60 protein-coding genes and 1 pseudogene (1 of these 61 only partly in view) are annotated in these 57,671 nt (G+C 41.6%); 41 read left to right on the top strand and 20 right to left on the bottom strand.

All coding sequences use genetic code 11. The features are described 5' to 3' along the window. The 3 genes from QNI08_RS18135 to modB all read left to right on the top strand — a co-directional run. Positions 1-279: the 3' portion of a Na-translocating system protein MpsC family protein gene (locus QNI08_RS18135; RefSeq protein WP_285768807.1), read on the top strand. It extends 63 nt beyond the left edge of the window; the window shows 279 of its 342 coding nt (coding positions 64-342); its start codon lies off the left edge, out of view; it ends in the stop codon at positions 277-279. Between the two features lie 87 nt (positions 280-366). Then, entirely contained in the window at positions 367-750 is a 384-nt protein-coding gene (locus tag QNI08_RS18130) for a hypothetical protein (protein WP_285768806.1), read from the top strand. 40 nt (positions 751-790) lie between these two features. Next, positions 791-1,447, top strand: coding sequence for a molybdate ABC transporter permease subunit (modB, locus tag QNI08_RS18125; protein WP_285768805.1), 657 nt, complete (start codon positions 791-793; stop codon positions 1,445-1,447). A 204-nt stretch (positions 1,448-1,651) separates the two neighbouring features. On the opposite strand, the gene QNI08_RS18120 is transcribed toward modB, so the two are convergent. Then, positions 1,652-1,870: a PCI domain-containing protein gene (locus QNI08_RS18120; RefSeq protein ID WP_285768804.1), complete on the bottom strand. Its 219-nt coding sequence runs from the start codon at positions 1,868-1,870 to the stop codon at positions 1,652-1,654. A 291-nt stretch (positions 1,871-2,161) separates the two neighbouring features. Between QNI08_RS18120 and fdhF the strand changes: the two genes are divergently transcribed. From fdhF to QNI08_RS18050, 14 genes are all read left to right on the top strand, one after another. After that, entirely contained in the window at positions 2,162-5,149 is a 2,988-nt protein-coding gene (gene fdhF, locus QNI08_RS18115; protein ID WP_285768803.1) for a formate dehydrogenase subunit alpha, read from the top strand. Next, positions 5,124-5,621: a helical membrane plugin domain-containing protein gene (locus QNI08_RS18110; RefSeq protein WP_285768802.1), complete on the top strand. Its 498-nt coding sequence runs from the start codon at positions 5,124-5,126 to the stop codon at positions 5,619-5,621. The genes fdhF and QNI08_RS18110 overlap by 26 nt, the downstream gene beginning before the upstream one ends. 16 nt (positions 5,622-5,637) lie before the next feature. After that, positions 5,638-5,850: a heavy-metal-associated domain-containing protein gene (locus QNI08_RS18105; RefSeq protein ID WP_285768801.1), complete on the top strand. Its 213-nt coding sequence runs from the start codon at positions 5,638-5,640 to the stop codon at positions 5,848-5,850. A 551-nt stretch (positions 5,851-6,401) separates the two neighbouring features. After that, a complete protein-coding gene (locus QNI08_RS18100; RefSeq protein ID WP_285768800.1) occupies positions 6,402-7,316 on the top strand; it encodes a LysR family transcriptional regulator in 915 nt (304 codons plus the stop codon). Between the two features lie 130 nt (positions 7,317-7,446). Continuing rightward, the gene (locus QNI08_RS18095; RefSeq protein WP_285768799.1) at positions 7,447-8,469 is read left to right on the top strand and encodes an LLM class flavin-dependent oxidoreductase; all 1,023 of its coding nucleotides are present in this window, start codon (positions 7,447-7,449) and stop codon (positions 8,467-8,469) included. Between the two features lie 52 nt (positions 8,470-8,521). Continuing rightward, positions 8,522-9,856: an LLM class flavin-dependent oxidoreductase gene (locus tag QNI08_RS18090; RefSeq protein ID WP_285768798.1), complete on the top strand. Its 1,335-nt coding sequence runs from the start codon at positions 8,522-8,524 to the stop codon at positions 9,854-9,856. Positions 9,857-9,874: 18 nt separating this feature from the next. Further along, complete coding sequence (locus QNI08_RS18085; protein ID WP_285768797.1) at positions 9,875-10,165, top strand: glutaredoxin family protein; 291 nt, start codon at positions 9,875-9,877, stop codon at positions 10,163-10,165. Between the two features lie 95 nt (positions 10,166-10,260). Further along, a complete protein-coding gene (locus tag QNI08_RS18080; RefSeq protein WP_285768796.1) occupies positions 10,261-10,794 on the top strand; it encodes a GNAT family N-acetyltransferase in 534 nt (177 codons plus the stop codon). A 19-nt stretch (positions 10,795-10,813) separates the two neighbouring features. Next, a complete protein-coding gene (locus tag QNI08_RS18075) occupies positions 10,814-11,638 on the top strand; it encodes a transporter substrate-binding domain-containing protein (RefSeq protein ID WP_285768795.1) in 825 nt (274 codons plus the stop codon). Positions 11,639-11,663: 25 nt separating this feature from the next. Beyond that, the gene (locus QNI08_RS18070; protein WP_285768794.1) at positions 11,664-12,371 is read left to right on the top strand and encodes an amino acid ABC transporter permease; all 708 of its coding nucleotides are present in this window, start codon (positions 11,664-11,666) and stop codon (positions 12,369-12,371) included. Between the two features lie 20 nt (positions 12,372-12,391). Beyond that, positions 12,392-13,102 (top strand): amino acid ABC transporter permease, encoded by a 711-nt coding sequence (locus QNI08_RS18065; RefSeq protein WP_285768793.1) that lies wholly within the window; start codon positions 12,392-12,394, stop codon positions 13,100-13,102. Continuing rightward, positions 13,099-13,869, top strand: a complete 771-nt coding sequence (locus tag QNI08_RS18060) for an amino acid ABC transporter ATP-binding protein (protein WP_285768792.1) — start codon at positions 13,099-13,101, stop codon at positions 13,867-13,869. The genes QNI08_RS18065 and QNI08_RS18060 overlap by 4 nt, the downstream gene beginning before the upstream one ends. A 21-nt stretch (positions 13,870-13,890) precedes the next feature. After that, on the top strand, positions 13,891-14,400 hold the full coding sequence (locus QNI08_RS18055) for a GNAT family N-acetyltransferase (protein WP_285768791.1): 510 nt from the start codon (positions 13,891-13,893) through the stop codon (positions 14,398-14,400). A gap of 14 nt (positions 14,401-14,414) precedes the next feature. Next, complete coding sequence (locus tag QNI08_RS18050) at positions 14,415-15,608, top strand: amidohydrolase (protein WP_285768790.1); 1,194 nt, start codon at positions 14,415-14,417, stop codon at positions 15,606-15,608. A gap of 137 nt (positions 15,609-15,745) precedes the next feature. Here QNI08_RS18050 and QNI08_RS18045 read toward each other — a convergent pair whose 3' ends face one another. Continuing rightward, positions 15,746-16,531 carry a glucose-1-dehydrogenase gene (locus tag QNI08_RS18045; protein WP_285768789.1) on the bottom strand — a complete coding sequence of 262 codons (786 nt, stop codon included), beginning with the start codon at positions 16,529-16,531 and terminating at the stop codon, positions 15,746-15,748. Between the two features lie 18 nt (positions 16,532-16,549). After that, on the bottom strand, positions 16,550-17,401 hold the full coding sequence (locus QNI08_RS18040) for a GRP family sugar transporter (protein ID WP_285768788.1): 852 nt from the start codon (positions 17,399-17,401) through the stop codon (positions 16,550-16,552). A 226-nt stretch (positions 17,402-17,627) separates the two neighbouring features. Here QNI08_RS18040 and QNI08_RS18035 point away from each other — a divergent pair, with 226 nt between their 5' ends. Continuing rightward, positions 17,628-18,191 carry a thioredoxin family protein gene (locus QNI08_RS18035; protein WP_285768787.1) on the top strand — a complete coding sequence of 188 codons (564 nt, stop codon included), beginning with the start codon at positions 17,628-17,630 and terminating at the stop codon, positions 18,189-18,191. A 257-nt stretch (positions 18,192-18,448) separates the two neighbouring features. Here QNI08_RS18035 and glpT read toward each other — a convergent pair whose 3' ends face one another. Next, a complete protein-coding gene (glpT, locus tag QNI08_RS18030) occupies positions 18,449-19,810 on the bottom strand; it encodes a glycerol-3-phosphate transporter (RefSeq protein ID WP_285768786.1) in 1,362 nt (453 codons plus the stop codon). A 522-nt stretch (positions 19,811-20,332) separates the two neighbouring features. Between glpT and QNI08_RS18025 the strand changes: the two genes are divergently transcribed. The 3 genes from QNI08_RS18025 (at position 20,333) to QNI08_RS18015 (ending at position 24,240) form a co-directional block, all read left to right on the top strand. Then, the gene (locus QNI08_RS18025; protein ID WP_285768785.1) at positions 20,333-21,523 is read left to right on the top strand and encodes a glycine C-acetyltransferase; all 1,191 of its coding nucleotides are present in this window, start codon (positions 20,333-20,335) and stop codon (positions 21,521-21,523) included. A 45-nt stretch (positions 21,524-21,568) separates the two neighbouring features. Next, on the top strand, positions 21,569-22,528 hold the full coding sequence (locus tag QNI08_RS18020) for an L-threonine 3-dehydrogenase (protein WP_285768784.1): 960 nt from the start codon (positions 21,569-21,571) through the stop codon (positions 22,526-22,528). Positions 22,529-22,842: 314 nt separating this feature from the next. After that, a complete protein-coding gene (locus QNI08_RS18015) occupies positions 22,843-24,240 on the top strand; it encodes an amino acid permease (protein WP_285768783.1) in 1,398 nt (465 codons plus the stop codon). 155 nt (positions 24,241-24,395) lie between these two features. On the opposite strand, the gene QNI08_RS18010 is transcribed toward QNI08_RS18015, so the two are convergent. Further along, the gene (locus QNI08_RS18010) at positions 24,396-24,941 is read right to left on the bottom strand and encodes a helix-turn-helix domain-containing protein (RefSeq protein WP_285768782.1); all 546 of its coding nucleotides are present in this window, start codon (positions 24,939-24,941) and stop codon (positions 24,396-24,398) included. A gap of 284 nt (positions 24,942-25,225) precedes the next feature. Between QNI08_RS18010 and QNI08_RS18005 the strand changes: the two genes are divergently transcribed. The 4 genes from QNI08_RS18005 to QNI08_RS17990 are packed head-to-tail and all read left to right on the top strand — an operon-like array spanning position 25,226 to position 27,438. Then, entirely contained in the window at positions 25,226-25,465 is a 240-nt protein-coding gene (locus QNI08_RS18005) for a PLD nuclease N-terminal domain-containing protein (protein ID WP_285768781.1), read from the top strand. Continuing rightward, the gene (locus QNI08_RS18000; protein ID WP_285768780.1) at positions 25,462-26,367 is read left to right on the top strand and encodes an ABC transporter ATP-binding protein; all 906 of its coding nucleotides are present in this window, start codon (positions 25,462-25,464) and stop codon (positions 26,365-26,367) included. Before QNI08_RS18005 ends, QNI08_RS18000 begins: the two co-directional genes overlap by 4 nt. After that, the gene (locus QNI08_RS17995) at positions 26,364-27,152 is read left to right on the top strand and encodes an ABC transporter permease (RefSeq protein ID WP_285768779.1); all 789 of its coding nucleotides are present in this window, start codon (positions 26,364-26,366) and stop codon (positions 27,150-27,152) included. The genes QNI08_RS18000 and QNI08_RS17995 overlap by 4 nt, the downstream gene beginning before the upstream one ends. 49 nt (positions 27,153-27,201) lie before the next feature. Continuing rightward, the gene (locus tag QNI08_RS17990; protein ID WP_285768778.1) at positions 27,202-27,438 is read left to right on the top strand and encodes an ATP-binding cassette domain-containing protein; all 237 of its coding nucleotides are present in this window, start codon (positions 27,202-27,204) and stop codon (positions 27,436-27,438) included. 224 nt (positions 27,439-27,662) lie between these two features. On the opposite strand, the gene QNI08_RS17985 is transcribed toward QNI08_RS17990, so the two are convergent. Then, positions 27,663-29,054, bottom strand: coding sequence for a hypothetical protein (locus QNI08_RS17985; RefSeq protein WP_285768777.1), 1,392 nt, complete (start codon positions 29,052-29,054; stop codon positions 27,663-27,665). Positions 29,055-29,271: 217 nt separating this feature from the next. On the opposite strand from QNI08_RS17985, the pseudogene QNI08_RS17980 reads away from it, so the two are divergent. Then, positions 29,272-30,420, top strand: a pseudogene (locus QNI08_RS17980) (IS3 family transposase). A gap of 182 nt (positions 30,421-30,602) precedes the next feature. Here the strand turns inward: QNI08_RS17980 and QNI08_RS17975 are convergent. Further along, positions 30,603-30,938 carry a hypothetical protein gene (locus tag QNI08_RS17975; RefSeq protein WP_285768776.1) on the bottom strand — a complete coding sequence of 112 codons (336 nt, stop codon included), beginning with the start codon at positions 30,936-30,938 and terminating at the stop codon, positions 30,603-30,605. 288 nt (positions 30,939-31,226) lie between these two features. On the opposite strand from QNI08_RS17975, the gene QNI08_RS17970 reads away from it, so the two are divergent. Beyond that, positions 31,227-32,135: a hypothetical protein gene (locus QNI08_RS17970; RefSeq protein ID WP_285768775.1), complete on the top strand. Its 909-nt coding sequence runs from the start codon at positions 31,227-31,229 to the stop codon at positions 32,133-32,135. A gap of 1,004 nt (positions 32,136-33,139) precedes the next feature. On the opposite strand, the gene QNI08_RS17965 is transcribed toward QNI08_RS17970, so the two are convergent. Then, a complete protein-coding gene (locus QNI08_RS17965; protein ID WP_285768774.1) occupies positions 33,140-33,703 on the bottom strand; it encodes a hypothetical protein in 564 nt (187 codons plus the stop codon). A gap of 465 nt (positions 33,704-34,168) precedes the next feature. Here QNI08_RS17965 and QNI08_RS17960 point away from each other — a divergent pair, with 465 nt between their 5' ends. From QNI08_RS17960 to QNI08_RS17940, 5 genes are all read left to right on the top strand, one after another. After that, positions 34,169-35,233, top strand: coding sequence for a C45 family autoproteolytic acyltransferase/hydrolase (locus QNI08_RS17960; protein ID WP_285768773.1), 1,065 nt, complete (start codon positions 34,169-34,171; stop codon positions 35,231-35,233). 158 nt (positions 35,234-35,391) lie between these two features. Continuing rightward, complete coding sequence (locus QNI08_RS17955) at positions 35,392-35,682, top strand: DUF3817 domain-containing protein (RefSeq protein WP_285768772.1); 291 nt, start codon at positions 35,392-35,394, stop codon at positions 35,680-35,682. A 162-nt stretch (positions 35,683-35,844) separates the two neighbouring features. After that, on the top strand, positions 35,845-36,612 hold the full coding sequence (locus QNI08_RS17950; protein ID WP_285768771.1) for an ABC transporter ATP-binding protein: 768 nt from the start codon (positions 35,845-35,847) through the stop codon (positions 36,610-36,612). Next, positions 36,599-38,509: an ABC transporter permease gene (locus tag QNI08_RS17945; RefSeq protein WP_285768770.1), complete on the top strand. Its 1,911-nt coding sequence runs from the start codon at positions 36,599-36,601 to the stop codon at positions 38,507-38,509. Before QNI08_RS17950 ends, QNI08_RS17945 begins: the two co-directional genes overlap by 14 nt. A gap of 5 nt (positions 38,510-38,514) precedes the next feature. Then, on the top strand, positions 38,515-38,874 hold the full coding sequence (locus QNI08_RS17940; protein ID WP_285768769.1) for a YxeA family protein: 360 nt from the start codon (positions 38,515-38,517) through the stop codon (positions 38,872-38,874). Between the two features lie 53 nt (positions 38,875-38,927). On the opposite strand, the gene QNI08_RS17935 is transcribed toward QNI08_RS17940, so the two are convergent. From QNI08_RS17935 to QNI08_RS17905, 7 genes are all read right to left on the bottom strand, one after another. Further along, positions 38,928-40,355, bottom strand: a complete 1,428-nt coding sequence (locus QNI08_RS17935; protein ID WP_285768768.1) for a sensor histidine kinase — start codon at positions 40,353-40,355, stop codon at positions 38,928-38,930. Next, positions 40,352-41,062 carry a response regulator transcription factor gene (locus QNI08_RS17930; RefSeq protein WP_285768767.1) on the bottom strand — a complete coding sequence of 237 codons (711 nt, stop codon included), beginning with the start codon at positions 41,060-41,062 and terminating at the stop codon, positions 40,352-40,354. Before QNI08_RS17930 ends, QNI08_RS17935 begins: the two co-directional genes overlap by 4 nt. A 313-nt stretch (positions 41,063-41,375) precedes the next feature. Next, the gene (locus tag QNI08_RS17925) at positions 41,376-42,116 is read right to left on the bottom strand and encodes an amino acid ABC transporter ATP-binding protein (RefSeq protein WP_285768766.1); all 741 of its coding nucleotides are present in this window, start codon (positions 42,114-42,116) and stop codon (positions 41,376-41,378) included. A 29-nt stretch (positions 42,117-42,145) separates the two neighbouring features. Next, complete coding sequence (locus QNI08_RS17920) at positions 42,146-42,850, bottom strand: amino acid ABC transporter permease (RefSeq protein ID WP_285768765.1); 705 nt, start codon at positions 42,848-42,850, stop codon at positions 42,146-42,148. Continuing rightward, on the bottom strand, positions 42,834-43,658 hold the full coding sequence (locus QNI08_RS17915) for an amino acid ABC transporter substrate-binding protein (protein WP_285768764.1): 825 nt from the start codon (positions 43,656-43,658) through the stop codon (positions 42,834-42,836). The genes QNI08_RS17920 and QNI08_RS17915 overlap by 17 nt, the downstream gene beginning before the upstream one ends. 499 nt (positions 43,659-44,157) lie before the next feature. Beyond that, on the bottom strand, positions 44,158-44,742 hold the full coding sequence (locus QNI08_RS17910; protein WP_285768763.1) for a YjgB family protein: 585 nt from the start codon (positions 44,740-44,742) through the stop codon (positions 44,158-44,160). 117 nt (positions 44,743-44,859) lie between these two features. Next, complete coding sequence (locus tag QNI08_RS17905) at positions 44,860-45,060, bottom strand: nucleic acid-binding protein (protein WP_285768762.1); 201 nt, start codon at positions 45,058-45,060, stop codon at positions 44,860-44,862. A 201-nt stretch (positions 45,061-45,261) separates the two neighbouring features. Here QNI08_RS17905 and QNI08_RS17900 point away from each other — a divergent pair, with 201 nt between their 5' ends. Beyond that, positions 45,262-46,158, top strand: a complete 897-nt coding sequence (locus tag QNI08_RS17900; protein ID WP_285768761.1) for a TIGR01777 family oxidoreductase — start codon at positions 45,262-45,264, stop codon at positions 46,156-46,158. Positions 46,159-46,332: 174 nt separating this feature from the next. Here the strand turns inward: QNI08_RS17900 and QNI08_RS17895 are convergent, their stop codons facing one another. After that, positions 46,333-47,673, bottom strand: coding sequence for a nucleobase:cation symporter-2 family protein (locus tag QNI08_RS17895; protein ID WP_285768760.1), 1,341 nt, complete (start codon positions 47,671-47,673; stop codon positions 46,333-46,335). Positions 47,674-47,919: 246 nt separating this feature from the next. Between QNI08_RS17895 and QNI08_RS17890 the strand changes: the two genes are divergently transcribed. Further along, positions 47,920-49,110, top strand: coding sequence for a PucR family transcriptional regulator (locus QNI08_RS17890; RefSeq protein ID WP_285768759.1), 1,191 nt, complete (start codon positions 47,920-47,922; stop codon positions 49,108-49,110). Positions 49,111-49,192: 82 nt separating this feature from the next. Here QNI08_RS17890 and QNI08_RS17885 read toward each other — a convergent pair whose 3' ends face one another. Continuing rightward, complete coding sequence (locus tag QNI08_RS17885; RefSeq protein WP_285768758.1) at positions 49,193-50,383, bottom strand: PucR family transcriptional regulator; 1,191 nt, start codon at positions 50,381-50,383, stop codon at positions 49,193-49,195. Between the two features lie 237 nt (positions 50,384-50,620). Here QNI08_RS17885 and uraD point away from each other — a divergent pair, with 237 nt between their 5' ends. The 5 genes from uraD (at position 50,621) to QNI08_RS17860 (ending at position 54,042) form a co-directional block, all read left to right on the top strand. After that, on the top strand, positions 50,621-51,118 hold the full coding sequence (gene uraD / locus QNI08_RS17880; RefSeq protein WP_285768757.1) for a 2-oxo-4-hydroxy-4-carboxy-5-ureidoimidazoline decarboxylase: 498 nt from the start codon (positions 50,621-50,623) through the stop codon (positions 51,116-51,118). A gap of 13 nt (positions 51,119-51,131) precedes the next feature. After that, a complete protein-coding gene (pucL, locus tag QNI08_RS17875) occupies positions 51,132-52,115 on the top strand; it encodes a factor-independent urate hydroxylase (RefSeq protein WP_285768756.1) in 984 nt (327 codons plus the stop codon). Continuing rightward, the gene (uraH, locus tag QNI08_RS17870) at positions 52,115-52,474 is read left to right on the top strand and encodes a hydroxyisourate hydrolase (protein ID WP_285768755.1); all 360 of its coding nucleotides are present in this window, start codon (positions 52,115-52,117) and stop codon (positions 52,472-52,474) included. The genes pucL and uraH overlap by 1 nt, the downstream gene beginning before the upstream one ends. Positions 52,475-52,504: 30 nt before the next feature. After that, positions 52,505-53,041, top strand: coding sequence for a thiol peroxidase (gene tpx / locus QNI08_RS17865; RefSeq protein ID WP_285768754.1), 537 nt, complete (start codon positions 52,505-52,507; stop codon positions 53,039-53,041). Positions 53,042-53,295: 254 nt separating this feature from the next. Beyond that, positions 53,296-54,042, top strand: a complete 747-nt coding sequence (locus QNI08_RS17860) for a carbonic anhydrase (protein ID WP_285768753.1) — start codon at positions 53,296-53,298, stop codon at positions 54,040-54,042. Between the two features lie 152 nt (positions 54,043-54,194). Here QNI08_RS17860 and QNI08_RS17855 read toward each other — a convergent pair whose 3' ends face one another. Next, on the bottom strand, positions 54,195-54,425 hold the full coding sequence (locus QNI08_RS17855; protein ID WP_285768752.1) for a hypothetical protein: 231 nt from the start codon (positions 54,423-54,425) through the stop codon (positions 54,195-54,197). 479 nt (positions 54,426-54,904) lie between these two features. Here QNI08_RS17855 and QNI08_RS17850 point away from each other — a divergent pair, with 479 nt between their 5' ends. Next, on the top strand, positions 54,905-55,177 hold the full coding sequence (locus QNI08_RS17850; RefSeq protein WP_285768751.1) for a phage holin: 273 nt from the start codon (positions 54,905-54,907) through the stop codon (positions 55,175-55,177). 165 nt (positions 55,178-55,342) lie between these two features. Then, a complete protein-coding gene (locus tag QNI08_RS17845) occupies positions 55,343-55,873 on the top strand; it encodes a C40 family peptidase (protein WP_285768750.1) in 531 nt (176 codons plus the stop codon). Between the two features lie 20 nt (positions 55,874-55,893). Here QNI08_RS17845 and QNI08_RS17840 read toward each other — a convergent pair whose 3' ends face one another. Then, positions 55,894-56,430: a GDYXXLXY domain-containing protein gene (locus tag QNI08_RS17840; protein WP_285768749.1), complete on the bottom strand. Its 537-nt coding sequence runs from the start codon at positions 56,428-56,430 to the stop codon at positions 55,894-55,896. Next, complete coding sequence (locus QNI08_RS17835) at positions 56,423-57,481, bottom strand: DUF2157 domain-containing protein (protein WP_285768748.1); 1,059 nt, start codon at positions 57,479-57,481, stop codon at positions 56,423-56,425. Before QNI08_RS17835 ends, QNI08_RS17840 begins: the two co-directional genes overlap by 8 nt. Positions 57,482-57,671 lie beyond the last annotated feature (190 nt).

Below are 57,671 nucleotides of genomic sequence, written 5' to 3'. Positions count from 1 at the left end.
AAGGAAATCCATACCCGATTTTTAGATAATTGGGCAATTAGTGAGATGAAGGGAAATTTGACGAACGTAGAGAATTTTATGATCAGTTCGAGAGAGGGACAAAGGATGGTCCATGAAGCAAGAACCAAATTGGTAAAGCAAATTTATAAGAATCCTGTGGTTCTGAAAAAAATCGAGGACTTGGTCCATGCTAAAGTTGTGAGTATCTTTACAGATATTGACTTGGACAAAGATACGGCGATGACAATTTATGTATTTGATAAGCCTGTACAAGGTTAGCCCGTGATTGAAGCCGATATTTTAAACTGTCGAAATATGATTTTCGATCGGGAAAAGAAAGAACGGGCGAATAAAGGAGGAGAGGCAATGGACATAAAAAAAATGATCGAAATGACGGAGATCTCGGAAATGGATATGGAGTTGCTTATTTCGAGAGTGAATAGCGACTTTATTAACCTATATAAAGATAAAAACATCGGAAGTTACATCGAGACTTTAAATGATATGTTACAGTTAGCCGTCCAGTTGGAATTTGATTTCGTTTTGAAGTATTTTGGTGCAGCGCCTATCATAGCGGCACATGAAAGAAGCCAATTCCAGGAAATATTCAAATGTATAGGAACGAGAAAAAGTAATAAAGATTGGTTTTTACATTTATTTTCATTATTTTTAGGGACAGCCTCCGTTTGTGGTCTTGATAGGAAGGAAATTGAACGTGGTTTCTTTGAAATGAAAGCATCAACTTCTTAAGAATGAATTCTTAAATTCCGTTTTGATAGTAGGTGGATAAATGATTCAAGAGTTTTTGACACCCATAGTGTTATCCATTAAAATCACGATGCTTTCAGGCTTTGCTGTCAATAGTATAGGTACTTTAGTGGGAAGATGGCTGTCTCTTAAAAACTTTAAAGGAAAAGTTATAATCGAGACGATCTTGATGCTTCCATTGGTCTTGCCTCCATCGGTTGTAGGCTTCTTGTTGCTGATTGCCCTGGGAAAAAAGAGCGTCGTTGGGGAAGCGGCAGAAATGGTTTTTAGGCAATCGATCCTTTTTACCTGGTGGGGTGCTGTTCTTGCCTCCATCATTGTGGCATTTCCGTTAATGTACCAGTCAGCAAAGATTGGTTTTCAAGAAATCGATCATGAAATTGAAGGTGCTGCGAGAGTTTATGGAGCAAATGAATGGCAAGTTTTTTTCCTGATTTCACTTCCCTTGGCTTCTAAAGCCATCGTTTCCGGAGGTATTTTGAGCGTTGCCAGAGCACTTGGCGAATTCGGTGCTACCTTAATGGTTGCCGGAAATATTCCGGGAAAAACGCAAACGGTGCCGACAGCCATATATCTGGCCATTGACACTGGCAACATGAAGCTAGCTTGGTCATGGGTTCTTTTGATGGTTATGCTTTCATTCATCATGTTAGTGCTTGTCCAAGTAAAACAGAAGTGACACCAATATAATACGGCATTTCCCGACATGGATGGGGAAGCCTGTTTGAAAAATTCATCATACTGGATCATGTTTGCTGAATAGCCCTAAACTATCGCTTCAAACAAACTAATCCACAACGATTCAAGGCTATTAACCAAAGCCCCCTCATTGTTGCGATAGGTTTTTATATGTATCGCATCCATTTCCCCCCCTTTCACCTATTTAGGGTAATGAATATACTTCGTAATTTGGCGGGTCTAGCAACTTGGACTTATGTAACCGCCCTTCGCTTATTAATTCCTGTAACATGCTTTCGATGACATCAGGCCTTACACCAAATAAATCAGCAATCTTTACGGTGGAAAGGGCTGTGTATTTAGGCTTTTTAGCTGAAGAAATAATCATATTGTGTACACGCTGATATAAAAGTTCTTTTTCCACAGTTCAAACACTCCTTCGTCATGATTACAAAACATGATTCCTTCTCAGATTAACCCGTTTATCGATTTCTTATGCCTTTACAGAGAAAATACCCAGTACATTGTGATACAAGCGGTTCCTTACCGAAATGGATGATAGAGGCGGCGATGGGTTTCGATTCGCGGATATCACATATAGTGGAAAATGTGTTAATTATTCCTCCGTATATTGGTAATGCTATATGAAGAAGCCAGTTTGAAGGGAACTTGAATCCTATCGACTGCATACTCACTTAAATAAGGAGGCAGACAAGTGAAAGAATCTTCATCCTCATTTTCTTTTCAAATTAACGGGAAGGAATACGTAGCTTATCCAGGGCAAACGATTTTAGAGGTGGCTCAAGCCAATGATTCGTATATCCCCAGTATTTGCTATCACCCAAACTTAGGAACCATTCAAACCTGCGATACATGCTTTGTCAATGCGGGGGGTGAAATGGTACGTGCCTGTTCGACGAAAGCAGAACCTGGCATGAAAGTGGATACGCTTTCTCAACCCGTCAAAGATGCGCAATACGAAGCGATGTCAAGAATTTTAAAGAATCATGAGCTTTACTGTACAGTCTGTGATAATAACAATGGAAATTGTGTCGTTCATAATACGGCAGAGTATCTCGAAATCGAGCATCAAAAATATAAATTCGAGGCGAAGCCATATCCTCCTGATCATTCACATCCTTTTTATCGGTATGAGCCAGATCAATGCATTTTGTGCGGAAGATGTGTGGAAGCTTGTCAGGATCTCCAGGTGAATGAAACATTGACGATAGACTGGGAACGTGAAAAGCCCCGCGTAATCTGGGATAACGATGTTCCTATCGACGAATCATCTTGCGTTTCATGTGGGCATTGTGTAACCGTATGTCCTTGCAATGCTTTGATGGAAAAATCGATGTTAGGTGAAGCAGGTTACTTAACTGCCATTCCACCTAGTGTTTTAGCACCGATGATTGATTTGACCAAGGAAGTTGAACCGGGGTACAAGGAAATTTTCGCGATCTCAGAAGTGGAAGCAGCCATGCGGAAGGCGAGAATCAAACGTACAAAAACGGTTTGCACGTATTGTGGAGTAGGCTGCAGTTTTGAAGTATGGACAAAGGATCGGCAAATCTTGAAAATTGAACCCCAAGAACATTCACCTGTCAATGGGATTTCAACTTGCGTGAAAGGAAAATGGGGCTGGGACTATGTAAATAGTGAAGAGCGTCTTACCAAGCCATTGATCCGTCAGGGGGATGAATTCATTGAATCGACCTGGGAGGAAGCACTGACTCTGATTGCTTCAAAACTAACAAGCATTAAAGAACAGCATGGACCTGATTCCATCGGTTATATTGCCTCATCGAAATGCTCCAATGAGGAAAATTATCTTTTCCAAAAATTTGCCCGTGCCATCATGGGAACGAACAATGTGGATAATTGTTCACGGTATTGCCAATCGCCTGCAACGGCAGGGCTTTTGCGTACAGTGGGAATAGGCGGCGATTCCGGATCGATAAGGGACATTGAGAAATCGGAATTGGTGATCATAGTCGGCGCCAATCCTGCTGAATCACATCCAGTCCTTGCAACCCGGATCAAACGCGCCCATAAACTTCATGGACATAAGCTCATCGTTGCAGATTTACGCGAGAATGAATTGGCGGAGCGGGCAAATTTGTTTGTTCATCCCAAGCCTAGTACGGATCTTATCTGGTTATCAGCCGTCACGAAATATATTTTGGATCAAGGCTGGGAAGACAAACAGTTCTTACAAAATCGAGTGAATGGACTTGAGAGCTATATTCAATCTCTCGATAAATTCACACTGGATTATGCCGAAGAAATGACCGGAATCACAAAGGAAGAACTCATCAAGCTGGCAACCATGATACATGAAGCCAACTCGGCTTGTGTCCTTTGGGCCATGGGTGTCACTCAGCATAAGGGAGCAACGGATACGAGTACAGCTATCTCGAATTTGCTTTTGATAACAGGGAATTATGGTCGTCCAGGCACGGGCGCCTACCCACTTAGAGGACATAATAACGTTCAAGGCGCATGCGATTTCGGTACAATGCCTTCATGGTTCCCTGGATATGAACCGATTCAAGATGAACAGGTCAGAAAGCGTTACGAGAAGGCATGGGGCGTATCTTTGCCGAAAGATCCTGGGATGGATAATCATCAAATGCTTGAAGGGGTTAAGAAAGGAAAACTAAAGTCGCTGTATTTATTCGGGGAAGACATGGCATTTGTGGATTCCAACGTGAATTTTGTGGATACGATGCTTGAAGATCTGGAATTTTTCGTTGTCCAGGATTTATTTCTCAGTAAAACGGCGCAATTCGCTGATGTTATATTACCTGCAGCTCCGAGCCTGGAAAAGGACGGTACATTCGTTAATACAGAGCGCCGAATTCAGAGGTTTTATCAAGTATTGGAACCACTTGGAGATTCAAAACCGGATTGGCTCATTTTCCAAGAGCTTGCTAATCATCTAGGTGCGAATTGGAATTATCAGCATCCAAGTGAAATCATGGATGAAGCAGCGAGTCTTGCCGGTTATTTTGCCGGGGTGAGTTATGAACGACTGGAAGGGTTCAATAGTCAAATCTGGCCAGTGGCGAAAGATGGTACGGATACCCCGCTCCTTTTCGAAGAAGGCTTCGAATTTGCCGATGGCAAGGCTCGGCTCATTCCGCTTGAATGGACCCCTCCGTTTGAGGCCGGTGATGAATATGACTTACATTTAAACAATGGCCGACTGCTGGAGCATTTCCATGAAGGGAATATGACGTACAAGTCGGAAGGCCTTACACATAAGGTTCCCCACCCATGGCTTGAGGTATCACTGGAGCTTGCCCGGGAGCGTGGGCTTGAGGATGGCTCACTGGTCCGTTTAACCTCCCCTTACGGTCACGTCAAGGTCAGAGCAATAGTCACAGAACGTGTAACAGGGAAGGAACTATACTTGACGATGAATACACGGGAAGATGAGGAAGCGGTTAACCGCCTGACAAGCAGTTATCATGATACGGTAACCCATACACCGAACTATAAGGAAATGAGCGTGAAAATGGAAGTGTTGGAAGAAAAGGGAGAATCGCCATTGCCGAAAGTGAACTACCGATTCGGGAACCGTCTTCCCCAAATCAGTGTGAGAGTCGAGGAAAAATGGAAAAGGGAAGACTTTACTCCGATCTCAGAGTTATTTGAATTAGGAGGTGATGAGTTTGGCGAAAGCAATCAAGCAAATTAGAAAAGAAGCCCCTAATCCCGAAGCAGAGCAATCAAAGGCGATCACGGACATTGTCGCAGCCTTGGCAGAGAACCGGGAAGCGATCATGGCGACGATAGGTATCGTCAGGCAACTTCATGACATGGGTGTTTTGGATACGGTGAATGGGCTGCTTGAGAAACGTGTGGATGTAGGGGTGATTGCCGTGCAACAGCTTAATCAGCCTAATATGCATAATACGATCAAGAATGGTATGAATGCCTTTAACTTCCTTGGCCAATTGAATCCTGAACAGTTGCAGACAGTATTGAATGGAGTCGGTCAGGGCATGGAGAAATTGGCTAAGAATATAGATAAACATGAAAAAGTGAGCTTATGGCAGCTTGGAAATAGTATTCGAAATCCGGAAATCAGAACCTCCCTGACGACCATGCTGGGCTTTTTGGAAGGAATGGGGGAGGCATTTCAGGGAGATAAGCGCGAGTTACATTAAAAAGGAGAATGCTCAAGTGGAAAATGGATCAATTAAGGTGGAAGGTATAAGAGATGAAAGTGATATGAATAAAATCCATCATGCACTGAATGAAGTCTGGGGTGTAAGAGGTGTTGAAGTAAGCTTGGCAAACAAGATGGTTACATTCAGCTATGATGAGAAAGCAGCTTCGAAAGTCGATTTCCTGCAGGCTGTGAAAGATACGGGATTCGCCATTAAAGAAGAGTAGCCATCTTCAGCGAAAACCTGTCATTAAGGAGAGATGGTCAATGAAAGTATGTGAAGTATGCGGTTTTGAAGAGGAACTTAATCAAGAAGGTAATGATCCGGAACAAATGAGAGTCCTTCATTTGTGTGAAGCTTGCAGAACCGAGCGCAGTTTCGCATCCCAATCCTTTTTTGAGCAAACATGATCATTAGATCCAGAGAGTAGACAAGCTCGATGATAATCGAGTTTGTCTATATTTTTTGGCTTGTTCGATGGGGACGCAAGCGCCCGCTAGCCACTCTTCCTTCAGCCTGTATGTCCGCAGGAGTCTTGTACCTTCGCTTTCTCTTGGAACTAAGGGGAAATGGCAACGAATCGGAGGGGATACGGAGTACGTTCTTTTCTGCCTTATTAAAGTATATTTTAATTCACACTTTACTTATTTGATTTATGAGATTAAAATCGGGTAAAACAATGATGATGAGATGGGCTGATCGGACAACCGAAAGCTCCTGAACGCAATAAGCGAACAGGAGCTTTTAGTGTTCAATTTGAATGGAGGAGCCGAGAGTATGAATATTGATCATATTGAAGCTTTTATGTATGTCGTTCACTTTAATAGCTTCCATAAAGCTGCTGAGGCGATGTTTTTATCACAACCGACGGTTTCGGCAAGAATCAAGACGCTTGAGGGGGAACTCGATTCGGAACTATTCGAAAGGCAAGGCAGAGGGATCATATTAACCGAAAAAGGGAAAGCCTTCATTCCGTTTGCGGAACAAATCATTCGTACCTTCCAACAGGGAAAAAAGCAACTGAAGGCCGGTAGTGATTTGGAGGAAATAGCGATAGGGGCCAATATCATTACATCGCAATACTTCATTCCATTCGCCCTTCCTCTCTGGAAAAAGAACAATCCAGATTTACGCTTTAAGTTCATATCTGCTACAAATGAGGAATTAATCGATAAGTTGCTTCGGAAACAGGTCGATCTAGCATTCATGAAAGACGTTACACATAGCGGGCTGCAAAACCAGAAAATTCTTGATAATTCGATTCGTTTAGTCGTTTATCCGGGACATCCCTTTCAAGTTCAAACAGAGCTTTCCGTGCACGCACTAGCAAAGGAGCCGCTCGTATTTTTTGAGTGCGGCGCGTTTGACTGGAATCAGGTCCATAAAATATTTGAAGTCTCTAACGTGGAGCCGCGGATTGAATTTCAGGTCAATCACCTGGAAGCGGCCAAATCATTGATCGTTGGCGGAAGCTGTATCGGGTTCTTGCCGTATTTATGCATTAAAAAGGAGCTGGATGCAGGTACGTTGTTTGAAGTGGACGTGTCACATTTAATCAAGATAAAGCAGCACATCTACTTAACACACCTGAATCAAGGGGGGGATGGTCCGTTATTATGGAATGACATCCTCTTCTCGCTTCGGGAATTTGAACAAAACCATCTTCTATCACAGTACCCATCGCACCGATAGATATTTTCTATCGATACCATAATTTTTTCTATTGGTAAAACCATTGCCATCAGCATGTTCTGGTGATAGGATAAATCAAAATCAATTAATCTCATAAATTAACTCGGAATTAAGGCGGAGGAGAGAAAATATGAGTTATACGCTTGGCATTTTAGATCAAAGTCCAATATTTCCCGGAGCTACAGCATCAGGTGCATTACAGCAAACGATTAAACTGGCTAGGTATGCAGAGGAGTGGGGGTATAACCGTTTCTGGGTATCCGAGCATCATCATGCGGAAACCTTGGCAGGTTCTTCTCCGGAAGTTTTGATATCTCACCTTTTAGCCCAAACAAAATCGATTCGAGTAGGCTCTGGAGGTGTCATGCTTCAGCACTATAGTCCCTATAAAGTAGCGGAAAACTTCCATGTGTTATCCAATCTTTCACCGGGCAGGGTGGACCTTGGCATCGGAAAGGCACCCGGGGGACTCCCCTTATCAACGAAGGCGCTGCAATATGGCACCGTGAATGATGGAAAGGATTTTGAAGAGCGTGTATCTTTCTTGCAAGAAATAATTGAAAATTCGATCAATGGCACTCACCCTCTTGCAGGGGTTCAAGCTACACCGCTACCAACAATAAAACCGGAAATGTTCCTGCTTGGAGCCAGTACCGACAGTGCGAGGCTAGCGGCCAACCTGGGTATAGCCTTTGTATTTGCCCGATTCATCAATAGTAATGATGCTGTACTCGATGATGCTGCCAGCATTTACCGAAGTATCTTTCCCACTGGAAGCTTTAAGCTATCAGTTTCCGTGATTGCCGCTCCTGCACAACAAGAAGCCAACGAATTAATCGGTGATCAAAAGATCGTGAAAGTCCATCTTGCCAGCGGCCGGACAGTGACGGTCCAAACCATCGAGCAAGCAGAGATATTTGGAAAGCAGGCTGGGGAATCATACGAAATCGAGGAGCAGGAATCCACTATCATTGCTGGAACTCCCGCTTACGTAACGGAAGTTTTAACGAATTTACATGAAAGATATGGGGTAGATGAGTTCATCTTACATACTCCCGTTTTAAAAGAAGCAGAAAGATTACGCTCGTTCCAATTATTGAGCCCGCTTCACTTATCGTTATCTGAAGGGAAAAGCGTAACGAGCCTAAAGTGAATTCTTTTACTTGGGAAATCAAATCAAGAAGACATTAAAAGGGGGAGTATGGATGTCTGAGCGGAGAAAGTTGAAATTAGGAGCGCTTATTCACGGAGTCGGAGGAAGCATATCTGGTTGGAGGCATCCTGATATTCAAGCAGATGCCAGTGTCAGCATTGAATTTTACATGGAGCAGGCCAGGAAGGCTGAAGAGGGAAAGTTTGATTTAGTATTCATCGCTGACGGTTTATATATAAACGAGAAATCGATTCCCCATTTTTTGAATCGATTTGAACCACTTACTCTTTTGTCAGCACTTTCTGCCGTCACGAAAAGGATAGGGCTTGTCGGTACTGTTTCCACTTCGTATAGTGAACCATTCACTGTAGCCCGGCAATTTGCTTCACTTGACCATATGAGCCATGGACGCGGCGGATGGAACCTTGTTACCACGCCTCTTGAAAGTACCGCTTTAAACTATAACAAAACCGTTGAGGAACATCCCGATCATGCCAAACGCTACCGGATTGCTTCAGAATATATTCAGGTCACTAAAGGCTTATGGGATTCATGGGAGGATGATGCGTTTATTCGGGATAAAGAGTCAGGAAAGTTTTTTGAGCCTTCAAAAATGCACAAATTGTATCATAAAGGAGAATTTTTCTCGGTACAGGGTCCGCTTAACATTGCTCGATCAAAACAGGGACGTCCGGTCATTTTCCAAGCAGGTTCATCCGAGGCCGGCAAAAATCTTGCTGCTAAAGATGCGGATGCCATCTTTACCGGGCACCCGACATTGGAAGAAGCGCAGAAATTTTATCAAGATGTAAAAAATAGGGCCATTGCATTTGGAAGGAATCCTGATGATATTGTCATTCTTCCAGGTATCGCCCCGATCATCGGTGCAACTGATGAAGCGGCAGAGAACAAATATCAAGAGCTTGCCAATCTCGTTTCCGTCGATAAGGCGCTCGATTATTTGGGACGATACTTCGACCATCATGATTTTTCCCAATATGAATTGGATGCCCCTTTTCCGGAACTCGGGGACATCGGAAAAAACAGTTTTCGAAGTACGACCGATCGAATAAAACAGGAAGCGAAAGAGAAGCATTTGACGCTTCGTCAAGTGGCCCTTAAGGAATCTACACCCCGGACTCCTTTTATTGGAACTCCAGAGAAGGTCGCGGATTTAATCGAGCAATGGTTCGAAGAGAAGGGGGCGGACGGATTCATCTTTGCTTCAAGTGTCCCGAACGCTTTGAGTGACTTTGTTCTCCATGTGGTTCCCATCCTTCAACAAAGGGGGATATATCGTACTGAATATGAAGCAGATACATTAAGGGGCAACTTGGGTCTTCCGTTCCCGGTAAATCGTTATGCGAAAGAAAAAATCAACCAATAATAAAAGGAGGAATCTGAAATGGGAGAACAGCTATCTGTCGTCGTTTGGTCAAAACAAGGCTGCCACTATTGCGAGGAAGTTAAACATTACTTAGAAGAGAAGGACCTTGCGTATCAAACGGTCGATGTTACCAATCAGGATGAACGGAGGGATATTTTAGAAATCAAATATGGCGTCCGATATGTGCCCATCATTGAAATCGGGCGGGGGAATGTATATGAGGGCGTTACAGAAATTGGCATCACCCATCTTGAAAAGGCGCTTGAGCGTTATCATCACAAAAATCCAGCCTATCAATCAAATCCATGAATCGGGAAGATAAACAGATGAATGAGTGAAATCGCATAGATATAATTCCGACTATTCTTGTTAGAATAATGAACTATAGGATTGGAGAGATAATCATGTCACAGCTAATCCGTCTTGCTACTGTTAAGGATGCTCCTGAAGTGCTGAGTCTCACGCTTCGGGCATATGCACCTATTCGGAATTTGAAAATTAAATTTTTGGCTGCGACGGCCGATCTGCAGCTAGTGACGAATAATATTAGGCGAAATCTCACTTATGTATTGGAACGGGATGGGCAAATTGTATCGACCGTGACCGTTCGCCATCCATGGAATGATCCTGAGCATTTCAGTCCCTACCCCTTCATTTGGTGGTTTGCGGTGGATCCCTTATTTAAGCAAAAAGGCATCGGATCGGCTTTGTTAACTTGGGTGGAAGAAAATATGCTTCGGGATCAGGTGAAAGCGCCGGCTGTCTATTTGGCGACAGCTGATCGCCACCCTTGGCTTGTATCCATTTATGAAAGAAGAGGCTATGAGATTTTTGCCGAACGAGTTCACGATGGCGAAAAGATTGTCTACCTACGTAAAATTCTAGATGAAACGCTGTATCGCATGATCGAAAATAAAGAACCATTGGTTAGTCATTAAAAACGCCGGGGGAATTGAGATGAAAAAAACATTATTATTGATGATGGCACTGCTGCTGACTTTTTTAGGAGCTTGCTCTTCGAAAGAAACAGCGAGTACAGCAAAATCAAATGCAGGTGATAAAGATAATAAAAAAGTTCAGAAAATCATGGTAGGAACAGGCACGCAATTCCCGAATATTTGCTTTTTGGATAAGAACGGCAAGCTGACAGGATATGATGTCGAGTTGGTTCGCCAAATCGATGAAAAGCTCCCTGAATATGAATTTGAATTTAAAACGATGGATTTTTCTAATCTTTTATTAAGTTTAGAGACGAATAAAATCGATTTCGTTGCTCATCAAATGGAAGTGAATGACGAACGAAAAGAGAAATTCCTCTTTAATAAGGAACCATATAATGTCTTTCCCCTACAGGTTACCGTTCATAAGGACAACAATGATATTCATTCCATTAAGGATTTAAAAGGGAAAAAAGCGATAGTGAGTGCAACAAGCAATTCAGCCGTATTCCTTGAAAAGTACAATCAAGAAAATAATGCCGGCATAGAAATCATCTATTCAGGTCAAGGTGCTGATGATACGAAGAATCAAATCAAAACGGGCCGGGCCGATGCCACCATCACGACACCATTTGCAGTCGACTTCTTAAATGAACAAGCAGATGCACAGCAGAAGGTCGTCGGCGAGCCGCTTCTTAATTCAAAGGTATACTTTTTGCTTAGAAAGGATGAAACGCCCTTACAGAAGAGGATCGATGAAGCACTAGTGGAGCTGAAAAAGGAGGGCGCAGTGAGTGAACTGAGTAAAAAGTGGCTGGGTGCAGACTATTCAGTCGGATTTTAAGTCGTAAGCGCGGAGGTGGTAAAGCATGGGGAAGTCATTCGATCCTTCTTTAATAGTCAATTTCGTACCGACTTTAATCCATTATCTTGGGGTTACGCTGCAGATCCTGGCAGCCTCGGTTTCTTTAGGGATGATCCTTGGGATAACGGCTGCCATCCTGAGGGTATTCCGTATCCCGATCTTGAATCAATTTGTCATACTGTATATTTCGTTCATACGCGGAACTCCTATTTTAATCCAATTGTTTCTAGTGTTTTATGGGCTGCCTGCCATCCTATTATTCATTAACATCGATATTTCAAGAATGGAGGCTCTGTATTTTGTCATTATTACGTATGCACTAAGTAATGGGGCGCATTTTGCGGAGATTTTTCGAGGGGCGATAAAGGCTGTCGATCATGGCCAAACGGAAGCAGCCTATTCGGTTGGGATGAATAATGGTCAAAGTTTTAGGCGGATCGTACTCCCTCAGGCAATACGGATCGCTTTTCCGAATATTGCCAACGCCATCATCGGATCATTGAAGGATACCTCCCTTGCCTTTACCATCGGCGTGATGGATATGATGGGGAGAGGAGAGACGTTGATTGCTGCAACGGCACATGGTCTCGAAGTCTATCTCTCCTTATCGATCATCTATTATGCAGTCGTGCTATTGTTCGAGAAAATATTTAGATTGTATGAAAATCGCATCAATCGGCATCAGGCCGTCAATGTGTCAGCTGCTGGATAACAAAAGGGGGAGGGAAGGCTTTGACGATTGATATTCTATTTATCTGGACGGCTTTCAAGGAGATCTTGAAAGCACTTCCCACTACGCTTTTCTTGACGATTCTGCCTCTTTTTGCAGGTTTCTTGATCGGTCTGGCCGTTGCCTTGATCAGGATATATAAAGTGAAATACTTATCTGGCGTTGCCAATGGATATGTCTCTTTCTTCAGAGGAACGCCAATCATTATGCACATCATGCTCATTTATTTCGGTCTTCCCTTATTGATCGATCAAATTTCAGCTAAATTCGATTGGGGCTTTCAATCGAATTCGATCCCGATTAGTTTATTCGTCTTAACCGCTTTATCGTTGAGTGCGGGGGCTTACTTATCCGAAATATTCAGGTCCGGGATCATCAGTGTCTCCAATGGGCAAATGGAGGCAGCTTATTCCATAGGCATGAATACCTTTCAAGCGATGACACGCATTGTTCTGCCGCAGGCAATGGCTCAATCCATTCCGAATTTCACGAATATTTTCATTGGTTTTTTGCATACGTCATCGATCGCTTTCATTGTATCGCAAAAGGAAATCACAGGTGCAGCCAATATTGTTGCCTCGACCAATTTGAAATTTTTGGAGTCTTTTATCGCTGCTGGTTTCATTTACTGGGGTCTCACAATCATGGCAGAGGGACTTTCGTTTTTCATCGAAAAAAAAGCCACTGCCTATAATCGAGGAGGATTACAATGATTTATTTGAAAGATATAAGAAAATCATTTAACCAGCAGCCCGTCCTAAAAGGGATCAACTTGAAAGTGGGCAAGGGTGAAGTCGTTGCCATTCTTGGACCAAGCGGATCTGGGAAAACGACCTTGCTAAGGTGCTTGAACTTTCTCGATAAGCCAGATGAAGGCATTGTTCAAGTGGGAGATGTACAGGTGAAGACCAAGAAAGCGACCAAAAGGGAAATCTTGTCACTTAGAAGGCAATCTGCGATGGTTTTTCAGCATTATAACTTATTTGCTCATAAAACCGTTTTGGAAAATGTGATGGAAGGGTTAATTGTAACGAAAAAATATAAGAAGACGGATGCGAAACGAGAAAGCGAGCTAATGCTAAAAAAAGTGGGGTTGGAAGATAAGCATCACCATTACCCTTCGCAATTGTCAGGCGGTCAGCAGCAACGTGTGGGCATTGCCAGGGCTCTTGCTTTGAATCCGCAAGTCATCCTATTCGATGAGCCGACATCGGCACTGGACCCAGAGTTGGTCGGGGAAGTGCTTTCTGTGATAAAAACCATTGCCCAGGAAGGCATCACGATGGTGATTGTCACCCATGAAATGAGCTTTGCCAGGGAGGTATCCGATCGAGTTCTCTTCATGGACGGCGGAGTCATCGTCGAAGAAGGCTCGCCACTTGAAATTTTCAATGCTCCAAAGGAAGAGCGAACTCGACAATTCTTGAACAGGATATCAAGGGATATTCCCATACCGTATCTGGAAGAAAAGGCTAATTGAAGGAAGGGGCCTAGGAGGAAGATGACAAATACAATCGTAATCAATGAATTGATTGAAGAAGACAGAGAGAAGGTCCGCCGTTTATTGGTAGAAAGTTATCAACAGTATGAATTGGAATATTCGGACCCGGAGGCTTGGAAGGGATATTTAAAAAATATTCAATCCTCCGTGGATAATCCACATGTCGATAAAGTATTGGTTGCAAAGTGCCAACAGGATATCCTTGGTACCTTACAGCTTTTTCAATCCTCTGAAAAGGCATATGAAAAGCCAGAACTTGGCATTGTTTCACCAATCATTCGGTTGCTGGCCGTTCATCCCCAATCAAGGGGGCGCGGTATCGCACAGGAGTTATTAAAAGCTAGTGTACAGTATGCAAAGTCGCAAGGTGCGTCCAGTTTGTATCTGCATTCTACCGATAAAATGCATAAGGCCATTAAATTATATGAATGGTTTGGCTTTAAACGGGATCAAACGAAGGAATTCCAAAATCATGATATTTTAGTGAAATGCTATCGCTTGGATTTATAAAAGGAGGCGGCTTTATGAGTCGAGAGCTGGAAAACCGTTTAATATCGATACGGCGCCATTTACATCAATTTCCGGAGTTATCGAATGAAGAATTCGAAACGACAAGGTCCATTCAAAAGTGGCTGGAGGAAGAAGATATAGAAATCCGTCAGACAGGATTGAAAACAGGTGTTTTTGCCGATATAAAGGGTGGAAAACCCGGACCTACAGTAGCGATAAGGGCAGATATCGATGCTCTCCCGATCGAGGAGAAGACCGGGCTTCCTTTTGCTTCGAAGGTGAAGGGAGTTATGCATGCCTGCGGGCACGACTTCCATACGGCTGCTGTCATTGGAGCTGCATACTTGTTAAAGGAATATCAATCGGAGCTGAGCGGAACCGTGCGCCTGCTTTTTCAACCAGCAGAAGAATTGGGCGGCGGTGCTGCGCATGTGATAAAAGATGGTCAAATCGAAGATGTAGCGACCATAATCGGATTGCATAATAAACCCGATTTACCTGTAGGGACCATAGGGATAAAAGAAGGGCCGTTAATGGCAGCAGTGGACCGTTTTCATATTGTGCTTCAAGGCAAGGGCAGTCACGCGGCGATCCCCCAAAATGGAAATGATCCTATAGCAGCCGGCGCCCAGCTCATCACCGCCCTTCAAACCATCGTAAGCAGGAATGTATCCCCCCTGGAAAGTGCAGTGGTGAGCGTGACGAGGATAACCGGGGGAAGCACATGGAATGTGATTCCGGGGGAAGTGATCCTTGAAGGAACGATACGGACTTTTGAACCTGTAATAAGAGAGGAAGTAAAGAAAAAGTTTTATTCGATCGTGAATCATATCGCTGCCGCTTTTTCACAGGAAGCTGTGATTGGCTGGTTTCCTGGCCCCGCTGCTCTTCATAATCATTCAGCTATTACGGAAATGGCACGAAGTTCCGCTTTGGGGCAAACATTGGAAGTTATTGAACCATGCCCATCGATGGCGGGGGAGGATTTCGCTTATTACCTTCAGCATATCCCGGGAAGCTTTGCCTTTTTTGGTACGAATGGAAACGAAGACTGGCATCACCCTGCATTCACCGTTGATGAAAAAGCGATAATGAAGGCTGCCTATTTTTTATCTGCAAGTGCCAAGGATTTATTGGGTAAACATGGAGAGTGGTTAAGGCAGGATTTGCCCAGGACATTTGGGGAAAGTCTTTGTACGTTGGATTGAAGATTCTATAAGGTGAGGGCAAAGGAATGAGAGACAAGGAGGATCCCGGTCTCTGATATTCCTTCTTCTTATCGCCATACATACCTTTTTCTAGAATGAAAAGGGACATTTCAGCAGCTGCAGTATTTTTAAAACGATTAGCCTTTTCCAGCTTGGAATCCGGGATATTTAGTCATTCCACCGTCAGCGTACAAGGTCAGGCCCGTCACGTAGCTTGATTCACCAGAGGCCAGCCAAGCTGCACACGCGGCAATTTGCTCCGGTTTACCAATATACCCCATCGGTATTAGGTCAATGACCTGTTGCTTCGCTTTTGGGTCATTGAACTTCTCGGCATTAATGGGCGTGTCGATGGCGCCAGGTGAAATGTTATTGATGCGAATGCCCTTTGGGGCGTATTCAAGTGCCAGGGTTTCCGTCATCATTTTCACTCCTCCCTTGCTTGCTGCATAGTGGACAAAATGCGGCCAAGGAATCCGATCATGGACGGAGGACATGTTAATGATATTCCCCTTGATGTCATGATCCAGCATATAGCTGATCGCTTCCCGGCTTGCCAAGAACATCCCGGTTAAATTTACATCGATGACCTTCTGCCAATCTTCAAGTGTCAATTTTTCACTGGGCACTTCATTTTCAATACCCGCATTGTTGATCATGATATCGATTGTACCGAAAGTAGCGGCAGCGAATGAAAGTAATTTCCTCACATCCGCTTCCTTTGAAACATCGCCCTGAATGGCTGCCGCTTTGCCGCCGGCTGCTTCGATCGTTTGGATGATTTCCTTATGATCGTCATTTTCAGTATGATAGTTCAATACTACATGTGCCTTTTCCTTACCGAATCTTTCGGCCATGGCTTTTCCTAACCCTTTTGCCGCTCCGGTGATGACGACCACTTTATTCTCTAAATCTTTATACATGATAAATCACTCCTTGAATCATTCTTTGGTAAAGCCGATCATGACGCCGCCAGCAATGACGAGTACACAGCCGATCATGACGAAGGTCATTTGCTTTTTCGATTTTTTCTCCCCTAAGAGAAAGATGCCGCCCAACGTGGAAATGACGATCCCCATTTGGGAAAAGGAGAAGGCAATGGCGACGCCAACCTTTGGATTGGCGAGCAGCAGGCCAATATTCCCGACTGCCCACATCAGTCCTGTCAGGATATTTCTTCCGGCATATTTATTGAATGGTTTATGCTTGAGGGAGAGCAGCAGGGCCGCCAGAAACATGCCGATTGCCTGCGGCAGGATCGCGGACCAGCCGTCTACTTCATTCCATCTGACAACGATGACATATGTAACATAACCTGCTGTTGAGATGGCCAGATGAATAATCCCTTTTTTCATGCTGCCTTGTTTTTTTTCACCACCGTCACCATAGCTTGTCAGCAAGACACCCGTAATCAAGCAAATGATTGCAGCGATGCCTATGAGGATCGTAAGCTTGTCATTCCATTCCCTGAAAATGATTACGGCGAAAAAAGTATTTCCTAAAATTTGCAGCCCTGTCGAAATGGGAACGGTTTTGGAGACCCCAATTTCTTTGACACTATTAAACTGAAATAACTGTCCGAACGCCCACCCTATTCCGGATATGATGCCGACTATCCAGACCACACTGCTCCATTCCGGGGGATTGATGAAAGACATTACGATGGCGAACAGTAATGAACCGACCGTAATGCCGAGTGTTTGATTATAAGAACTGCCTCCAAGTTTTTCGGAAACAAGCACCAAACTGCCCCAAGTCAAAGCGGGGAGAAGTGCCAAGAGAATACCTTCCACGAATTTCAACTCCTAAATGGGAAAATCCTTTTTTAAATGAATAGTAATTACTTAGGTAGCGAGCTTTTGATTTATATTAAATTCCCTTTACCCGAGAAAGAAAACATGGTATTCATTTACCAATTTGAAATATTCTTCTTTCACTTGGATGGGTTGTCAGGGTGTAAACAATGAAATGGTGCGTGATTTATGATACGTTTAATTTAAAAAAGATAGGAGCAATAAGATGACGACATTGAATGGATGGTTTGAGAAGGGAATTCCAGCCGAAGAATTTGTTTCTTCTATGAAGGTACATAAAGAAAGCTTGCAGTCGATTCATGAGCGTTTTGCCATTTCTGCAAAAGATCAGGATTTATTTGATGAATGGAAAGTGAAAGATCTTCGGGCCATTGTCATTACCGAAGATTGGTGCGGTGACGCGATGATGAATATACCGATCCTATTGAATATTGCGGAAGCGGCGAATATCGAGACGCGCATGGTTTTACGAGATGAAAACCTTGAACTGATGGATCAATACTTAACGAATGGTACAGCGCGTTCGATCCCCATCTTTATATTCATTGATAAGCATGGCGAGGAAAGAGCTGTATGGGGACCGCGTGCACCTAAAGTGCAGGATTATGTCATGGAGCTGCGTTCAGTTTTGCCAGCCAAGGATGATGAACGATTTGAGGCTGAGCAAAAGGAAGTCTTTAAAAAAATCACAAAGGCATTTTCTGAGGATAGAAACCTTTGGGACGAAGTATACGGCAGCATCAAGGAAACATTAAGAAAAATTGATTAACGGGGATTGCAGACTATAAACACCCTCTTATAGTCATTGAAGGTGTTTACGGTTATTTTGTTTGGGAAATTCACCCTTGTACTATAAACCGAAACTAGAATCCCTTATTCCCTACTCCTGCTTGAAAAGCAAAGAAAATATCAAAAAGGTTTCGGAATGAGTCCATTCCGAAACCTTTTTGTCTAGCTTTGCTTCCGAGGATGTTCTGAATGCCAGCCCATGGATAAGACCATTGTGCCTGACGTCATCGCTTTATCTTACCCTTTTACTACTTCCTGACCGCGAACATTCCATGTGAATGCAAATACGATTACTGCAAGAACACAAGAAATTGTGATTAATGTAAAGCCTGCATTCCAACCTGCAAAGTCCACTACATATCCCATCATGGCATTTGCTGCTACAGACCCACCTAAGTATCCAAACAAGCCAGTTAATCCGGCTGCAGTACCGGCAGCTTTTTTAGGAACTAGATCAAGTGCTTGTAACCCTATTAACATTACAGGTCCATAAATCAAGAACCCGATCGCAATCAAGGAAATGATATCGACCATGGGGTTTCCTGCGGGATTAAACCAGTAAACCAGGACAGCGATTAATACTCCCAGCATAAAAACGACCCCCGCCGGTCCACGACGACCTTTAAAGACTTTATCCGATATATATCCGCATAATAAAGTTCCGGGTATGCCAGCCCATTCGTACAAGAAGTAAGCCATACTCGATTTGTCCATATTAAAACCTTTTTCTTCGCTCAAATAGGTCGGTGCCCAATCAAGCACACCATAACGGACGAAATATACGAAGATGTTTGCAATAGCGATCGCCCAGACCCATTTGTTATTCAATACATATTTGAATAGAATCTCTTTTGTTGTCAATTCCGTTTCAAACAACTTTTTCGTTTTATTAGGATAATCATTGCGATATTCTTCAATTGGCGGTAAACCAACTGATTGAGGTGTATCTCGTATTAAGAGAAATGAAATGAGAGCAATTACTATAGCAACTAATGCAGGTAGTATGAAAATTCCTTCATAACCAGCATAAGAAGAGCCCATTGATGTAGCAAAGATGGAGACACCTGCAATGGCCAATGGTGCCATTAAGCCGCCGCCCACGTTATGGGCAACATTCCATATCGCTGTTTTTCCCCCTCTTTCACTTACACTATACCAGTGAACAAGTACTCGACCTGATGGGGGCCAGCCCATTCCTTGAAACCATCCATTAATGAATAACATGATAAACATGATTGCAACCGATGACGTAAAGAAGGGAACGAATCCCATGAGGAGACTTACGATCCCGGCTAGAATCAAGCCTGCCGGCAAGAAGTATCTTGCATTGCTTCGATCTGAGACGGTTCCCATTACAAACTTACTTATTCCGTAAGAGATGGAAATAGCAGACAACGCTAGTCCCAGCTGTCCGGTTGTAAACCCTTCTTCCTTTAAATAGGGCATGGCCATGGAAAAGTTTTTACGAATTAAATAATATGCTGCATAACCAATGAAGATCCCGATGAAAACTTGCAATCTGAGTTTCTTGTATTCAGAATCGATTTTTTCCTCAGGTAATCTTTTCATTGGCGGGGCAGGCTTAAACATTTTGAACATCTCAATCCTCCTTGATAAATTCAAGTTATGAACTGGCTAAGAAAGGGCGATAACACAAAAAAACCCATACCAAAATAGCACCCCTCATGTTGACAGGTTCTATTAAAGCATGGGTCTCCATATCTCCACCATCGTTAACTTGTAATGAAAATAATACCTGCATATAAAAGTGTTGTCAACGTTCTCATATGACCAGTGTTAGCTGACCATCCGCCACAGGTAACGCTATAAAATCCATGAATGAAATCGAGGAGGGGTTCTTGCGACTTCAAAGGATTTTTAAGGCTTTCTTAGTTGCGAAAAAAATAAAAATCGAATTTTTTTGTCCGCACAATATGGACAACGAGAAAATAATCCATTATTATGATGGGTATAACCATTAATATAAAGGGATTTACGTTAAAGTCTTCTGTTTTTATGGAGAGGACACATGTGTTTTCTTGAAAATCTATATTCTTTACATCTTGTTTTTAGAATGGGAGTAAATCACTTATTCCGACCGATAATGAGGGGGTATATGAAATGACTAGTGAATCATTAAATCGATTTTTAACAGATAATTTGAACGATTTAAAAGATAAAGGTCTATATAACGTTATTGATCCGGTAGAAGGTCCAAACGGTCCGGTAATCACGATTGCAGGCAGAGAGCTGATCAATTTATCATCCAATAACTATTTAGGCTTGGCCACGGATCAACGATTGATTGATGCCTGCATCGAAGCGACGAAGAAATATGGTGTCGGAGCAGGAGCGGTCCGTACGATCAATGGAACGTTGGATATTCATGTGAAATTGGAAGAAAAGCTGGCGGAATTTAAGCATACGGAAGCGGCCATTGCTTATCAATCTGGATTTAATTGTAATATGGCAGCGATTTCAGGAGTGATGGATAAGAATGATGCCATCCTTTCAGATGAACTGAACCATGCTTCAATCATTGACGGATGCCGTTTGTCCAAAGCGAAAATCATTCCATTCATCCATTCCGATATGGAGGATTTACGATCAAAGGCACGTCAAGCGAAAGAGTCGGGATTGTATAACAAGGTCATGGTCATTACGGATGGTGTGTTTTCCATGGACGGGGATATTGCCAAGCTTCCTGAAATCGTGAAGATTGCCGAAGAGTTTGACTTAATTACGTATGTTGATGATGCGCATGGTTCTGGCGTATTGGGAAATGGTGCAGGAACGGTAAAACATTTTGGTTTATCCGATAAAGTCGATTTCCAGATTGGCACCTTATCGAAAGCGATCGGTGTTGTTGGCGGCTATGTAGCAGGGAAGAAGGATTTAATCGATTGGCTGAAGGTTAGAAGCCGGCCATTTTTATTTTCAACAGCTGTCACACCTGGAGCAGTGGCTTCGAGCATTGCAGCCATCGATATATTGCTGAACAGTTCGGAGCTTCAAAACAAGCTGTGGGAAAATAGCGCTTACTTGAAAAAAGGTCTTAAGGAATTGGGCTTTGACATCGGAGAGAGCGAAACACCGATCACTCCTTGCATCATTGGCGATGAAGCCAAAACTCAGCAGTTCAGCAAGCGGCTGAATGAAGAGGGTGTATACGCGAAGTCGATCGTATTCCCAACCGTACCAAGGGGAACCGGAAGGGTAAGGAATATGCCGACGGCTGCGCATACGAAAGAGATGCTTGATCGTGCGATAGCGATTTATGAAAAAGTCGGAAAAGAAATGTCAATTATCTAAGCAGATCATATTGCTTGCCGGGAATAAAAAGGGGAGGGATTTTTGATGAAAAAGGTATTAGTCACAGGGGCCCTAGGTCAAATTGGTTCAGAACTTACACTGAAAATGAGAGAGATTTATGGAGCCGACAATGTCGTAGCAACGGATATCCGGAAAACGGAGAGTGCTATCGTTCAATCTGGTCCATTTGAAATTTTGGATGTTACCGATGAAAAAGAGATGTTCAACATTGCCAAGAAGCATGAAGTGGATACCATCATTCACCTAGCTGCTTTATTGTCAGCCACAGCAGAGAAAAAGCCGCTGTTAGCCTGGAATTTGAACATGGGCGGTTTGGTGAATGCGTTGGAAGCCGCACGTGAGCTGGATTGCCGATTATTTACACCTAGCTCGATCGGTGCGTTCGGTCCGACCACGCCTAAAAATGGCACACCGCAAGATACGATACAACGTCCAAACACGATGTATGGCGTGAACAAAGTATCGGGTGAGCTGCTATGTGATTATTACCATCATAAATTTGGCGTTGATACGAGAGGACTGCGTTTCCCGGGACTGATCTCGTATGTCACACCTCCCGGCGGGGGAACCACCGACTATGCTGTTGAAATTTACTATGAAGCGATTAAAAATAGGAAATACACTTCCTACATTGCTAAAGGAACGTATATGGATATGATGTATATGCCTGATGCTTTGGCTGCCATCATGGCTTTGCTGGAGGCAGATGCATCTAAGCTGAAACACCGGAATTCTTTCAATGTATCGGCGATGAGCTTTGCCCCGGAACAAATTGCTGCCGAGATTAAAAAGCATATTCCTGACTTTGTGATGAACTATGAGGTCGATCCTGCAAGACAATCGATTGCAGACAGCTGGCCGAATAGTATCGATTCGACTTGTGCGAAGGAAGAGTGGGGATTCAAAGCGGAATACGATCTGGAAAAAATGACGAAGGATATGCTGGTTAAGCTTGGATTGAAATCTTTTTTAGTTACCGCATAATTGCCCCTAACTGAATAAAAGGGTTGCAAGACTCTTTTATTCAGGTTATTTTATTAAAGTCGTGATTTTTTTTAGCGGTTGAATGATACATTTTTGGAATCATGGAAAAGTAAGCGCTTTCCGATTTAATCTTAGTCTAAGCTGATAAATGTGAAAATTCGCATGAATCCATCAACTTTCAGGATTGCTTGAATTGGAAGCGAGAAATGATTTTTCAAGCGTATGATGATGCCCGCTTCATCACTTCTGTACCACATGACTTCATTGGGAGTATGCAGCAAAAATGACTGTTTAGCAGTGTAGGGGGAAATGGAATGGCAAACAAAGATTTGAATAGGGACCTGAAAGGCCGTCATATTCAGATGATCGCTTTGGGCGGGACAATCGGTGTTGGTTTATTCATGGGCTCAGCCAGCGCGATCAAATGGACAGGCCCGTCTGTCATGTTAGCTTATGCAATCTCAGGTTTATTTATCTTCCTGATCATGCGTGCAATGGGCGAAATGCTATATCTGGAGCCAAGTACAGGCTCATTTGCGACATTTGGCTATAAATATATCCATCCATTGGCAGGCTATATGACCGCTTGGAGTAACTGGTTCCAATGGGTCGTTGTCGGGATGGCTGAAATCATCGCAGTCGGGACATATATGCAGTATTGGTTCCCGGAACTCCCAGCATGGATACCAGGCTTGATTGCAATGGTGATTCTTGGGGCAGCGAACCTGATTTCCGTCAAATCATTTGGTGAAATCGAGTTTTGGTTCTCATTGGTTAAAATCGTTACGATCGTCTTAATGATCGTCGCAGGATTTGGACTTATTTTCTTCGGCTTAGGTAACGGCGGAGACGCAATAGGGCTATCGAATCTTTGGGAACATGGCGGCTGGTTTACAGGCGGTTGGAAAGGGTTCTTCTTTGCACTATCACTTGTTGTCGCAGCATATCAAGGTGTGGAACTGATCGGGATTACAGCAGGCGAAGCGAAGGATCCGCAAAAAACGATCACCAAAGCGATACAAAGCACAATTTGGCGTATTCTCATATTCTATATCGGGGCCATCTTCGTGATTGTAACTGTTTACCCTTGGGACCAACTAAGTGCAATTGGCAGTCCATTCGTGGCAACCTTTGCCAAGGTCGGTATCACGGCAGCAGCTGGCATCATCAATTTCGTCGTCATCACGGCAGCCATGTCTGGCTGCAACAGCGGCATTTACAGTGCAGGACGAATGCTTTATACATTAGGAATGAACGGACAAGCACCTAAATCCTTTGCGAAAGTATCTCAAAGCGGTGTCCCTTTATTCGGTACATTCGGTGTAATCATCGGATTGGCCATTGGAGTCGTGTTAAGTTATATTGCTCCAAAAAACCTATTTGTGTATGTATACAGTGCAAGTGTCCTGCCAGGGATGATTCCTTGGTTCGTCATCTTGATCAGCCAAATTAGATTCAGAAAAATCAAAAGTGCCGAAATGGTCAATCACCCATACAAAATGCCTTTTGCACCTGTAACAAATTACTTGACCATCGCCTACCTGGTTATGGTATTGGTCGGCATGTGGTTCAATGATGAAACGCGCATTTCACTTATTGCCGGAATTGTCTTTTTAGCAATCGTAGTCATTAGTTTTTACGCCTTTGGAATAAGCAAACGCATGCCTGTGGAGCCTCAAAAAGCTGAAAAAGCGGACATTAAAGCAGGTTAACCGCTGAACATGGTGAATGCTTGACATTAAAAAAGGGTGCTGCGGCACCCCTGACCGCAGATCAACTCGGTAATGAATGAGTTGATCTGCGGTTTTTTATTTTGACGTCCATATTATTCTTGGGTCGATAGGTTTGGAACAGCCTTTTCAGTTGTTTATGATTCTGGAATAATCGTAACGCCGATGGTTCGAATAGGAGAGTTTTGTTTATCACTTTGATTCGTAGTATGATAATATTTCACCATTAAATCGTTCAATTCTTCTTGAAAGCTAATAAAACTTTCGTCATCAAGCTTCAGCTCTAACAGTGAAAAGGTTGAACCATCTTCCGAACAGCCCCTTTCTTCCAATTTAGATAGATAGTTTTGATATTGATTCATAAGGGATAATTGGTAATACGAAAAGAAATTCAACTTTTTCTCGTTAGAGGATTTTTTCCATTCTTCCCCGCTAAGTCGTGCTTCTTCTTCATTCAAAACGTAGTATTTTTCGGAAACGGATCTCACTTTTTTCTCTTTTACTATGCGAATGACCCCTGAATCCAAAAGAACCTGTATATGTCTATATAATGTTGCTTGGGGTACATCTTTAATGATTTTTAACATTTCTAATGGTGTTAAACCATTTTCCCTATTTCTCATTAGAGCTTGGGATATCTTTATTCGAACAGGGTGCATTAAAATCTCAGCTTTATTAATCATCTCATTCTCCTCGCGTTGGAAATAACTGAATAACATTTAGTGAACTTTCCTGTTGGTCATGAATAATAAGTTTAACTTGTCATATATTGTAATGTTTGAATCATTGTCATTTCAATAAAAATGACACGTTTCGAAAAATAATAGTACCGAAATATTTTTTCGAAGTAAATAATAACTATTCTTTAATTATTTTATTAAGAAAAAAATAGGTGGAAAATCCCAAATTATATTGTTATCATTATTGATAATGATAACAATATTTCGTTACTAAAGGAGTGGTATATATGGAATTGCATTATGGCTGGAACGAATTGAAAGATATGGATTTCATGTCTATTCTGCCAATCATTTTACCGGTAATTGCAATTGGAATGATTTTAGTGCTTATAGCATTAATTGATTTATACAGAAATCGAAAGTCGAGGAAAAATGTTCTATTGTGGACACTCATCATTATTTTTGCAAATACTATCGGTCCAATTCTGTACTTCGTTATCGGTAGAAAGGACAGTGAAAGAATATGAAATTAGAGATTAAAAATGTTACAAAAAAATTTAAAGAAAAAACAGCGGTCAATAATTTTTCAATGGAATTGCAATCGGGGGAATGTGTTGGATTGATTGGGCCCAATGGGGCTGGTAAATCAACACTGATAAAAGTGATTGCAGATATTATAGATCCAAGTATGGGAGAAGTATTGCTTGATGGTAAGAAAATTTCAAAAATGAAAAAGGAAATAGGCTACTTACCACAATACCCTAACTTCTTTCAATGGATGACCGCCAAAGAAACCCTTACTTTCATGGGGCAGCTCTCAGGTATCAAGAGGGAAGAATTATTAAACGGCATCCCAGAGATATTGTCGAAAGTCGGGTTGAGCGGGGAAGAGAATGCAAAGGTGCGGACTTTTTCGGGCGGAATGAAACAAAGGCTTGGAATTGCACAGGCGCTGTTACATAAACCGGCATTGATTGTCATGGATGAACCGGTTTCGGCATTAGATCCAATCGGCCGGAGAGAAGTGTTGAATATCATAAAAGAGATAAAGAAAGATACGACCATTTTATTATCGACGCATATTTTAAGCGATGCAGAAGAAATATGTGAGAGGTTTGTCATTATAAAAAGCGGTAAAAAAATTGAGGACACAACGATGTCAGAATTATTGAACAGGAATAGCGGAAATAAAATCAATGTCGACATAACCTCTAAAAGTCAAAAATGGATTGAAAACGTTAAAAGCTTGAACTTCGTAAAAGGTGTAGAGGTAATGGGAAATAAATTGAAGATAGAAGTGGAAGATATTGAGTCAAATAAGAATATGTTACTGGCGAATGCTTTGGAGCATAATGTTGATCTTGTCAGGTTCGAAATCGATAACGATACATTGGAAGAGATATTCTTAAAATTGGTGGTGGAAAAATGAATAATTTTGCCGTTTTAGCTAAAAAGGAATTTGTTCAGATGGTACGTGAATTTAAAGTGATTTGGCTGCCGCTTGTATTTATATTTTTAGGAATAACTCAACCAGTTGTAAGCTATTATTTACCTTCAATATTAGAGGCATTGGGCGGGGGCCAAGGGATTACCATTGATCCGAGCATGGCTGCCCAAAAAGGCGGCGAAGTTCTTGCCAGTACTTTAGGGTCTCAATTTGATCAGCTAGGGGTCATGATCATCATCGTTTCCATGATGGGAGTCGTCCAATCAGATAAAGCAAATGGGATGCTTGCTTTCATTCTTACAAGGCCCGTGACGGTTGGATCGTATATAAGCGGGAAAATCATTTCCAATTATCTGTTTGTTGCCTGCAGTGTGGCATTGGGATATTTGGTTTCATATCTATATGTAGTTTTTTTGTTTACAAGTGTTGATTTTGGGGATTTATTAGTGGCTTTACTATTCTATCTGCTGTGGATCCTATTTATCATTTCATTCACGACGATGATCAGTACCATTTTTAATAGCCAGGGTATTATTGCATTAATTTCGATAGTGTTTCTCCTTGGCTGTAGAATCATAGTTGGATTAAGCCCGGTAATAGACAATGTGAATCCGGCAAGCATGAGCAAGCATGCCATGGAAGTACTGATTTTAGGCACAGTCCATTCACAGGCGATTTGGGGTGCATTAGCTGCACTTGCATGGACGGCAGTAACGATATTGGTAACGAACATATGGATTTCTAAAAAGAAATTCAATAACGAATAAGTTGGGGATGGAAATGTGTTAAACATGAAGTGATGGGAGGATGATAACTTTGTTAAGCATCACAGATTTGGAGAAAAGCTACTCAGCCAAGAAGATTTTGAATGGTGTAAATCTAGAAATCAAAAAAGGGGAAACCTTAGGTTTTATAGGAGCAAATGGTGCAGGGAAAACCACGACGCTGAACATTATCACAGGCATTTTAGATTCAGAAAATGGAAAGGTTGAAATAAATGGCCTGACCAAAGATGAATGGTTCCAGGGGCAAAGTGTAAATTATATAGGATGAAACAAGTCGCCCATTCCATGTTTTAATTAGCGAGCTACCCTTCTGAGGGGATAAGCCTATATGTCTTTCTTGAGCAACGGATTTATAGTTTTTTTCCTTCTAAGTACTTTAAAGCGGTATTTGATATTTCGCCTATCGCATACTTAATCAAAAATCCCCAATGAACTGCCCTGTAAATGTTGGTTTTGTATCTAACATTTACAGGGCAGTTCAAAAAGAAGCCATTACATAAGAAACATCGCGACGATGGTTGTGACTGCCAGGCCGATTGCCACCGGCAGCAAATTCCGGCGAGCGAGTTCGAAGGGGCTGACATTACAGATTGCAGCGGCTGGAATCAGTGCCCAGGGAATCAAGGTGCCCCCGCCTACCCAAATTGCAGTGATTTGCCCGAGTGCAGTCAAGGTAGCGGTTCCGCTGCCAATGGCCGTGCCAAATAGTTTGGCTACCGATCCGGCCAAGGATATCCCTGAGAAGCCCGATCCATCAAGGCCCGTAATGGCACCGATGCCGGTTAATGTAATGGCGGCGATCTCCTTCGTCAAAGGAACAGCGGCGGCTAAGGCAGCACCGAGGTCATTGACGATGCCGAGCGATGTTTTTGGTAAATAATCTCCGATGATTTGAGTGAAGCCTGAATCACCTAAATAGAAAAAGGCAGCGATTGGAATGACCGGACCGAATACCTTGAAGCCAAATTGAAAGCCTTGAATCAAATAGGCTGTCGATTTTTCGAGCCCTTGTTGTTTATGGGCGACAAGGGATAAAATCAATAAAATGAAAACCGCCGTACCGCCCACCAACGCCGTCGCGTCTCCGCCTTGCAGCTTCAAAATCGACAACCCCACCACATCAAGCAGAAATGCGAACGGAATAAAAATGGCAAAAAACTTCTTTTGAGCCAGGGTTAGCAGTTCTTCTTCACTCGCTTGATCCTGGATGATGCCTGCATTATCATCTGCCTTTATTCTTCCAAGCTTCATATCCCTCTTCAAGAAAATAAAAGCGGAGAGGGTGGTGACGACCCCCATCGTAATCACCAAGGGAATGCTGGCAGCGATGACATCACCGACTGGAATCGCAGCCGCGTCCGCGGTCAGTTTGGGTGCGGCTTGAATGATGAAATCCCCAGATAATGCGATACCGTGGCCAAATAGGTTCATGGCCATCGCCACGCCTAATGCCGGCAAACCTGCCCGCAACGCTACGGGAAGCAGAACCGCTCCAAGTAAGGCAACCGCCGGTGAAGGCCAGAAAAACCACGAAATGATCATCATGATGATTCCGATTATCCAAAAGGCAAGTGCAGGGTTTTTAATGAATTTCGCAAAAGGAGCAATCATGACATCGTTGATTCCAGACTTGGTCAACACCGTGCTCATGGCAACAATGATGGAAATGATCAAGATCGTCGACATTAATTCCGTAATGGCGAAAATGAAGCTGTTGAATATTCCGCTTATCGAGGAAGCTAAACTTCCTGTAGCCACCAACGCCAACAGGAAAATGCCAATGATGCAAATGAGGGTCGTATCCCGACGCTTTACCATAAATCCAATAATCAATACAATGAATACAACATAAATCCAGTGGAGTGCCGTCAACTCCAGTCCCATGATTCGTCCCCCTCATAAATGTGCCTAGTTACAGATTATGAAGGGAGATCATGGTGGTGAGTGGTTTGGCGAATTTAAGGGGGCTTTCCTTGAACTGGTGAAGGTACAAAACGGGAGAATACACGCATTAATGAAGTGGAGGAAATGGAGTTAGTATAGTTTCATGGACACATTTTAGTTAAGTCCTTACAATGATTTTTGAGAGGATGTGTCCGTCTTGAAACGTAAGAATTTAGGTAAAAAATATAATAACGAATTCAAGAAGACGATTGTCGATCTTTATCACTCGGGTAATTCGGTCAAAGAATTAAGCGACGAATATGGAATATCGGAAGTGACCATTTATAAATGGGTTAAAGAATTTACTCCAATCGGTTTAGGGGAAGAGTCCATGACTCCAAAGGAATTAGCCGCAATTCAGAAGAAAAACTTTCGGTTAAAGCAAGAAGTTGAAATCTTAAAAAAGGCTATGGCCATATACGCGAAAAAGTACCCGAGACAGACCTTACCGAATTTATTGAGGAATACAAGAAACAATATCCCGTACAGAAGATGTGTGAAATACTAGAAATTCCAATAAGCAGCTATTATCAGTCCCTTCAAATAGTCGTATCGAATCGTGAATAGGAAAACCAAGAACTCACGAATGAAATTCATCTTATTTACCTGGAAAGCAAAGGACGATAGGGGCTCTAAAGATTTATGTAAGCTTATTAACTAAAGGGGTATCCCTAAGTCTAAAGCGTGTTCAACGTTTAATGAGCAAGGCGAGAATTCGTTCAATTACCAAGAAAAAATACCGTCCCTATCCATCTAAAGAAAAGGTTATTCAATTGGATAATTTGCTAAAACGAGACTTCACTACTCAGACCATTAATGAGAAATGGGTAGCAGATATTACCTATATCTACACGTTAAAAGACGGATGGTGTTATTTAGCTTCGATTTTGGACCTTCATTCTAAGAAATAGTAGGATATTCATTTGCGCGTTCAATGACGACAAAACTGGTCATAAAAGCTTTCAATAACTCACACTTATCACAAAAGCCCTCGGAGGGCTTAGTTCTTCATACTGATCTTGGCTCACAATATACAAGCAGTGTGTTTACTCAACATATCCAAAACCATCATATTAAGCAATCCTTTAGTCAGAAAGGTTGCCCGTACGATAATGCCTGTATAGAATCCTTTCATGCGAAATTAAAAAAGGAACAAGTCAACCACGTACAATATTTAGACTATTAGACAGCTAAATTAGCGTTTTTCCAATTTATTGAAAGTTGGTATAACCGAAAAAGAATTCACAGCAGCTTAGGATATAAAACTCCACAAACGATTGAGGATCAAATTAAAAATCCAGCTTAAGACTTAACCTTTTTGTGTCCAAAATATTGACTCAAATCCAAAGAGATATTTGAGAATAGATTAAAATTTCAATAAATAAAAGCCCTTCTCTAAAGAGGGGCTTGTTTTTTGAATCTATTTTTTAACGTTTATCCCAGTTTAATAAAGCTTATTCATCGTATTAAATTGGAGTGAACGTTATCCTATACAAAATTGATAATAGTTGTTATGAGTACTAGTACTATTAGAACTGATAGGAAACCTGATATAATTTTCCCAGCTTTTGCGCCTTTATTATCGGAGTAAAAGTTACCAATAATAAAGGCGGGGATGAAAAATATAATTGAATAGAACATTGTATAATGAATACCTGAATCACCATTTGACCAAGCGTTTAATCCGAAATAATTTAAAATAATATCTCCAATGCAAAATTTATCACCAAATCGAAAAGTAAACAAAACTCCGATTAAACAAAGGGCTAAAGAAAGTGAGCCTACTCCAATTTCTGTTGTTTTCTTAACTGTAATTATTGTCATGACTTTTTCCCCTTACCGTTAGGAATTTTCCTGTTTTTTTAAAAAATCCTAATAACTAATTTTATTAGTTTTAAAGATAAAACCTACTAATTTTGTGTACAGCCATAGCAGCTTACCTAAATTATGTTTTTTTTATTTTAACATATCTTATATAAAAAATTGTAAAAATTATTGATATTTATAAAATTATTGGTAAAAAAACTAGATTCTGGATGACGAATTTTACAAACAATTGTAATGATTATGAATGTAAATAAAACTATTTTACTATTTTTGGAGGTATAAGTAATGAAAATGAAAAGAAGTATAATTATATTGATAGGGTTATGTTTATTTTTTTCAACCTTAACTATGTTCTCAACTAACAAAGTTAATGCAGAAGAAATTAATAATGAAAATTCAGCAATCATTGATTTAAAATTGAGTGCAAGTGAAATGAAATTGCAAAAACAGTATGAGACAAGGCTTGTTGAAGAGTTAAAGAACAATGATTCAGACGAGTATCCAGAGGTTTTAGAAGAATTTATTAAGGACAATGAAAGCAAGATTGCTGAAAAATTAAAAGAGGAAAATGCTGAAGATACTGAAGCGATTACTATTAACGATAAGGAAGTAAGCCATAAATATAAAGTTGATGAAAATACTGTCTTGAATGTTGATGCTAATGGGATTACATTAGATGCCTTTGAAGAGGGGGCAGAAAGAGAAGCGACAATAGAAGAAGATTCAAGGTTAGAAGAAGATTCGAGTTTAGAAGAAACTGATGAATTTGAATATGGTTTCCTTCCTATAATAACGAAAGGTATAAGAAATACTTTCCAAGTACCATCTGCTTATGCAGCATCTTCTAAAACCAAATCAGCCAGTCATTATAGAATATGTTACAGTAATATTGGAACTAAATTATACACAGCAAAAATCGCTGCTGATTTCACATATAATGGTAGTACAGTTACAGCTCAAAGAACAACAAATTACATAAAAAGACATTTTGATGGGGCAATGTATAGTATATATGATAAAGCATCTGCTGTAACAAAGCCAAGCTCAAAAAAGCGCACTGCTTATCAGTCAGGAATGGTTAGTTGGGGATTGCACATAAAAGGAGTAGGTTTGGTTTTTGAGGAAAAGTATATACGAGTGAATGTATCAAGTGATCATAATGGTAAAATTAGTAAATCTTCTGTATTAGAATAAGGTGTGGGTGAAATGACAGGATCCTTTTTATTAATAATAGTTGCCATAGTTATCAGTTTGGCCATGTTTAAAATAACCAAAAAGAATAAGTGAGGGAACAGACGTTAAAAGTTAAAGGGGAGCGTATTAATCTCCTTTAACTTTTTTTTTATTAGTTTTATGTTAATTAATTATTACAATCTCTATTGTAATAAATTTGATTATCCTCTATCTTCTTATCTTATGGAAGAAATTAGCTCCTTTTGAATGTAAATAAAGCGTGATATTGATGTGCATCACTTGGATTCCCTTTCACAATCACTCTTACCTGTTTCTACGCATTCTGTTAAATTTTTGGTCTACTGTGTTTGTTCTCCACTGCTCGTTTTCGACCATTCAAATTGATCAATAAATCCATCACCTTTCAAATCATTAGAGTAAGTTTGTTTTTCTTGGGACCCCTGGGGTTTCTGTTCTGCTTCTAATTGGGCCTGACGGTGCTCTTTTGCAATTCTTATTATGGACGGTATTCCTGAACCTAAAACTAAGTCAGCCCGTATATGGGTGCTTTGTTAGAAAATATTTGAAATTAGTGCAAATGATTATTAAATGTAACTCTCGGCGAAACTCTTACTGCATCAATATTTCTGACTAAAGATCCAATGAGTACATTCTTATTAACAAATAGTTTTTCGTAGATATATCGTATTTTTCGCAGATAAATTCTGTTATTCGTAGATAAGACTGCAATTTTCGCAGATAAATTCTATTTTTCGTAGATATTTATAGTAAAATGCTAGTTTGTTATTTATTTTTGAATGAACTTTATTTCAGAACATCATCGAAAATGAGTGTATTAAAGTTAAATATGGCATTTGACCTAATAGAAAAGTGCAAAATCCTCTAATAAAAAAACCCCTTGCGTCATCTGCATGATAAATACGACGCAAGGGGTTTTTTAGGAGGCTTTTTTTGGTAGGGTTTCATTCTAAAACTGATGAAGGTAAGAAAATAAACTCAGTAAATCAGTTATTTAGAAAAGTAACTTGTGAAGCGGAATTCCCTGCTTCTTCACCATATTTTTCCACTACAAACGTAACATAGTCATCCTTGGAAAGGCCAATAGGTAACCCATTCACTTGGTCTATAGGAATGTTTTTAGGGTTGTCAAGGTTGGTATATCCATTATCATACCAAGCAAGCGCTAAAGATTTTAAATCTTTATATCCATAATAGTTTGAGCTTTCTTGGTCATTTTCTAAAAAAGTAACTTGTGAAGCGGAATTTCCTGCTTCTTCGCCATACTGTTCCACAACAAATCTAACAAAGTCATCCCTGGAAAGACCAATAGGCAACCCATTGACTTTGTCTACGGGAATGTTCTTAGGGTTGTCGAGATTCGTATATCCATTGTCATACCAAGCAAGCGCTAAAGATTTTAAGTCCTGATACCCATGGGAGCTTACTTCTTCTTTTTTTTCACTATGAAACGGTGTCGTTTGATTTGGCATAAAATCTCCTAGCCCACTTACCGCAATTCCTCCAGCCATAGTGAAAATGCCTAGTCCTGCTACTAAACTTTTTATCATGGTAATTCCTCCTCTTAATTTTTTGTTTCAATAGATAGACGCATGACGGAGGATGAAAGTTTTCCCATATTTAAAAAATAAGGGAATGTATCTGGAATTCGTTGTATTAGGTCACCAAACGCATGTATCCTTTATAACTTGGACTGAACGGAATCTCTTGCTGAGCGGGTGAAAGAGGTGTTAGTAGCAAACAAAATCATTCGTTTGCATTCTCACGCCCATGTTAACGAGTCGAGCTGGAAGGAATGTAATATTGCTGATGGTCCATGATCATCATGAATTTTCACAGTAGGCAGGTAGAGTTACAAACATGACTTCAAGAATGCCAGCATTCATGGATACTATGGTTGAGAGGCTGTTTATGCTTCTTTGTTACATAAATGTAAAGGCGTATCTTCTTTATTTTCAACCATACATCAAGTATTCTTAATTTGAATAGCAACTACTGTAAATGAGGGATAAGCCGTGAAGCAAATATATAGTGAAATCATACAATTCAGGGGAACGCATTATGAGTTTGGATATAAGCAGGGGGAGGAGTTCAAGGATTCATTAACGGTAAAGAATCGCGAAGATCAGTGGAAGATCAGGCAGCCGCGATTTACGGTCGAGGAAGGTGAGGTCAAGCGGGCGATTACACGGTTCGCCCCTGGAGTGTGGGAGGAATTGCTTGGGATGCAGGCTGCGCTGAAATGGCCGATTGAGCGCGTGCTCCAGGAATTTGGGGGGTACCGCTTGGATTATGTTCGGTCTGGATGCTCGATCATGACGGGTGATGATTATCTGATTCGAAATTACGATTACCACCCAAAAACATATGAAGGACGTTATGTGTTATTCCAGCCAACCGATCAAGGATATTCGAGCATCGGGCCGAGCCAGCGGGGGACTGGAAGGATGGACGCGATGAATGAAAAGGGCTTAGTGATTGGCTATAACTTCATGAATCGAAAGAATCCTGAAGATGGCTTCATTTGCTGCATGATCGGCAGGCTGATAGTTGAATCTTGTGCGAATGTAGAAGAAGCGGTCGCGATGTTGAAGGAAATCCCCCATCGTCATTCTTTCACGTACGTTGTCTATGATCGAAGCGGCCGTACCTATATTGTAGAAACATCTCCGCGAAATGTGGAGGTGCGCACGGCAAGTGCCTGCACGAATCACTTTGAAATCATGAAAAATGAAAACCGTCACCATCTGATCGATTCAAAACGCCGATTGGGGATCATTCAAGAGCAAGAAGGCAGCCTTGCGTCTGCCTACGAAGCATACCGCCTGTTCAATGATACCAACCAAGGCGTCTTTTCCGATTTATATAGCAGCTGGGCGGGCACGATCCATACTTCCGCTTATTTGCCGAAGGAATTGAAGGCCTGGATTGCTTTAGGTGGCAATCAGGAGCCCGCCATCATCGATTTTGCGAAGTGGCTTCAGGGAGAAGATGTTGAGCTGGATCGGATCAGGGGTGTAATCGATACGGATATTCCCTTCGTGCATATGGATGAGGGAGCGAATTGGTTCCGGAATTGAGCAATGAAAGACACGCACTTGTCATGGACCTTTTTACTGCATGGATGCAGGCAACCTTTTTGTACGAGTGATTGGTGGTCCATCCAGTAATATTATATGATGATGTTACATATTTTGGATATTAATTGTACTTGTACAATGAAGAAGGGGATGAGCGAATGTTTTCGACAGCTTTCGGATGGTTCAGGTTCGTTACCATAATAGAGGGGATTTCTTATGTTCTCTTGCTGGCTATTGGGATGCCGATCAAGTACATATTGGACATTGGTGAGGCGACACTCATTTTGGGCAGCATCCATGGTTTCTTATTCGTCGTGTTCGGTCTTTTACTTCTTTATGTAAGCCTTCAATCGAAGTGGTCCTTTGTAAAAATGGCGCTGATATTCATCGTTTCATTCATCCCATTCGGGAATTTTGTGATCGATCAAAAGCTATTGAAGCAGGGTTAACAATCCTATATTCGTTAAAAAGACTGTTTTGCAAAAGACGGCTTCCGTTCAATGGAAGTCGTTTTTTTTATGGATGTAAGGTTGTTGTAAGGTTGGCATAAATGTGCTGTAAGGATGGGCTTATATAGTATAAATATCAACAATCATGATGAGGTGAAACAAATGGAACCATTACTGAAAGTGGAAAATATCAAAAAAACATATGGGAAGTCAAATGCAGCTTACACGGCGCTGGAGAATATATCTTTTGACATTCATGAAGGAGAATTCGTAGGAATCATGGGACCATCAGGAGCGGGGAAATCAACCTTGCTTAATATGCTGGCAACGATTGATTCTCCGACTGAAGGCAAGATTTATATGAGGGACGTGAGCATCCATGATATGAAGGGAACGGATTTAACGGATTTCAGGCGCGACAACCTTGGGTTCATCTTTCAAGATTACAATTTGCTCGATTCACTGACCGTGAAGGAAAATATCTTGCTGCCACTGGCCATTGCCAAAATGCCAGCAAAAGAAATCAATATCGCGGTGAATCGCATGGCAGAAGTATTCGGTATCGAAAATTTACTGGCTAAATATCCGTACCAAATTTCCGGTGGGCAAAAACAGAGGACTGCCGCAGCAAGGGCGCTTGTGACCGAGCCGGCCCTGATCCTGGCTGATGAACCAACAGGGGCACTCGATTCGAAATCAGCGACGGATTTACTGGAAAGCTTGAGTGGCCTAAATGAGCATAATCATTCGACTATCATGCTGGTGACACATGATGCGTATGCAGCCAGCTTCTGCAGGCGTATCATTTTCATCAAGGATGGTACGCTTTCAAAGGAAATTCACCGTCGTGGCCAAACACGTAAAGCGTTTTTCCAAGAAATCATGGATGTCCTTGCAGCCATTGGAGGTGAGGCAGATGACGTTATTTAGTCTGGCAAGAAAGAATATTGCCCGGAATCTATCCCAATATATCTTATATATCGCATCCATGGTCTTCAGCATCATCATCTATTTTACATTCGTGACATTGAAATACAGCGATACGATCACGGAAAAAACGGAATCGTCCCAAAATATGCAATCACTGATGAGTGCGGCGGCAATCATCCTGATTTTCTTTGTAGCCATTTTCATTGCTTATTCGAATTCGTTTTTCATGAAAAAACGTAAAAAGGAAGTCGCGTTATATGCATTGCTTGGCGTGCGTAATCGTCAAATCGGCTTCATGCTCTTCTTTGAAAATTTATTGCTGGGCTTGGTTTCATTGGTCGTGGGGGTTGTGCTAGGATTCCTATGTTCAAAAGGATTCATGACGCTTTTGATTTATCTGATGGGCTATGATGTCATGGCGCCCTTTACATTTTCGGGATCGGCCGCATTGAACACAGCCATCGTATTCATCCTGATCTTCTTGGTGACATCATTCCAGGGCTATCGTTTGATTTACCAATTTAAATTGATTGATTTATTCCACGCTTCGAAAAAAGGGGAAGCGATCCCGAAGCCATCGATGGGTGTAGCCACACTTGGAATCTTGCTGATTGGCAGCGGCTATTGGCTTGCCCTGCAGGATCCTTTCTCTTCCAAGGTATGGGGGCAAGTCGGGTTTGTAATGACCGTCCTCATTATCTTGACTTCCGTTATTGCCGGTACGTTTTTATTGTTCCATAGTGTGACGGGGTTTGTATTAATGCTGATCAAGAAAAATGAAAAATGGCTATGGAAGGGTCTTCACGTAATGACAGTCTCACAGCTGCTCTATCGGATTCGGGGCAATGCGCGCACATTGACCGTCATTGCCGTGTTGAGTGCCACGACGGTAACGGCAGGCGGTGCGGTATACGGACTCTATTACAACACAAACGATCAGGTTTTGACTGCAGATCCGAATACGTTCATGTATCGGCAAACGGATGCAAAAATCGACCAGCGAGTCAGCGCCCTTTTGCCTGATGCAAAGTATGATGAAACGTTCAAAGCACTGTCCGTCACCTTTGATGCAGAAGAATTAAACAGTTTGGATGGATCAGAAAAAAGAATGTACTCGGTCATCGACGAAAAAATGTATAACAAATTGGCCGGCATACAAGGCAAGGAAGTGCTGCGAGTGAAGGAGGGGCATGCTGTCATTCTCGATATGGGATATGACCCAAGGTTCTCTCCCGAATACAAAGGCAAGACGATCACGACAGTAAACAACCTGGCCATAACATTTCAAGGCTATAAGACACAAACCGTTTTAAATGCAGGGACAGCAGGCATCACATTGGTGGTATCCGATGATACATTCGACGCTCTGCAGAAGGCTGGAGAAACGGTGATATATCGGGTGATTGGTATGAACAACGCTTCCGTTGATTTATCCGGAAAAATCGCCAAGGAGATACCTAAAGCCGGGCTGTTTTCCAGTGCGCCCCAAGACATCCGGAACAGCCTTGAAAATGTGGGATCACTCCTCTTTGTCGGGAGCTTCCTTGGTCTCGTCTTTTTGGCTGCGACTGGAAGCATCATCTACTTTAAAATTTTGACTGAAGCAGAGGAGGATAAATCCCAATATAATATGCTGCATAAGATGGGCGTCAGTTCCAAGGAGATGCGGAAATCGATTGCCCTGCAAGTGGCCGTCATCTTCTTAGTGCCATTGGCAGCTGGATTATGCCACAGTGTAGTCGCTTTAAAAGCATTTTCCAATTTATTGATGATGGACCTGGCAAAACCTGTAATGATCTGGATGATTGCTTATACGGTCATCTACGGTCTGTATTATATCTTGACTGTAGCTTCTTATAATCGCATCATTACACGAAATAATAAAACAGAAGGGTGATTGAAATGAAAAAATTCTTTACGGTAGCGGGGATCATATTCCTGATAGGGGCGGCTGGTGCCTTCGCGCTAACCAAAATCGACTTTAACCGAATGAATGCAGACCATTATTATGTGCAAATTACGGAGGATGGAACAAAGCATGAACAAAAAGTGGAGGATGGTTCATTGATGACTTCTTATTCATATAGATTGGATGGCACAAATGCTGAGGGTAAAACAAAGCCGCTTGAATTCACAGCCCAAAAAAATCTGCGGAAGGATGCCTACTTGAAAGTTTACGTGAAGGATGAAGATAAAGTATCTTCTTATGATGAAGTGAAATTCGAGGAAATTCCAAAGAAGGCGCAAGATAAACTTAAATAGGGAAGAAGGGCTGTCAGCAGGTTAGGGCAGCCCTTTCTCTGTTTGAAAAATCCTTATAAAAGTATCGTAATGGTCGTTCCCTTGTTTTCAATGCTGGTCAAGTCAATTTTGCCATGATGGGCAAGGACGATATCCCTTGCTATGGCCATTCCTAAGCCTGTTCCATGTGGGTTGGCGGTATTCGTCCCACGGTAGTAGCGTTCAAAAACCTGTGCTACATCTTTTGCGGGAATGCCGCGGCCATTATCAGCTATGGTCATTTTAGTATGGAAGCCTCCTGCTGTGGCTAAGCTGCTCGAATTGTATTCATCCTCGGGTTCTGGATGAAACGCATCGATTTGGATGGTGACAACGACGTCTTCCTCGTTATGCACAAGTGCGTTGCAAACGAAATTCAGAATTGCCCGTTTCCATAATTTCTTATCCACAGAATGCATCGCTTTATTCACATTTGCCTCTAATTCGATCCGCCGATCTCCGTATGGTGAAGCATTTAAAAAGTCAATCATGATCTCACGTATGTATCCGACTAAATCCACCTCTTCGAAATGCAGAGGAAGCCTTTGGTTGCGAAGGCGCATCGTCAAATTGAGGTCGTCCAATAAATCCTTCATATAAACGGACTGTCTATTAATGATTGCTGTATATTCGAACAATTCTTGCGCTGTTAAATCCGCTGCGTGATCTTTCATCAATTCTGTATAACCATGGATGGAAGCCAGCGGTGTCTTCATATCATGTGATACATTGCTGATCCATTCCTCACGCATGCGGTCCAGTTGATTTCTTTCTTTTTCAATTTCATCCAACTTTACCGATAGTTCATTCAAATTGTGGAAGACATCTTCGTAGACGCCTTTCGGAATGACCATCTTCTTAAACCGCCGCTCCCGAAGCTGCTGTATTCCATCTATTAATATATGGAGAGGGCTCGTTAATTTTTTTCCAAATAAGAATCCAATGACTAAAGCAATCATTATATCCACGGTTAAAAATAGTAAAAGGATGATGTTCAGATACTTTATGATGTGAACGTAATTATAGGAAAATACATATCGTCCTATTCCACGATCTTTAACTCCTACAAAATAGCTGAAATCTTGTGCGTCACCAACAAAAACGGTCGTCTCAGCATCAATTTCCTTATACTTATACATTTGAACTATTTCGGCGGGGGTATACGCAACTTGCAAACTTTCCGGCGTATAATAGGATGCAACCTGCTCGCCCTTTTCGTTCAAAATTTGTATCCACGCCTTTTTTTTCTCCAGTATTTTCAGGCCTTTTTCATTTACTATCGGATTGCCATCTTGTAGTTTTATATAGTGTGAAAAGCCCCTGCTAAAGGTTTCCACAGATTCTTCTTGCGTCTTAAAATGATATAAGAGCAAGCAGACGAGTATGATAATATTCACAATCCCCACGATCACTACGATTGTCACGACGGATCCCAAAAAGCGCCTAGTCAATTTCCACTTCATCTTTGTTTGCCCTTGGTTTGCAGTTTATACCCAAGCCCTTTCACGGTGATGATAAAAGCTGGCTTTGAAGGATCTGCCTCGATTTTTTCGCGCAAGCGGCGAATATGGACCATTACGGTATTGTCGGAGCCAAAGAATTCATCGCCCCAAACATGCTCAAAAAGGGTTTCCTTGCTTAGTATCTGATTGGGATGGCGTATGAAGCAGCCCATCAATCCAATTTCTTTGGCGGTGAGTTTGATCGATTTGCCATCCTTTTTCAGCTCGGTTTCATTTGCACTAAGCTCAAAAGGACCAGCCACCAAATTCCTCGTGACATTTTTTTCATCAGAAAAGCCAGCACGTCTCAGCTGTGCCTTCACCCGGTAGGCCACCTCCTTCGGACTGAACGGCTTGGTAATGTAATCATCGCCCCCTATCGCCAGCCCTAAAAGCTTATCGATTTCCTCATCCTTTGCCGACAAAAATAAGATCGGTACATTGGAAACTTCACGAATGCGTCTGCATAAATCATAGCCTTCGCCATCAGGCAGCATGATATCGAGCAAGACAAGATCGGGACCAAACTCCTGGAACCGGGCCCATCCGTCTGCAACCGTTCCCGCCGTCAAGATATTGGCCATGCCTTCTTTATGTAAAACGGTCTCCATGAGCCGTGCCAAATCTTCTTCATCATCAATAATTAATATCCACTGATCATTGGACATTGTTCTACCTCCCTAACATTGTTCTTCCCTATAGTATAGTGCACCTGCACTCTATATTAAAGGTAACGGTGAAGTGTTTTTACCCGAGGAATTGTATGTTAGCGTCCTACTGATTTGGTAAAGTTTTGTATGAGTTGTTTAATATTGAGGGGCTATTAAAGGCGGTGGGAGGTTTGGTGGGCAGGCAGACCAATCAGGACTCTTTACATGGGATTGCCGGTCCCAATCAGCGCTCGGCCCAGTCCAAGCCTCCTTATAATCGCTGATGCACAAAAAAACCCCATTCATACAAATGGGGGAGATATGCACCGGGTCATCCTTGAATCAGGTTGAGAAATTTGCGTGTGCGCGCTTCTTTCGGATTGGTGAAAATTTGGCCGGGTGTTCCTCGTTCCATAATTTTTCCTTCATCCATGAAGATGACTTCGTCGGCTACCTCACGAGCGAAACGCATTTCGTGAGTGACAACGATCATTGTCATACCTTCTTCTTTTGCCAAGTTTTTCATCACTTGCAGCACGTCTCCAACTAGTTCAGGGTCTAAAGCCGATGTGGGTTCATCAAATAACATGACCTTCGGCTCCATGGCAAGTGCTCGAGCGATGCCGACACGCTGCTGCTGTCCGCCGGATAATTGGAATGGGTAAAAGTCGATTTTTTCTCCTAGACCGACCTTTGACAGCAGGGCAGTCGCCGTTTCCTTCGCTTGATGCTTCGCTATATTCTTCACGATGATGGGACCTTCCATTACATTTTCCAGAGCCGTTTTGTGAGGGAAGAGGTTATATGTTTGAAAAACCATTCCAGTCAAACTGCGGAAAGAAGTAATTGATTTTTTTTTGACCGGTTTTTTGAAGTCCATCACCGTTCTATCGATCTCGATCGTCCCATCCGTCGGCACCTCAAGGAGATTCAAACACCGAAGAAAGGTTGTTTTACCTGAACCGGAAGGTCCGATCAATACGATGACTTTCCCTTGCTCCACTTCCAAATCGATGCCCCTTAATACCTCGAGGTCACCAAATGATTTATGAAGATTTTTAATGTTGATCATGTGAAAATCTCCTTTAACTGCTGTGGTTCTTATTTTGCTACATAGCGATTAAGCCTGTCCTCGATATATCCTTGAACGAAGGATAAGATCGTACAGAAGATCCAATATAGAGCAGCTGCTTCTATGTAGAGTAATAGAAATTCATAATTTTTTGCGGCGATTTCCTGCGCTTTGCGGAATAATTCGGTAACCAGGATAAGTGATGCAAGCGATGTATCCTTCAAAAGGCTGATGAATGTATTCGAAAGCGGGGGAATGGAGACACGAGCTGCTTGCGGCAAAATGATTCGCTTCAATGCTTGGGTATATGTCATCCCGATTGAATAGCCGGCCTCCCATTGCCCTTTCGGTATCGATAAGATCGATGCCCGGATAATTTCCGAAGCGTACGCTCCTACGCTTAGTGAGAATCCGATGATGGCCGAGATGAAAGGGCTGATGGTTACACCGAGGTTGGGCAGCCCATAAAAGATAATGAACAATTGCACAAGTAACGGTGTCCCTCGGATGATTGACACATATACTCGTGCAATTATTTGGAAAAATTTAATGGAAGATAATCTGGCCAACGCTGTAAGTACTGCGAGAATAAGACCTAGAACGAATGTAATCAATGTTAGTGGAATCGTAGTTTTAATAGCTCCCTCTATCATCGGATAGAGGGAGGTTTGAGCGATCGAAACAAGCTGGTTCATACGCTCGGGGTCGTTGAAAATATTACTTAGGAGAAACATCTTCACCGAACCACTTATCTGAGATCTTGGCGTATGTGCCGTCGTCTTTCATCGCTTTTAATGCTTTGTTTACTTCATCCACTAATTTGCCGCTGTCTTTTCTGAACATTAAACCGCTTGCTGCTCCATTTTTTTCTTCGTCAGCCACTTTGATTGGCGCATCCGGATGCTGTTTTTTATAATCAAGGAACGACAATTTGTCATTGATCGTCGCATCTACACGCTTGGAAGCAATAAGCTGAACACTCTGAGAAAACCCTTCGATGCCGGTAACTTTAGCTCCGTGGGATTCGGCTAGATCATTGTAATTGCTCGTTAAGGATTGTGCGGAAGTTTTACCTTTTAAGTCATGGAATGATTTAATATCAGTATTATCCTTGTGCACAAGCAGTACGGCACCCGATTGAATATAGGCATCCGAGAAATCATATTTCTTTTGACGGTCTTCATTGATGCCCACTTGGTTTGCGATCATATCAAAGCGCTTCGCATCCAAACCTGCAAACATGCCGTCCCATTGTGTTTCCTTGAATTCAGCTTTCACGCCAAGGCGTTTTGCCACTTCCTTGGATATTTCAACGTCAAAGCCCGTTAATTTGTCTGAATCATCGTGGAAAGTGAAAGGAGGATATGTACCTTCAGTTCCGACTGTTAAAACGCCATCTTTTTTGACTTTATCGTATAGATCTTCCTGTGATGAAGATTTATTGTCGTTATTGTTTGCCTCGTTTTTTGTATTTGAACCACAAGCACTAAGTACAACCGTGAAAGCTAACAATAGTGATAAAAGTGCAACCATTTTTTTCATTTGGATAGACCTCCTAGTAATCTGATAGGGATTAATTGATACTCTGTGATACTATACAACAAAAGGAAAAAAGTCAATGAAAATAACTTATATCATTAGTGTAAATGATTCTTGATGAATTATACGGATTTTCACCCATTGAAACGAATTAGTTGCAAGGAGTGAAAAGTCCGTTTAGTTTCCATTATATAGGCAGAAAAATGCCTCATTTTATGTAACGCAGTGCGCTAAGGGATTGTATTACTCCAAAGCTTTTCTGGGATTTTTTTACGTTATGACGGATTTGCATACCGGAACCTTGTTTTTGTCGAAAAATCGATATTTCGCCGAATTCGCGGATATAAGCATCGAATTCACTGATAAATCTCCCAATTCGCAGATAAAAGCATCGAATTCGCAGATAAATCTCCCGATTCTTAGATAATCCGCCGATTTTGCGGTCTACCTTAAAAAAAGGCTGCCGTAATCAGGCAGCCTTTTTTCTATGCACCTTAAATGTTCATTTAGCTTCCAGTAAATTAACATGATTGACAGTTTGATCTTCACCAACGATGAATTGCAGTTCATACTTACCGGTCTTGTAAATGTAGTTGATTTCATCCGTGCTTGAAATATGGCGAATTTGATCGGCACTGCCGAGTTGTTCGCCCAATACTTTAGGGGTGATGCTTCCTAGATTATGATCTCGTTCTACATTAGTTCCGAAGTATCGGATTTGGGAAATGGTTTTTTCTTTGCTATAGGCAAAGGCGAATCCCGGGTGCCCCATTTCTGCATGGTAAAAGTCAAAAGATTCATCGGCATTTCCTGGCTCTGGAGGCGACCCGAATTTATTGTAGACATCTTTTTGGGTATGTTCATTAATTTTCAAGCCTGCTGCAGCATAGGGCATTTCGCCTGAAAAAGCCTTATTGTAAATTTCATGTAAGGTGGTGATTGCGTCCGTCTTTGCCGAGCTGGAGGAGTCCTCCGTCACGGATGCCGCTTGAACCGGTTCAGTAGAAAAGGATGCCCCTGCACCTAAAAGGGAACCGGTCAGAATAGCTGCACTAATAATTCTGGTTGCTGGTTTTTTAGATAACATTTCTAATCCCTCCTATATCATCCTTTTCCACCGATTCCTAGACATGAAACATTTTTCGGCATTCGATGGTTTCTTCTGCCGCTGCCAATATTTATCCGTACACAAAAAAACGCAGGATTACTTATTAAATTCACTGGCATCTTCAATATACAATGCTACATACCCGCAATTAGGACAAACAGATGCTTTGGGTTTTGCTGAGACACTTTTTAAAAGCCCCATCTTTTTAATGATTGTGAGTCCATACATTCCGCCTTGAACATTCACTAGGCAATCCTCTATCATATCGCCATGGCATTGATTACAACGTCTTTTCATTATATACCTCCATTCAAGATTCACTGCCTTTCGGGTTAAGCAGACAAAACTTCATATCCAAGCTTAACTTTAACATGAATATCCAACTGTTCATGAAATAGGTGTTTTGCTACCAATTATTGTAATGAGGTGATATAATTATTGTGAAGTAATTCACAATAAATTGAATGATTAACTCCTAGAAGAAAGCGGGTTGGTTATATGTTGAAGAAAGTGGTTTTAGCTGGCGGGACTGGATTTGTCGGTCGATACTTTGAACAACATTTTAGGAATCTAGGATATGAGGTCATGATCATTTCCAGGCAAACACCCCATATAGGCTGGGAGGACAAACAAGGAATAAAGGAAGCCATTGATCATTCAGACATGCTGATTAACCTTGCCGGGAAGACGGTCAATTGCCGTTACAATGAGAAGAGCAGGAAGGAAATTTTGGAATCCCGGACGGACACGACCGAGGTGCTCGGACTCGCAGTTGAACAATGCGAAAATCCGCCTTCATTGTGGATTAACTCCAGCACGGCGACGATATACAGACATGCTGAGGATCAGCCTATGACAGAAGGGAAAGGAGAAATTGGTTCAGGATTTTCCGTCGATGTAGCCAAGGCTTGGGAGCGTTCATTCTTTGGTTTCCAATTACCGAAAACGAGACAAATTGCCTTGCGAATCGCCATTGTTTTGGGCGATGGCGGCGTGATGACTCCTTATAGGAATCTGGTCAAATTCGGTTTGGGCGGCCATCAAGGATCCGGTAACCAAAAATTCAGTTGGATTCATATCGAAGATTTATTTAACATTGTCCTTTTTCTAAGAAAGAATGAAGGGCTGGAAGGCGTGTTCAATTGTTCCGCGCCTAACCCGGTCACTAATCGCGAGCTGATGGCACAGCTAAGAAGGGCCATGAATAAAAAGGTGGGATTGCCGTCCCCCGCCCCCATGCTTGCTATGGGTGCCTTCTTTATGGGGACCGAAACGGAATTGATCTTGAAAAGCCGCTGGGTCATGCCTGAAAGATTGATAAAAGAAGGGTACCCATTTACATTCAATCATCTGGATGAAGCGTTGGGACAGATCCTGAAAAGTTCAATGGGATAAGCGAATGGAACGTGAGTGTTAAGTAAAAAAAAGCACCTTGCTTACCTATTAAATAGGCGGTTGCAAGATGCTTTTATAATTTATTTGAAAATTGTCTGAATAAGGTTATAATTAAAGGTGTTGGAGAACCTAGCCAACTATCCACCCTTTGAGAATTGCCTTGTCCGCTACTTTCTAAGGGTGGATATTAATATTCTGGCCCATACTTGGTTGAATATCGGGTATGGAATGATGGTGTGTGATGGATGGATTTGATTTTCCATTCAGAAGGGCATTTATCACAACTAGCGTGATCGTCCCCATAACCACTCCATTACCACATATTAATTGGACTGTTTCCGGGAATTTATCGAATGCTTCTGGTACCCCCTTGACTGCTAGACCGACTCCAACCCCCAGTGCAATCGTCAATTGATTGGAAGGTTTGCTTAAATCGGCTTTGGCTACCATGCCCAAAGCTGCAGATAGAAGCATTCCAAACATCGGTATCATGGCCCCGCCAAGTACGGGTAAAGGGATCATCGTGGTCAGACCCGCAACCTTAGGTACAAAAGCCAGAACGATTAGAATGCAACCTGCCGTGACTACTACCGAGCGCTGAGTTACCTTTGTCAGCAGGACCAAGCCCACATTTTGCGAGAAGGTTGAATGGTTAAATGAGTTAAAGATCCCACTTATGAAGCTCCCGATTCCTTCCGCACGGAGCCCCTTTTCCACATCTTTTTCAGTTATTTCCTTCCCGCATACTTCCCCGAGTGTCAAAAAGACGCCTATGCTTTCAACAGCAATGATTAAAGATATGATTGTCATGGTGATAATCGATGAAAAGTCGAAGGTAGGCAGCCCAAAATAGAAAGGGGTCACCATTGTAAACCAGCTTGCATCTACAAAGGCAGAGGCATCGACCATACCCAAAAAACCAGCCAATATAGTGCCAAGAATCATGGCGAATAAAACTGAAACCGCTTTCAAGAAACCTTTGGTAAGTGTATTCAATAGCAGGAAACTCAGTAGTGTAAAACAAGCCAGCATTAGATTCATAGGGTCTCCAAAGGTGGGGGAACCGACGCCGCCCGCTGCATTTTTCATGGCAACCGGCATTAACGATACGCCAATAATTAATATGACGGACCCTGCAACAATAGGCGGGAAAAAGGGTATTAATTTACCAATTACTCCTGATAAAATAGCAACAATTATTCCAGATACCATAACTGCGCCTAAAACCCCTGTTATACTATGGACCGATCCTATAGCAATTACTGGCTCAACCACGATAAAGGAAACAGCCATTAAAGCCGGCAATCTTATACCAAATCCTTTGCCACCAATAACTTGAAGCAGGGTGACGATCCCACAGGCGAGTAAATCAAACGAGATCAGGTATATAATCTGTTCTTGTGTCAAACCGATTGCAGGACCGACAATTAGTGGAACAGCTACGGCTCCTCCATACATTACACAAACATGCTGTAAACCTAACAACAGGGTGTTGACTTTGCTCAATTTTTCCATGTTTGCCCCCTTTTAATTAGTAAGAGCTTTCCAAATACATAGACTTAATGAAATCGCCTCCTTAAATTTTCGTAAACGCTTCCTTTCTGTTAAACTAGTGTTGTTTATTACGAAACAGCATTTACAAAATTAATCTGTTTTTATATTATCACCGCCATAATGCTAAATCAAGACTATTTTTTGGAAAAATATGAATATTCTTTCAAGCACGTTCTGTATATAATTAAGAAGAATAGGGGGTGGAATATGTATCTGACACTCGAAAAAGCTTTGAAGCTACCTGCCCTGAACCAAGTGGAAGTTATTGGCGGGAGTCAAGGATTAACCCGGGTAATTAATTCAATAAGTATAATGGATCATCCGGATATATCACGAATTAAACGAGGGGAACTGCTTCTGACAACTGGTTATGTGTTTAAGGATGACCCGAATGCTCAGATCAATCTTGTTAGGGAATTGTCCAAAAGAGGAAGTGCTGGATTAGCTATCAAAATTAAGCGGTTTCTATCTACGATTCCTCCTGGAATGGTGGAAGAAGCGAACAAGTGTAATTTTCCATTACTTGAGATTCCTTATGAAACGCCTTTATCCGACTTATTATTCAGCTTTACATATGAACTTGTTAGCAAGGAGAAAGCGAAAAACGATGGAAAAGGAAGTTTTGAAGTTTTTCATTCACTTTTGAATGGGGAAAACGGGAGTCCGAATTTTATCCCCCAATTACAGGAAGTTGGCTTTGATCCCGATAGGCCATATATTCTGCTCCTGATAAATCGAACGAAAGAAGAAGGAGATGGATGCTTTTCAATTGACAGAATGTTGGAGAAATTAAACCGGACGGGCAAAAAGGAAGTTATGTATTGGAATATCGACTTCAACCTCGATGGCCAATTGGTTATCCTGCAAGGAATAGGGAAGGTGACTGAGGAACATTTGCTTCTGCAAACTCAAAGCATTGCCGTCCTTTTAGAAGGTCTAATAGCTGAAGATCATCCTGGAGCTTCGCTATCCATGGGGTTAAGCAAGGTGAAGAATGAAATATACAATATGAAAGAAGCGCTTATGGAAGCCAAAAAGGCTATTTTACTTGGTTCAAGGGTTAACCCCACCAATATCAATGAATACGCAAGCATTGAAGTTGAAGATCTAATTAATCAGATCCCAAAGGATGCAATGAATCGATATGTGCTATCCATGATCCAGCCCATTATTGTATATGATAGGGAAAATGAGGGGGAATTGTTGAAAACGTTAGAAACCTATCTATTTTCAAGAGGGAGAATAGAAGATGCCGCTCGGGCTTTGTTTGTTCATCGAAATACAGTAAAGTTCCGTTTGTCTAGAATAGAGGACTTATTAGGAGTTGATTTAAAATCAGGGGATATTGCGTTTAAATTGCAGTTCAGTATAAAAGCTTCGAAGTTATTGGGTGACTAGGTAAACGAAGCAGGAACCAACGAATCAAGTACTGAAGAACGAAACTGCCAGGGAATTATCTCTGGCAGTTTTTCGTTTGGTATTACTGGTTATCCAGTAAACGTTTGGCATATAGGGCGAGTTTTAAAGTAAATAAATCATCATTGCTTAAGTCCAAACCTAATATGTTTTTTATGCTTTTTATTCGAAAATGGATCGTGTTTCGATGTACCCCCATTTTTCTGGACGTTTCAGCAGGTCGAAGATTACATTGCAAATATGCCTCCAAAGTTTTGATCAAATCCGACTGTGTTTCCTTGTCATGCTCCTTCAGCGGTGCTAAATTATCTGTGAAAATATCCATGAGCACATTTTGGGGGGCATACTGCAAAATTTTAAAGGGTATTAATTCTTTGTAGCTGTACATTTCCTTTCCAGGGTTCAATCGTCTTCCCAAATCAATAGATTGTAAAGCCTCCTGTAAGCTATTGGCTAGGTTATTTATCCCTTTATGATAGTTACCGACGCCCAGCGTAAGGTCCGATGGCAGGTGATTAGATAAAGTGGAGATAATTTGTTGGCTTATCTGGGTGACTTGTGAATAAAAGTGGCTGTTGCCAAGGGAGAGGGTATCCAGGTAAATGATAGCTAGATTGCCCTTAGTATTCCTTATGAGCTTATCAATTTTATATTGTTCGGTTAACCCTTCAATTGTCTGGATAAGATGTTTATGAGTAATGGAATCATTCATTTGATTCCTTTGCAGTGTTAAAGGTAAAACCGTACTTATAAATCCCCCAGTGATTTGATGGAAGCTGGAGTTCTCCTCCATCTTTTCAAAAATCCCGTAGCATGAATTTTCGGCACCAACTTCGCAAATATCTTCAATACGATAACTTAACTCTTTTTTTTCATTCTGTTTCGATACAATTTCACGAAGCAGCGGAGACATGATATCTGATAGTGAAAACTCAGTGGGGATTTTGAGAATGGGCAAATTGGCCATATTGGCAATGCTAATGGTAGTTTGCGGAATATCCTCGAGTTTGATGAACAATCCTGAACAATTCATTTTTGCTAATTCGGTTACGAATTGGTCTAATTGCTGCGGATTTTCTTGAAATAAGTATCCGGTTGTTAGGATTAACTCATTCGGCTTCAACCAGGAAAGCACATCAGGAGCATCAAAGCTATTGATGGATTCTATTTCTCGATTGAGTCCCAGAATGCCAGCTGCCACTTGGCAGTGTTTGATCTGTGGTAATTTTAATGCATCATTCATCGTTAAATGCATAATAGGTCCCCTTCGTAGTGCTTTTTTCTCTAATTTAACCAATTTATTGAATGTTGGCAACTGAAGCCGGCTATAAGGATAGCCTGTTCTTTAAAGGGTGAGTGCGGTGAGCACAAAGTGGTTCGAGAAATATTAGCTTTTTCGGCTAGTGACCTATAAATATGCACACGTATATAATTCTAGTAAGTTAAGAATGTTTTGAATTATAAAAATAATAAGTGGAAGGGAGGACCCGTATTGATATCTGATCTTAATAGTATGAATGAGTTGGACAAGGTGGAATTCATCCAAAAGGTAGGTTGGGTATACGAACATTCCCCATGGATAGCAGAGCGTTCATGGGATTACAAGCCATTCCATTCCTTAGATGACCTAAAACACAAAATGGAAATAGTTGTACAGAATGCCTCATTATCGGAACAGCTCCAATTAATCAAGTCTCACCCGGATTTGGCAGCACGGATTGATATGGCTGAAGCATCCGTTCAAGAACAATCCGCGGCCGGTTTGAATTCGCTTTCTCCGGATGAATATGAAGAATTTCATGCATTAAATAATCAATATAAAGAAAAATTTGGATTTCCGTTTATATTTGCTGTCCGCGGCAGTGATAAAACGGTGATAAAGGCAGAAATGAAAAGAAGGATTGGCTTGGATCATTCAATTGAACGTAACGAAGCGATCAAGCAAATCCACTTAATTGCCAACCACAGGTTATCTGATTTCATTAAATAGGAGGAGGACTAATATGACAGTTCAAAACGAAAACAGAACAATGTATTACGGTAAAGGGGATGTATTTGTATATAGGACTTTTGTGCAGCCCCTTACAGGTTTGAGGAAAATACCGGAATCGAGTTTCACAGAAAGAGATAATACTATTTTGGGATTCAATTGCCAGATTTCCCTGAAAGGGGGAGCATTTTTATCTTCTTTTACGGAAGGAGATAACAGCTTGGTGATTGCAACGGATTCCATGAAAAACATCATTCATCGCCAGGCGGCCAAGTATCAAGGAAATACGGCGGAAGGATTTTTGAAGTTCATTTGTGAAGTGTTCCTTGATAAGTATAGCCACATAGATGCAGTAGAACTGACTGCAAATGAAGTTCCTTTCGATCATGTACTCGTTCCAAATGGTGAAGGTCATGTAAATAGTGATGTTGTTTTCCGATGTTCCAGGAATGAGAGGGCTACCACTACGATTGAAGTGAAAAGGACACCTGCCGGAAGCAAAATCGTTAAGCATTCAAGTGGAATAGTCGATGTTCATCTAATCAAGGTTAAAGGAAGCTCTTTTTATGGATTTATACAAGATGAATACACTACACTGCCGGAAACTCAAGATCGTCCACTATTTATTTATTTGGATTTTGATTGGGAATATAGCCGCTGGGAGGATGCCACTGGAGCGAATCCAGAGAAATATGTCGCAGCAGAACAAATTTGTGACATTGCCAACACAGTATTCCATGAACTGAATAACCGTTCGATCCAACAGCTCATTTATCATATTGGTATCAGGATTTTGGAACGTTTCCCTCAGCTGGCCAATGTTCAATTTAAAACCAATAATCGTACCTGGGAAACAGTTGTTGAAACGATTCCAAATTCAGAAGGAAGTGTTTATCAGGAACCTCGTCCCCCATTTGGCTTCCAAGGTTTTGTCGTTACACAAGAAGATGTTAAACAAAAAAACGAAGCTGATGCAACTATAGGGATTTCCCGATAATGGGCAGTAAGCTGACCACACATGTATTAGACCTGTCTAAAGGCCTGCCGGCAAAAGGGATGAAGATTGAACTTTGGGCCATAGCAGAACAGGGAGAACATTCTTTCATTAAAGAGGTCTGTACAAACAAAGATGGGAGAGTGGATGATCCGCTGCTTCAAGGGGATGATCTGAAACTGGGTGAGTATGAGCTTGTCTTTTATGTTGGGGAATATTTCAATGATCGAGCGAGTGATCCTTATGTAAGGCCATTTTTAAATAAGGTCCCACTTCGTTTTGGTATAGGAAGCAATGAAGAACATTATCATGTTCCTCTGCTTATCGCTCCAGGCGGATATAGCACGTACCGAGGAAGCTAGTAATTTAGCAAGAGAGTTGGAGGGGACAATTTGGCACTTGAGCGTACAGGCGCAGTGACTTTAGGAGGTAACCCAGTGACCTTAATTGGTCCTGAACTAAAAGTGGGGGATGAAGCCCCTGACTTTGGACTTTTAACAAATGACCGCCGTAAAGCACACTTAAAAGACTATAATAAGATATGCATCATCACGACTGTTCCTTCGCTTGATACGGGTGTATGTGATTTACAGACAAAGCTCTTTAATGAAGAAGCAAGCAAAATGGGAGATGATGTAGCGGTGTTGGCTATCAGCGCAGACCTTCCCTTTGCTCAAGCAAGATGGTGTAAAGAAAGTAAGGTAGAGGCTATAACGAGTCTATCCGATCACTTTGATTTGTCTTTTGGTACTGCATATGGAACGTATATGAAGGAACAACGACTGGAATGCAGGGCAGTATTTATCGTAAATCAAGAAGGAACCATTAAGTATGTGGAATATGTACCGGAAGTCACGGATCACCCAGATTATGAATCCGCATTGCAGGTAGTGAAGGAATTGATAAGTAAAGCTGGTACAGTATTATAAATATTCCCCACACGGCTGTCCAATTTATGTGAATTGGACGGTTTTTTCATACTCACCTAAACTAACGCAATTTTGCAGTGATTTAAGTAGCGGACAAAAGCGACAAATACACGACTTTATTGTGAATCATGCCAGGGTAAACAATACCGCAAAAAATCGATTCCTTCTATTATATGGTGAATAGGATGCGTTTTTAGATTCGGGGTTTTTCAAAGAATAGATCTTTACTTATTTGCAAAGAAAGGAGGCTTAACATGAAAGTGAAATGTTTAGGGGTAAGTTTACTGACATCCTACATACTTATCACAGGATGTAATCACATAACTTCAACTGTCAAAAAAGAAGAAATGACTACCGCAGCACACGAATTGAATTACAAAAACCAAAATAATTGGGAGTTGGAATCAGGCGATACCCAATCACCGATCAACATTGAGACTACTAAGACACAGGAAATGAAAGACAGCGGAGCAATTGAACTTACCTATGATAATGCTGTACTTGTTGCAGAGGACAATGGCCACACTATCCAACTAGACGTTACTGGAACAGCAAAAATCAATGGTCGTCACTTTGATTTATCACAATTCCATATTCATGCACCTAGTGAACATAAACTTGATGGCAAGCATTACCCTATTGAAGTTCATTTTGTGAATAAAGCACAAGACGGTCGTCTAGCTGTTATTGGTGTGTTCTTCAAAGAAGGCGCAGAAAACCAAGGATTCAAAAAAGTGATTGAAAGCATTAAAAAAGGTGCTAAAAATACCTCTGTTGGTGATATAAATATTGCAACCATGCTTCCTGCCAATAAGAGTTATTACCACTACCTTGGTTCATTGACTACTCCCCCCCTTTCAGAAAATGTGGAATGGTATGTCATGAAAAAACCAGTAGAAGTTTCAAAAGCACAAATAGAAACGTTCCAAAGCTATTACAAGAATAATAATCGTGATATTCAACCATTAAACAAACGTCTAATATTAAAATACGAAGAATAAATAAAGTTCAAACAAAACCCGTTTCCAGCGGGAATGGAAGTTTCGCGGCAGAACGGTTTGGATGTACGGATGAGCTTCCTGGATCGGAATGCTAGCGATAAGCAAGGAAGAAGAACGCTCAATCCTTGATTGAGCGTTCTTCTTCCTGAAAGTCATTTGCTTTTCATCACTCTATTCGAAATGAAATAGGCCATTACAGCTGAGAGTGCAGAAAATATCATGACAGGCACTTGCGTTTGTGAAATCATCACCGAAAATCCGTCGGTAGGTGTTGATCCTGAAAAGTCAGGAGCATAGGCGGCAGTTAGAAGAAGGCCGGATATTACTTGTAATACCGTGAAAAGCAATAGGAAACTAACCATAAAGAATAGATATTTTTTCATGTGATCCACCTCCTCTACTAAATACGGATGAGTTAGACGGAGGTTCCTTTCATTTACAGTTTTTATTAAACCTTAAAGAGCGCAAGCTTATCTTCATAAAAAATGTATCAAGATTAATGGTTAGGGGAATATGGACCTTGAAGATATCGTTCCCCACTTATTAAAGTGGGGAAGTCAGCTGATAAATGAACCTCTAAAATAAGTGAGTGGCTGGAAAGGCGTGTCTGCGGGAGAACGCGGCGAGAACGGACCGCCTGAATGACAATAGAAGAATATTTCTATAACCATCGCCAATTTGGATCTCCTTGGCTCTAGCATTCTCCAAGCCTGCTTGCGAGTTTAAACGGTATAGTTTATGGATGCTGGAACGATAGATTATTTCATGCATTTCCCGAACGGAAAAAGGACAAGCCGCATATCATATAGCAAGTCCGTATCTTAATGAAACGGGCTTAATATGATAGATGGGGGGCATGGCAATGATCAACTGGAAAGTGCGCCTTAAGAATCCGACGTTTATATTCACGGTACTCCTTCCTGGGCTTTTGTTATTGGCACAGATGGTTGCGGCGTTCATAAACAATTTCATTCACCCAATCGGTTTTACCATTAGTGAAGATGCTTTGAGCGGGGCTCTGGGCATCATCAACTTTATAGCCATTACATTCTTTGGGGTCGGCGGTGTGATCGATCATACCACTAAAGGTCTAAGTGACAGCGAGAATGCTCGAAGTTATGATGAACCAAAATAGCGGAAGTCCAATGAAACTTTAGAAGAAAACCAGATAAGACCGTTCAGGCTACACGACGGTATGATCTGGTTTTTGTTTGTTTGGATGACGATGATTTTGGCATGAAACGAAAAAGGCAACATACATTTAAAATCGTGGTTCATTTTCAGTTGGGGAGGAAAAAGAATGAGTTATAGGTTACCAGTTTCAAAATGGCTTGCAGCCAGCGTATTATTCATGGCCTTGTTGGTCGCATTTGTATTAAGCCCCGCCAATGCTTCAGCATCTATCAATTATGGTGATGAAGTCGCCGCCATGGCAAAGATGCAGGTAGGAAGCTCTTATAAATATGGCGGGACGACTCCAAAAGGGTTTGATGCAAGCGGTCTGAGCCAGTATGTCTATAAAAATGCCGCTACAGAATTGAAGATTCCGAGAACTAGCAGCGATCAATATAAAACCGGTAGAGCCGTACAACAAAAAGACTTACAAGCAGGAGATTTAGTCTTTTATGCCACAGGTAAGAAAGGGCAGGTTAGTTTTGTGGGAATCTATTATGGAAAGGGCACATTTATTGGGGCCACCTCCAAAGGAGTCAAGGAAGTGAAAATGATAGATAAGTATGGAAGGAAAAGTATATCGGAGCAAAACGCATCATTAAATAACAAGGCAAGAGTCACGCTTGATCACTGCAGGGAAACGGGAGCACCGGATTAGTCCGATGCTCCTTTTTCCATTCATTCAATGATAATATCGGTTAAAACAACATTGCCATTGCGAACTTTTATTACCGCCATCGAAGGACTAGTCAATGCATGCGACTCGATTTGCTTTGCTTTTTCCTCTGATGCGAAATAATTGTCCAGGCCGTATTTGATCTGGATGCTTGTGGCCTTTTTCAATTCATAAGGAATTTGCAATTCCCCTTTTAGGTACATTCCTTTGCTTGGTTTCTTTTTCGTTACGGAATCGACTTCATATAGTCCGCTGCCGTCTTGTTTCAAGCGTACATAGACCTTTTTATAATCTCCCATATTCCTTGCTTTGAACTCGGATTTGATCGAGTCGGCAAGTTGGGAAGGCTGAACCATTTCAATGTCATATTGGAGTGCTACATAGCTGCCCCTAAACAAGTCTGTCGGATCGACGGGGGCCGTTTTGATCTTGATTTCATCCCCGGTCATTGTTGTCAAGAACGGAGGAAACGCCAAGATTAATAAAATCAGGACCGGTATGGAGAAAATGATGAATGGTCGGAATGCTGAATCATTCATGGAGATGGCCTCCTTTTTTTCGTTGATTTTCAAAGATAAAGCCAAACCCGATGAGCATGATGCCACCGATGATGAAGGTAAGCGATTTAGGCAAAAAGTCAAAGGAATCAAGATAATATCTAAAAATCAATGCACATATAATCACGATGCTGGTCAAACTGCCTTTTAGAATGAGATATAGCAGGAAAACAAAATAAGCTAAAGGAAACCAGAACGAAAACTCAAAGGTAAGGAATAATGCTGTGATGCCATGTAGGATGTGACCTTGGATGTGAATGATATTTCGCAATCCAGATGTAACCGGGATGAAGGCGAGCAGGATTCCGAGTACAAACAGGATGGAAAGGACGATTGTGTTCGAGTTTTCCAAATCTAGCTTCGGCACGAATTCCATTAGAAATAGGGCGATGGTATTGATGGCTAAGGCATTAATGACAAAGGCAGGATACTTTGCGTAATCAAATTTTTTCAATAGGATGTATAAAGCCGGTAAAAACACGATGATGGCTATCGGATAGGATGTTTCATCAAGGAATATACTTCCATTAATATAAACGAACAGCAGGAACGAAGTAAAAAGGAGGATGAAAACATCCTTTAAGTAATAGCAGATGAATACCGTTCCGATGGCCCACAATAGGAAGGAACTATTGAAATTGATGACAATGTTGAACATTTGCTCAATCAGGAAAATTCCCGCACCGAAAATTAAGATGCCGACATAATGTAGGCTTCTTGCTGTTTTGGGAAAGCGCATCTGTCCCTTCACTCCGGCTAAGTTCACGCCGATTAGGCATGCAATGATGATCAGGAATTTCAGGACTTTATTTAAATAGAGCCAATTGCTGGCTACGAAGGTCAAAACGCCCAAACCTAACAGCAATGCCCCGATGGACAAGAGAATGGTGACGAAGCTCATATTCCCTTTCACGGCATAGGAACCTAACATCTTCTCTTTTTCTTGCTCGGAGATGATTCCTCCCTCTTCAAGGTAATTGAACTCATTTTTTAAAAAATCGAATTGCTTTTTCGTTATTTCTTTATGGTCCAAAATAATTCCCCCTTCCACATTTTACTATTATACAATGTATTCTCTCCCACCCTCGAATAGATATTGTTATTTTCCTTCTACCCTCAATGAAAGGAATATAACTAATTTTTTTTAGTACCTTGCAATAAACAATACCGTGTGGTAAATTATTTGCATAAGATGTATTGTTTGATGATCAGTACTGTTTATT

The organism is Peribacillus folii, assembly GCF_030271255.1.
In the GTDB taxonomy this organism is placed as follows: Bacteria; Bacillota; Bacilli; order Bacillales; family DSM-1321; genus Peribacillus.
Note: the sequence above shows the minus strand (reverse complement) of the source record. Positions and strands in the feature narration are given on the sequence as shown.

Excerpts from the sequence above, each read along its gene's own strand:
- glpT (WP_285768786.1), bottom strand. The coding sequence starts at position 19,810 with ATGTTCAAAATGTTTAAGCCTGCCCCGCCAATGAAAAGATTACCTGAG.
- QNI08_RS18080 (WP_285768796.1), top strand. The coding sequence starts at position 10,261 with ATGTCACAGCTAATCCGTCTTGCTACTGTTAAGGATGCTCCTGAAGTG.
- QNI08_RS18025 (WP_285768785.1), top strand. The coding sequence starts at position 20,333 with ATGACTAGTGAATCATTAAATCGATTTTTAACAGATAATTTGAACGAT.
- QNI08_RS18020 (WP_285768784.1), top strand. The coding sequence starts at position 21,569 with ATGAAAAAGGTATTAGTCACAGGGGCCCTAGGTCAAATTGGTTCAGAA.
- QNI08_RS17895 (WP_285768760.1), bottom strand. The coding sequence starts at position 47,673 with ATGGAAAAATTGAGCAAAGTCAACACCCTGTTGTTAGGTTTACAGCAT.
- QNI08_RS17910 (WP_285768763.1), bottom strand. The coding sequence starts at position 44,742 with ATGTTATCTAAAAAACCAGCAACCAGAATTATTAGTGCAGCTATTCTG.
- QNI08_RS18035 (WP_285768787.1), top strand. The coding sequence starts at position 17,628 with ATGACGACATTGAATGGATGGTTTGAGAAGGGAATTCCAGCCGAAGAA.
- QNI08_RS18075 (WP_285768795.1), top strand. The coding sequence starts at position 10,814 with ATGAAAAAAACATTATTATTGATGATGGCACTGCTGCTGACTTTTTTA.
- QNI08_RS17860 (WP_285768753.1), top strand. The coding sequence starts at position 53,296 with ATGAAAGTGAAATGTTTAGGGGTAAGTTTACTGACATCCTACATACTT.
- QNI08_RS17915 (WP_285768764.1), bottom strand. The coding sequence starts at position 43,658 with ATGAAAAAAATGGTTGCACTTTTATCACTATTGTTAGCTTTCACGGTT.
- QNI08_RS17850 (WP_285768751.1), top strand. The coding sequence starts at position 54,905 with ATGATCAACTGGAAAGTGCGCCTTAAGAATCCGACGTTTATATTCACG.
- QNI08_RS17950 (WP_285768771.1), top strand. The coding sequence starts at position 35,845 with ATGGAACCATTACTGAAAGTGGAAAATATCAAAAAAACATATGGGAAG.
- QNI08_RS18055 (WP_285768791.1), top strand. The coding sequence starts at position 13,891 with ATGACAAATACAATCGTAATCAATGAATTGATTGAAGAAGACAGAGAG.
- QNI08_RS18070 (WP_285768794.1), top strand. The coding sequence starts at position 11,664 with ATGGGGAAGTCATTCGATCCTTCTTTAATAGTCAATTTCGTACCGACT.
- QNI08_RS17855 (WP_285768752.1), bottom strand. The coding sequence starts at position 54,425 with ATGAAAAAATATCTATTCTTTATGGTTAGTTTCCTATTGCTTTTCACG.
- QNI08_RS17840 (WP_285768749.1), bottom strand. The coding sequence starts at position 56,430 with ATGAATGATTCAGCATTCCGACCATTCATCATTTTCTCCATACCGGTC.
- QNI08_RS18090 (WP_285768798.1), top strand. The coding sequence starts at position 8,522 with ATGTCTGAGCGGAGAAAGTTGAAATTAGGAGCGCTTATTCACGGAGTC.
- QNI08_RS17985 (WP_285768777.1), bottom strand. The coding sequence starts at position 29,054 with ATGGGACTGGAGTTGACGGCACTCCACTGGATTTATGTTGTATTCATT.
- QNI08_RS18010 (WP_285768782.1), bottom strand. The coding sequence starts at position 24,941 with ATGATTAATAAAGCTGAGATTTTAATGCACCCTGTTCGAATAAAGATA.
- QNI08_RS17995 (WP_285768779.1), top strand. The coding sequence starts at position 26,364 with ATGAATAATTTTGCCGTTTTAGCTAAAAAGGAATTTGTTCAGATGGTA.
- QNI08_RS18100 (WP_285768800.1), top strand. The coding sequence starts at position 6,402 with ATGAATATTGATCATATTGAAGCTTTTATGTATGTCGTTCACTTTAAT.
- QNI08_RS17925 (WP_285768766.1), bottom strand. The coding sequence starts at position 42,116 with ATGATCAACATTAAAAATCTTCATAAATCATTTGGTGACCTCGAGGTA.
- QNI08_RS18085 (WP_285768797.1), top strand. The coding sequence starts at position 9,875 with ATGGGAGAACAGCTATCTGTCGTCGTTTGGTCAAAACAAGGCTGCCAC.
- QNI08_RS18045 (WP_285768789.1), bottom strand. The coding sequence starts at position 16,531 with ATGTATAAAGATTTAGAGAATAAAGTGGTCGTCATCACCGGAGCGGCA.
- QNI08_RS17975 (WP_285768776.1), bottom strand. The coding sequence starts at position 30,938 with ATGACAATAATTACAGTTAAGAAAACAACAGAAATTGGAGTAGGCTCA.
- QNI08_RS18130 (WP_285768806.1), top strand. The coding sequence starts at position 367 with ATGGACATAAAAAAAATGATCGAAATGACGGAGATCTCGGAAATGGAT.
- QNI08_RS17900 (WP_285768761.1), top strand. The coding sequence starts at position 45,262 with ATGTTGAAGAAAGTGGTTTTAGCTGGCGGGACTGGATTTGTCGGTCGA.
- QNI08_RS17930 (WP_285768767.1), bottom strand. The coding sequence starts at position 41,062 with ATGTCCAATGATCAGTGGATATTAATTATTGATGATGAAGAAGATTTG.
- QNI08_RS17955 (WP_285768772.1), top strand. The coding sequence starts at position 35,392 with ATGTTTTCGACAGCTTTCGGATGGTTCAGGTTCGTTACCATAATAGAG.
- QNI08_RS18050 (WP_285768790.1), top strand. The coding sequence starts at position 14,415 with ATGAGTCGAGAGCTGGAAAACCGTTTAATATCGATACGGCGCCATTTA.
- QNI08_RS18005 (WP_285768781.1), top strand. The coding sequence starts at position 25,226 with ATGGAATTGCATTATGGCTGGAACGAATTGAAAGATATGGATTTCATG.
- QNI08_RS17890 (WP_285768759.1), top strand. The coding sequence starts at position 47,920 with ATGTATCTGACACTCGAAAAAGCTTTGAAGCTACCTGCCCTGAACCAA.
- QNI08_RS18015 (WP_285768783.1), top strand. The coding sequence starts at position 22,843 with ATGGCAAACAAAGATTTGAATAGGGACCTGAAAGGCCGTCATATTCAG.
- QNI08_RS17945 (WP_285768770.1), top strand. The coding sequence starts at position 36,599 with ATGACGTTATTTAGTCTGGCAAGAAAGAATATTGCCCGGAATCTATCC.
- pucL (WP_285768756.1), top strand. The coding sequence starts at position 51,132 with ATGACAGTTCAAAACGAAAACAGAACAATGTATTACGGTAAAGGGGAT.
- QNI08_RS17905 (WP_285768762.1), bottom strand. The coding sequence starts at position 45,060 with ATGAAAAGACGTTGTAATCAATGCCATGGCGATATGATAGAGGATTGC.
- uraH (WP_285768755.1), top strand. The coding sequence starts at position 52,115 with ATGGGCAGTAAGCTGACCACACATGTATTAGACCTGTCTAAAGGCCTG.
- QNI08_RS18000 (WP_285768780.1), top strand. The coding sequence starts at position 25,462 with ATGAAATTAGAGATTAAAAATGTTACAAAAAAATTTAAAGAAAAAACA.
- modB (WP_285768805.1), top strand. The coding sequence starts at position 791 with ATGATTCAAGAGTTTTTGACACCCATAGTGTTATCCATTAAAATCACG.
- QNI08_RS17845 (WP_285768750.1), top strand. The coding sequence starts at position 55,343 with ATGAGTTATAGGTTACCAGTTTCAAAATGGCTTGCAGCCAGCGTATTA.
- QNI08_RS18060 (WP_285768792.1), top strand. The coding sequence starts at position 13,099 with ATGATTTATTTGAAAGATATAAGAAAATCATTTAACCAGCAGCCCGTC.
- QNI08_RS17885 (WP_285768758.1), bottom strand. The coding sequence starts at position 50,383 with ATGCATTTAACGATGAATGATGCATTAAAATTACCACAGATCAAACAC.
- QNI08_RS18095 (WP_285768799.1), top strand. The coding sequence starts at position 7,447 with ATGAGTTATACGCTTGGCATTTTAGATCAAAGTCCAATATTTCCCGGA.
- QNI08_RS17920 (WP_285768765.1), bottom strand. The coding sequence starts at position 42,850 with ATGTTTCTCCTAAGTAATATTTTCAACGACCCCGAGCGTATGAACCAG.
- QNI08_RS17935 (WP_285768768.1), bottom strand. The coding sequence starts at position 40,355 with ATGAAGTGGAAATTGACTAGGCGCTTTTTGGGATCCGTCGTGACAATC.
- QNI08_RS17940 (WP_285768769.1), top strand. The coding sequence starts at position 38,515 with ATGAAAAAATTCTTTACGGTAGCGGGGATCATATTCCTGATAGGGGCG.
- QNI08_RS17965 (WP_285768774.1), bottom strand. The coding sequence starts at position 33,703 with ATGATAAAAAGTTTAGTAGCAGGACTAGGCATTTTCACTATGGCTGGA.
- QNI08_RS17970 (WP_285768775.1), top strand. The coding sequence starts at position 31,227 with ATGAAAATGAAAAGAAGTATAATTATATTGATAGGGTTATGTTTATTT.